We start from the raw sequence: 57671 nt of genomic DNA on the forward strand, positions 1-57671 counted from the left end.
GCACCCTTCTGCCATTCGGGCGCCCCCCAGCAGTCGTTCTGTCTTTCATCGCCTACCCGGAGGCCGGGTGTTGCGACGTTGATTAGAACCCAAGCACGGAGCGGGGCCCGCCGTGGGCCGCGCGGATCAGTCGTTGGCGACGACGGGGTAGCGCGGGGTGCCCTCCGCCATCTGCTGCAGCGCGTCCTTGCGCTCGCGCTTGGAGAGCCGGTCGATGTAGAGGTACCCGTACAGGTGGTCCGTCTCGTGCTGGAGGCACCGGGCGAAGTAGCCCGTGCCGCGCACCCGGATCGGGTTGCCCTGGGCGTCCTGCCCGCGCACCACCGCGTAGTCGGGGCGGGCCAGCGAGGCGTACGCCGTCGGAACGGAGAGGCAGCCCTCGTTGGAGTCGTCGAGGTGGCGCAGCTCCGGGGGCAGCTCCTCCAGCACCGGGTTGCACACGACGCCGACGTGGCGCACGCCCTCGTCGTCGGGGCAGTCGTAGACGAAGACCTTCAGGTCCACGCCGATCTGGTTCGCGGCGAGACCGACGCCCTCCGCCGTGCGCTGGCTGGCGAACATGTCGTCGATGAGAGCGGCGAGCTTGTCGTCGAACTCGGTGACGTCCTTGCACTCCTTGTGCAGCACCGGGTTGCCCACGACCGTGATCGGGCGGGAGGTGCCACGCTCGCGGTAGGCGCGCTCGCGCTCCTCACAGTTCTCCGTGTCCACGACGAAACCGTCGTCGACCTGCTGGTCCGTCTCGTGCTGCGACGCCATGTCAGCCGTACGCCCTTCTCAGTACCCGTCCCCGGCCCGATGCCCGGTCACCTGCGTGTCCGTACAGCCTACGGGCAGGGGCTGCCCGGCGGATCAGGGCCGGACAGGATGCGGCGTCCGGCGCACGGGTCTCCCCAGGCCCGCAGGCCTGGGGGACGCATCGCAAGGCGCCGGGATGCCCTCATAGCGGAGCCATAAGGGCATTTCGGCAACGCGGCGAGGTGCCGTCGCCTGGGGGTGCCCCCAGGCGAAGTCCTGGGGGAGCGTCGTGGCCCCGGCCAAGATCCGCCGGGGAGCCCCTGGTCAGCAGACTTCCTCGAGATCCCGCCATTCCCGGCTGTCCGGACTGTCCGCGACCCAGCCGTCCAGCAGTCCGCGCACGAGCCCGGCCGGCGCGGCGATTCCGCATTCGCGCTCAGGCGACCACAGGTCGCCCGCCGTGCGGTGACCCAGCGGGCCCGGGTGGCCCGGTTCGCTGTGGTCGTGCGGGTCCAGGTGCTCGCCCTCGCCCTCGGCGCTCGGCATCCGGCCCTCCGAACAGGCCCGGCACAGCAGCCGCACCGAGGACGACCAGTCCTCGGCGGCGAACCCCGCGTCGGCCGCCAGCTTCTCCAGCGCGTCCCGGTCGGCCTCGGTCGCCGCCTCCAGCAGCACCACCCAGGTCGGCACGGGCGAGGGCGCCCACAGCTCGATCTCGTCGAAGACGGGGTAGGAGGGCCCCGCGCTGGTCGTGCGCTCGCCGTGCGGCACACCGTCGTGCAGGACCACCTCGCCCCAGCGCCGCCCGGACGAGGGCAGCGGGATGGAGAGCACTTCTATCCGGGCCGGGTCGAGCCTGCGGCCCCAGACCACCTCGGCCTCGCCCTCGGGCGACAGCCGTACGGCGGCGCTGCCGAGATCCATGCCGACGGGCTCACCGTTCGGCGCGGCGGCTCCCGGCACCTTCAGCCCGTACGCCTGCCAGGCGCGGCGGGCCAGCGGCCAGTCCTGCAGGGCGGTGGCGGCGATGCCGACGTTCCACCAGTCCGGGGCGCCGGTCTCCTTGTCCAGCAGGGCGACGGCACGCAGCCCCGCGGCCCGCGCCTGCTCCCAGTCGTGCCGGAACTTGTGCAGCAGCGCCAGGTTGAACCAGGACTCCGAGAGCCAGGGCTCGAGATCCGCCGCCCTGGTCAGCAACGCCCCCGCGTCCTCGTACCGGCCGTCGCCGATCAGCGTGAACGCGCGGTCGGTGGCCTGCCGCCACGAGGCGGACGGCCGATGCCGTACCTTCCCGAAGATCCTCACGATTCCCGCCTGCCGGTCGCTCGGGTGTCTGTCCCGGACGCATGCCTGAGTGCCCGCTTCTGTGCCTTCTTTCGCATCCAACCATGCCCGGTCGCAGGCTCGCTCATTACCCATGGGTTACCCGGGTGGGACCGGGCCGAGACCGCCTCGGGCAAGGACTCTGGCAAGGGATTCCACGACCTCGGGCTCGTAGTCGTGGCCCGTGCCGAGGCGCAGCCGCTCCAGTGCCGCGAGGGCTCCGCCCGCACTTCCTCCGCTTCCCTGTGCCAGGTCCTCGTACGCGTTCACGGTGCGGACGATCCGCGCGGGCAGGGACTGCTCCCGGTAGGGATCGGCCTGCTGCTCCACCACGGCCGCGACGGCGGGCGGCACCCCGGTCCGGCGCACGACCGCACCGCCGAGCAGCGCGATACGGCGCTGCTCGGCGGCCGGGAGCACGGCGGTGGCCCCGTCGGGCACGGGGTCGACCAGGGACAGCTGACCGATGTCGTGCATCAGGGCCGCGTACTCCAGCACCGTCAGCTCGGGGCCCGACAGCCGCATCTCCCGGCCCACCGCCGTGCTGAGCGCGGCCACCCGCCGGGCGTGGCCGGGCGGGGTGTAGCCCGCGATCTCGGTGGCACGGGCGAGGGAGGCGATGGTCTGGCGGTAGGTCGTGCGGACCGCGGCGTACCGGCGGAACGACAACTGGGTCAGCAGCAGCGGCACGCAGAAGACGGGCAGCGCCCACAGGCCCGCGACCGCGACCGCGAGGGCCATCACGGCACCGGTCGCGCACACGGCGGACCCTATGCCGGGCAGCGCGCGCAGCTCGTCGCGCAGCAGCGGCTCGTACGGGTACCCGGGACGGGCCGCCAGGAGGACCGCCGACAGCACCGCGTCGCACAGGAGGGTGAGCACGAGGAGCACCAGCAGGAACAGGGCGTAGAAGGGACCGTGTCCGATGCGGTGCTCCAACGCGCCGGAGTTGTACAGCGGCTGGAAGCACACCGCGGCGAACCCGACGGTCAACACCCGCCGGGCCACATGGTCCGGCCCGGGTCCGCGCCCGCGCGCGACGTGCGGCACGGCCCCGGCGAGCGTGCCCGCGACGACGACGGCGACGACCTGGAGGGGGCCGTGGACGGTGGGCCGCCCGGCGCACTCGCCGAGGAGGGCGTACGCGAGGGCGCCGGCGGCCGCGAGCGGGGCGGGCTCCCTGCCCCACGCCCCGCCCGGTGCGGGCGGCGCCCCCGCCCCCGGCACGGCCGCCCACCGCGCGAGCTCCCCCACCGCGATGAAGACTCCGAAACCGAGCGCGTTCGCGGGCTCGGCCAGGCCGTTCCAGGCGACCCCGCCGAGGGCTGCGGCGGCGAGACAGGCGGCGGCCGCGTACACGGCGACGACGGCCCGGTCCGGCAGGGCCGCCGTCATCCGGTCCGCACCCGGTGCGGCCCGCTCGGCGCCTCCTGCCGCGGCGGACCCACCGGTGCCGCCTCGTCGGAGGTGACGGCCGTCTCCCAGCCCTCGCGTTCCAGCGCGCGCACCAGCGCGGCCACCATCCGCGGGTCGAACTGCGTCCCCGCGCAGCGCTCCAACTCCTCGAGCGCCGCTGCCACCGGGCGGGCCCGCCGGTAGGAGCGGGTCGAGGTCATCGCGTCGAACGCATCCGCGACCGCCACCACCCGCGCGAACTCGGGGATCTGCTCACCGGCGAGCCCGTACGGGTAGCCGCTGCCGTCCAGCCGCTCGTGGTGGTGCAGGATCGCCGCCCGCGCCTCGCCCAGGAAGCCGATACCGCGCACCATCTCGTGCCCGTACTCCGGATGCAGTTCGATCACGCGCCGCTCCTCGGGCGTCAGCGGCCCGTCCTTGCGCAGCACGCGTGTGGGCACCCCGAGCTTGCCCACGTCGTGCAGGATCCCGGCGAACCGGAGGAGTTCCAGCCGCTCGTCCGCCATGCGCAGCTCGCGCGCGATCAGCACGGAGGCCCGGCCGACCCGCTCGCTGTGACCGCGGGTGTAACGGTCCTTCAGGTCGACGGCCTGGACGAGCGCGCGGATGGTCGCCTGGTGGGCCGCCCGCTCACGGTGGTACTGGGCGTACATCCAGCTGGAGACGTACATGGGCAGCAGGACGAACAGCGCGGACACCGGCCCGTAGGGGCTGCGCCACAGGACGGCCGTCATCAGCCCGGCGAGGCCGTGCACGCAGTACGGGGCGGGTGACACGGACAGCAGCGCCCGCCCGGCCCGGCGCACCGTCACATGCTCGGCCGCCGCGCGGATGGCGCCGTCGAGGACGGAGAGCACCAGGCAGAAGGCGAGCGCCCCGGCGAGCGCGTGCACCAGCACGGAGGGGAAGTCGGGGGCGGTCAGGCCGCGTTCGCCGCCGGCGAGGCGGTACGCCCGCGCCGCGGCCCAGGTCGACAGCGCCAGCTGGGCGGCGCGCCAGACGCGGCGGGCCCCCGGCGCGGGCCGGCCGGCCCGGCCGACGAGGGCGCCCGGGACGGGGACGAGCGCGGCGGCCGCGGCCGGCAGCAGGAAGGCCGCCGCCAGCAGCACGGGGAAGTACGGGCAGGCCCCGACCCGCGGCGAGTGGCCGGGACGGAGGCGGGCGGGCATCTCGCACACCGCGTAGAGCCCGGCGAGCAGCGCGACCGCGGTCCAGGGCACATCGGCGGCCGTCACGGCCGGGGCCGCACAGACCACGGCGCCGAGGACGGCACCCGCGATGAAGGCGTGTGCCGCCTTCGGTATGGCCGTCACTGCCCCGCCCCTCCTCGATCCAGCGCACACGCTAGCGAGATGAGAGGTGAGGGGCGGCCGTACGGCCCCCGTTCGCACGTACGGGTGAACATCACGGCATCACGTGAGGCGCGCCACGAGTCGTGACGCGCCTCAGGGTCCTGCGTATGTCTCCGGCGGAGCTACTCCTGTGCCGTCGCCACGTCCTGGTCGGGAACAGCCTGGCCCGAACGGATCAGGTCGATACGGCCCATGACCTTGGCGCGCAGGTCGCTGGGCACGTCGTCCTGCCCGCAGCACCGCTTGACCAGCTTCTTCACCGCCTGCTCCAGGCCGTACTTCTCCAGGCACGGGGAGCACTCCTCGAAGTGCACCTCGAACTTGGTGCAGTCACTGTCGGGCATCTCATGATCGAGGAATTCGTAGAGATGGTCCAGGACCTCAGAGCAGTCCGTCTCGTGCGGCTCTCCGCAGCTCATGAGCCCGAGCCTTTCGCGTCGTTCGACTCCCCCGCACCGGCCGGGACGAGCCCGCGCTCGCGGGCGTAGTCCTCGAGCATGCCGCGCAACTGACGGCGGCCCCGGTGCAGGCGGGACATCACCGTACCGATGGGTGTTCCCATGATGTCCGCGATCTCCTTGTACGCAAAGCCCTCTACGTCGGCGAGATAGACCGCGATCCGGAACTCCTCGGGGATCGCCTGAAGAGCTTCCTTGACGTCCGAATCCGGCAGATGGTCGAGGGCCTGCGACTCCGCGGAACGCAGCCCCGTCGACATGTGCGACTCGGCGCGCGCGAGCTGCCAGTCCTCGATCTCCTCCGCTGCGCTGCGCTGGGGCTCGCGCTGCTTCTTGCGGTAGGAGTTGATGAAGGTGTTCGTGAGGATCCGGTACATCCACGCCTTGAGGTTGGTGCCCTCGCGGAACTGGTGGAACGAGCCGTACGCCTTGGCGTACGTCTCCTGTACGAGGTCCTCGGCGTCGGCGGGGTTGCGCGTCATGCGCAGCGCGGCCGAGTACATCTGGTCGAGGTAGCCGAGGGCGTCCCGCTCGAAACGGGCATTGCGCTCGGCGGCCGTCTCCTCGGACTGCTCCGCCCGGCCGTCGTCGGTCCCTGCGTCGGTCCCAGTGACCGCACCCACCTCCTCCAACGCTGTGACGGATCCCAGAGCGGACCCGCTCGAATCGGAGAATAGTCGACCATGCTGCGACGGGGCCTGCCGATTCCCACCGCCCACCGCCGGAACCGCCCCGCTCTTGCCCTGCGAGAGCACCGTCCACTCCAGCCCGGTGGAGCGCTCGGCTGTCGGGCAGAAGGTCGTACCCATGCGGTGGACTCCCTACTCATGCTCTGTACTGACATCTGCCACAACAGTGCGCACCCGCGTCTCATTCCCGGAGCGCGGCCGTCCAACGGGTCACTGCACCGGTGATCGTTCCGAGCGTCTCGGCCTCCGGGATCCCGGCCTTCTTGGGCACGGCGAACCCGTGATCCCCGAACGGCACTTCGACGAGTTCGTAGGGCCCGTCGGGGAACTCTTCGGGCCTGCCGAAGGGGTCGCTGCCGCCCTGCACGACCAGGGTGGGCACGCCCGCGCCCAGCAGTTCGTCCGCGCGGGACTTCTCGGGGCGGCCGGGCGGATGCAGCGGGAAGCTCAGCGCGAGCACGCCGACGGCGCCGAGCTCGACGGCCGTGCGGCAGGCGACGCGCGCCCCGGCGCTGCGGCCGCCGGCGACGACGGGCGGCCCCGCCTTCGCCAGGGCGGGCCACACGCCGCGCCATCCGGTGTCGAGCGTCTTCGGCGCGGGGGCGACCTTCTTGCCCGCGACGCGCCAGGGCTGCTCGACGAGGGCGACGGTGACGCCGTGCGCGGGCAGGACTCCGGCGATCGCCTTCAGGTCACGCGCCTCGATCCCGCCCCCGGCGCCGTGCCCGAGTGCCAGCACGAGGCGCGCCCGCCGCGCGGGGAACCAGGTGATCCGGGCATCACCGCCGGGGACCTCGACGATCTCTTTCCGCTCCATGCGGCCATTGTGACGCGGAGCACACCGAGGGCGGCGTCAGAACAGCACCGGCTCCTCGGGGCCCGCCAGTTCCTCCAGCAGTTCCGGCCCGTTGTTGCGCACGTTGCTGACCGCCGTCGTGACCGGGTACGCCCTCATCAGTCCCTCGGGCGGCGGCGCGAGCAGGGAACGGACCTCGTCGGGGTCGGTCGTCGACGGGTCGAGCCAGGCGTCCCAGCGGTCGGGCACCAGCATCAGGGGCATCCGGGGGTGGATGTCGGACAGCGACCGCGGCCCCTCGGCCGGCGCCACGCCGAGCGGCCCCTTCTCCGCATCCGTGGTGATCACCGAGCAGGTCACCCACCAGGCCTGGGGATGACCGTCCGGGAGCGTGCGGTCGCGCCAGAACTCGTACAGGCCCGCCATCGCGAACACCGAGCCGTCCGCGGGAGTGACGAAATACGGCTGCTTCCGGGGGCGCTTCTTCTTCCCCTCGACCTCCAGCTCCCGCTCCCCGGTCCCGGTCACCCACTCGTAATAGCCGTCGGCCGGCAGGATGCAGCGGCGGGTCAGGAAGGGCCTGCGGAACGACGGCTTCTCGTGCACCGTCTCGGCGCGCGCGTTGATCATCCGGGCCGCACCCTCGGGCGTCTTGGCGAACGACGGCACGAGGCCCCACTTCAGCGTCCGCATCTGCCGAACCGGACGCTTGTCCGCCGCGTCCTTCACAGGACGCTCGAGAATCGCGTAGACCTCCTTGGTCGGGGCCACATTCCAGTCGGGGGCCAGGGTCTCCTCCGGCTCCCACTTCTCGACCCGGAACAGCCCGACCAGATCCTCGGGCCTACGACTTGCCGCATACCGTCCGCACATAGGTGCCACACTGCCACTTCCGTACGCCGTCCGAGGGAGCCGCCCGCGAAATGCTCACGACACACACCGCCACGGTCCTCGCCGGGGCCTCCGCGCAGAACCTGTGGGACCGGCTCACCGGGACCCAGGACGCCCCCGAGCCCTGGCTCGTCGTCGTCACCGGCCTCGTGGCCCTCGCCGCCGTCATACCGGCCGCCCTGTGGCGGGTGACCCGCAACGCGGTCACCATCGCGCACGAGGGCGGCCACGGCCTGATCGCCCTCGTCACCGGCCGCTCGCTCCAGGGCATCAGGCTGCACTCGGACACCAGCGGCCTCACCGTCAGCCGGGGCAAACCGACCGGGCTCGGCATGGTCCTGACCGCGGCCGCCGGATACACCGCCACCCCGCTGCTCGGCCTCGGCGGCGCCTGGCTGCTGGCCGCGCACCACATCACGCTGCTGCTGTGGGTGGCCACGGCGCTGCTGCTGGCGCTGCTGGTCATGGTCCGCAACGCGTACGGCGCCCTCACGGTGACCGTGACCGGCGCCGCGTTCGTCCTCGTGTCCTGGCTGACAGAACCCGGCGTACAGTCCCTCTTCGCCTACACGGCCGTGTGGTTCATGCTGCTCGGCGGCGTGCGGCCGGTGTTCGAGCTGCAGTCCAAGCGCCGCCACGGAGGGGCGCCGGACTCGGACGCGGACCAGCTCGGGCGGCTCACCCATGTGCCGCCCGCCGTGTGGCTGGCGTTCTTCCATCTGGTGGCCTTCTGTTCGCTGATCGGCGGAGGCCGGTGGCTGCTCGGGCTCTGACCTCGAAGGCGGTCGGCGCCGAGCCACTAAAGTGATGGCCATGACCGACAGCACCGTGCACCCCGCCCTCTGGCCCGCCCCCTACGCGACCGGAGCCGTCGAAGCGACCGTCACCGTGCCCGGATCGAAATCGGTCACGAACCGCGCGCTCGTGCTGGCCGCCCTCGCCGCCGAGCCGGGCTGGCTGCGCCGCCCGCTGCGCTCCCGTGACACCCTCCTGATGTCGGCCGCGCTCCAGGCGATGGGCGTCGGCATCGAGGAGACCGTCTCCTCCAGCACGACGGGCGGCGCCGGCGAGGCGTGGCGTGTCATCCCCTCGGGTCTGCACGGCCCGGCCACGGTTGACGTCGGCAACGCGGGCACGGTCATGCGGTTCCTGCCGCCCGTTGCCGCGCTCGCCGACGGCCCGATCCGCTTCGACGGCGACCCGCGTTCCTACGAGCGCCCCCTCGGCGGCGTGATCGGTGCGCTGCGCACCCTCGGCGCCCGTATCGACGACGACGACCGCGGGGCGCTGCCCATGACGGTGCACGGCGGCGGTGCGCTGGACGGCGGTCCGGTGCGGATCGACGCCTCGTCGTCGTCCCAGTTCGTGTCCGCGCTGCTGCTCTCGGCACCGCGTTTCAACCAGGGCGTCGAGGTACGCCACGTGGGCGGCCGGCTGCCCTCGATGCCGCACATCCGGATGACCGTCGACATGCTCCGCGCGGTCGGTGCCCAGGTCGACGAGCCGGAGACCGGCGGCGAGCCGGACGTCTGGCGTGTCGCGCACAGCGCCCTGCTGGGCCGCGACCTGACGATCGAGCCCGACCTGTCCAACGCCCAGCCGTTCCTGGCGGCCGCGCTCGTCACCGGCGGCCGGGTCACGATCCCGGACTGGCCCGAGCGCACCACCCAGCCCGGTGACGCGCTGCGCGAGATCTTCACCGAGATGGGCGGCTCCTGCGAGCTGACGACGACGCCGGACGGTACGGCGCTGGTGTTCACCGGCAGCGGCCGCATCCACGGCATCGACGTGGACCTGGGCGAGGTCGGCGAGCTCACGCCGGGCATCGCGGCGGTGGCGGCGCTGGCCGACTCCCCCTCGACGCTGCGCGGTGTGGCGCACCTGCGGCTCCACGAGACCGACCGGCTGGCGGCGCTCACCAAGGAGATCAACGAGCTCGGCGGCGACGTCACCGAGACCGAGGACGGTCTGCACATCCGCCCGCGCCCGCTGCACGGCGGCGTGTTCCACACCTACGACGACCACCGGATGGCGACGGCCGGATCGATCATCGGTCTCGCCGTGAAGGACGTGCAGATCGAGAACGTGGCGACCACGGCCAAGACCTTGCCCGACTTCCCGCGGATGTGGGCCGAAATGCTCGGGGCCTGAGGTCATGCGCCGCTACGGCAAGCACACCGACGAGGACGACATCCGCTCGCGCCCCAACCGCAAGGGGAACCGCCCGCGCACCAGCATCCGGCCCAAGCACGAGGACGCGGCGGAGGGGATGGTCCTCACCGTCGACCGGGGCCGGCTCACGTGTCTGGTCGAGGACCGGGTCGTGATGGCGATGAAGGCCCGGGAGCTGGGCCGCAAGGCGGCGGTCGTCGGCGACCGGGTCGGCATCGTCGGTGACCTGTCGGGCGCCAAGGACACCCTGGCCCGGATCGTACGGATCGAGCAGCGCAGCTCGGTGCTGCGGCGTACGGCCGACGACGACGATCCCTTCGAGCGCGTGGTCGTCGCCAACGCGGACCAGCTCGCGATCGTGACCGCGCTCGCCGATCCCGAGCCGCGCCCCCGGCTGATCGACCGCTGCCTGGTCGCGGCGTACGACGGCGGTCTGGAGCCGCTGCTCGTGCTGACCAAGTCGGACCTCGCCCCGCCGGACGAGCTGCTGGAGAGGTACGGCGCGCTCGGTGTGCCCCATGTGGTCACCACACGCGAGGAGTTCGTGGACGGCCTCGCGGCGGAGCGCGTGCGCGAGCACCTGGTGGGCCGGACGACGGCGTTCGTCGGGCACTCGGGTGTCGGAAAGACGACCCTGGTGAACGCGCTGGTGCCGCAGGAGCGGCGGCGCAGCACCGGGCTTGTCAACGCGGTCACGGGCCGGGGCCGGCACACGACCACGTCGGCGCTCGCCCTGCCGCTCGCGGACGAGAAGGGGGGCTGGGTGATCGACACGCCCGGCGTACGGTCGTTCGGCCTGCACCATGTCGATCCGTCCCGCGTCATCCACGCCTTCCCCGATCTGGAGCCCGGTACGGAAGGCTGCCCGCGGGCGTGTTCGCACGACGAGCAGGACTGCGCGCTGGACGCCTGGGTGGCCGAGGGCCACGCGGATCCCGCCCGGCTGTACTCCCTGCGGCGCCTGCTGGCGACGCGGGAGCGACGCGAAGGTGACTGAGTCGTCCGCGTTTACGGTCTGCGACAACCGGTAAGTGCATAATCACACCAAGTCGGACCAAGCAGTCCCGGGCCGAGCAGTCACCGAATGACGCGGGAGGCGCAAGACCGATGGCGTGGCTGCTGGTGGTGGTCGCCGGGTTGCTGGAGACGGGCTTCGCCGTCTGCCTCAAGCTGTCGCACGGGTTCACCCGCTTGTGGCCGACGATCGCCTTCGCGGCTTTCGCCCTCGGCAGTTTCGGCCTGCTGACCATCGCGCTGAGAAAGCTCGACGTCGGACCCGCGTACGCGGTGTGGACCGGGATCGGCGCGGCCGGCACGGCCGTCTACGGCATGCTCTTCCTCGGCGACCTGGTCTCCACCCTCAAGATCGTCTCGATCACCATGGTGATCGTCGGCGTCATCGGTCTGCAGCTCTCGGGCTCGGCGCACTGACCGCGGCCCCGACCCCGCCGACAGAGGCCCGCACCAGCTGGGCGACGCCCTCTCCCACGGGCGCGATCACATAGGACAGCGCGAGGCGTACGGCGAGTTCGCAGCGCTGCGGGAGATCCGCCGGGTCGTCGGTGGAGCGCCCCTCCCGCGACCGCCGCGCCTGCCTGATCGCGGTACGCGACCGGTCCCGTACGGCCGCGAGCAGCTCGGCCGGTGCGGGAAGCCCGGCGTCCGCGCGGCGCTGGGCCGGCACGGCGGGCAGAGGCGCGCCTTCGCGCACCGGACGCGGGACGGGCAGCCTCTCGCCCCAGCAGCCGGTGAGCAGGGCGCACAGCAGCGGCCGGGCGCGGGCCTCGCCGACGGTCCACTCGGCGAGGGAGACGAGCCGTTCGGAGGGTTCGGTCCGCTGGGCCAGCAGCCGTTCCACGCCGCGCAGATAGCGGTCGGCCTCGCGCCGTACCAGAGCGCGGGCGAGGCCGTCCTTGCTGCCGAACTCGTTGTAGAGCGTCTGGCGGGAGACACCCGCGGCTCCGGCGACATCGGCCATCCGCACTCGGGGCCAGGGAAGGTCGCCGAGCGCCACGAGCGCGGCGTTCAGCAGGGACTCTCGAGCTGCGGGCATCGTCGCCTCCCCGACCGGGCATCTGTGGGCACAGGTTTGACGGGCCCGCCGGGGCTGTCAAGGGACACGGCAGCGTGCCCGGCAGCCGCCCCCGCCACCAGGAACACCCCGTTCCTCCACCGATAGAGTGGCGACCATGCCGGACTACCACGATGATCTGCGCCTCGCCCATGTCCTCGCGGACGCCGCCGACGCCACCACGATGGAGCGGTTCAAGGCCCTGGACCTCAAGGTCGAGACCAAGCCGGACATGACGCCGGTGAGCGAGGCCGACAAGGCAGCCGAGGAGCTGATCCGCGGGCATCTCCAGCGGGCACGGCCGCGCGACGCGATCCTCGGCGAGGAGTTCGGCATCGAGGGCACGGGCCCGCGGCGCTGGGTCGTCGACCCGATCGACGGCACCAAGAACTACGTGCGCGGCGTTCCGGTGTGGGCGACGCTCATCTCGCTGATGGAGGCGACAGAGGGCGGCTTCGAGCCGGTGGTGGGCGTGGTGTCCGCCCCGGCGCTGGGCCGCCGCTGGTGGGCGGCGAAGGGCGCGGGCGCGTACACCGGCCGCAGCCTGACGTCGGCGACGCGGCTCCAGGTCTCGAAAGTGGAGCGGATGCAGGACGCGTCGTTCGCGTACTCCTCGCTGAGCGGCTGGGAGGAGCAGGGGCGCCTCGACGGGTTCCTGGATCTGACGCGGGCCTGCTGGCGCACCCGGGGCTACGGCGATTTCTGGTCGTACATGATGGTCGCCGAGGGGGCGGTGGACGTCTGCGCCGAGCCCGAGCTGTCCCTGTGGGACATGGCGGCACCCGCGATCGTGGTGCAGGAGGCGGGCGGGTCGTTCACCGGCCTCGACGGCACTCCGGGCCCGCACAGCGGCAACGCCGCCGCGTCGAACGGGCTGCTCCACCGCGAACTCCTGGGCTATCTGAACCAGCGGTACTGACCCGCCCAGCGCACGCCCGCGCCATCGGAGGCTTTCGTGCGCGGCCCAACACGCCGCGCATGCCCCCTTGCTGCCCGGGTGGAGGACTGCGACTCTGAGAGTCCCCACACTTGTGAACTTGTGAATCGGTTCTCTAGCGACCCGGTACACCAAGGAGGTGGCTCCGTCCATGCTCGTTCGTGACGCCATGAGCACGGTGGTCCTCACCATCGGACCCGCACACACACTCCGCCAGGCGGCCAGTCTGATGGCCGCACGACGTGTCGGGGCGGCGGTCGTCCTCGACGGCGACCTCGGCCTCGGGATCCTCACCGAGCGCGACATCCTGAACTCGGTCGGCTCGGGTCAGAACCCTGACCTGGAGACCGCCGGAACCCACACCACCACCGACGTCGTGTTCGCCGCACCTTCCTGGACCCTGGAGGAGGCGGCCGGAGCAATGGCGCACGGCGGTTTCCGCCATCTGATCGTGACGGACGACGGCGGCCCGGTGGGCATCGTCTCCGTCCGCGACATCATTCGCTGCTGGGCTCCGGCCAGGCGGCACGCGGGATCGGTCGCGAGCTGACCGGGTTGACCCGCACGAGCGAACGGGCGCATACACACGCGGACACCGAGAGGGCCGGATCCCTTGTCCAGGGATCCGGCCCTCCGGGCTACGACAAGCGGGTCAGCCGCGCAGGGCCTGGACCGCGGCGTCGAGCCGCTTGCCGAAGTCGCCGTCCGCCTGGCGGAAGTTGTTGATCGCGCGCTCGGCGATGTCGTCGCGCGACACCTTGGCGATGAAGCCGGCGAGGTTGTCGATCAGACGGCCCTTCTCGTCCTCGGACATCAGGCGGTAGAGGTTGCCCGCCTGCACGAAGTCGTTGTCCTCGGCGTGGACGGGCGCCGGGTGGTCGCCGGTGACGCCGGTCACCGGGACCGGCTGCCACAGCGGGCGGTCGATCTGGTGCGGGCCGCCGAAGCTGTTGGGCTCGTAGTTCTTCGCGCCCTTGTGACGGCCGTCGTACAGGAGGCCGTCCCGGCTGTTCGTGCGCGCCTCGGTGGCGTGCGGGCGGTTCACCGGCAGGTGGTCGGCGTTGATGCCGACGCGGTAGCGGTGGGCGTCGCCGTACGCGAACAGGCGGCCCTGGAGCATCTTGTCCGGCGAGGGACCGATGCCCGGCACGAAGTGGGCGGGGCTGAAGACGGACTGCTCGACCTCGGCGAAGATGTTCTCCGGGTTGCGGTTGAGCTCCAGCTTGCCGATCTCGATCGGCGGGTAGTCCTCGTGCGGCCACACCTTGGTGAGGTCGAACGGGTTGAAGCGGTAGGTCGCCGCCTCGGCCGCCGGCATGATCTGCACCTGCACGGTCCACGTCGGGAAGTCACCGCGCTCGATGGCCTCGCGCAGGTCGCGCTGGTGGGAGTCGGGGTCCTCACCGGCGAGCTTGTTGGCCTCGTCCTGGGTGAGGTTCTTGATGCCCTGGTCGGTCTTGAAGTGGTACTTGACCCAGAAGACCTCGCCGGCCTCGTTGTTCCACTGGTAGGTGTGGGAGCCGTAGCCGTTCATGTGGCGGTACGAGGCGGGGATGCCGCGGTCGCCGAACAGCCAGGTCACCTGGTGGGTGGACTCGGGCGACAGGCCCCAGAAGTCCCAGACGTTGTCCGCCTCCTGGCTGCCCGTGTACGGGTCGCGCTTCTGGGTGTGGATGAAGTCGGGGAACTTGATGGCGTCCTTGATGAAGAACACCGGGGTGTTGTTGCCGACGAGGTCGTAGTTGCCCTCCTCGGTGTAGAACTTCAGCGCCCAGCCGCGCGGGTCGCGGACCGCGTCCGCCGCGCCCAGGTTGCCCGCGACGGTCGAGAAGCGCAGGAACGTCTCCGTCTGCTTGCCGACCTCGGACAGGAACTTCGCGCGCGTCCACTGCGAGACGTCACGGGTCAGCGTGAAGGTGCCGTACGCGCCGGCGCCACGGGCGTGGACCACGCGCTCCGGGATGCGCTCACGATTGAAGTGCGCGAGCTTCTCCAGCAGCAGCTGGTCCTGGACCAGAACAGGACCGCCGACGCCCGCCGTCTCGCTGTTCTGGTTGTCGGCGACCGGTGCCCCGGCCTCCGTGGTGAGCGGTCCCTGCGTCACGTGCGCCTCCTGCGTCGTTCTGCCCATTGAGCGAAATCAGCACTGCCTGCCCTTGGCATGCGCTGGTCTCGATCCTACAATAGACTTTGTCTAAGTCAAGTAGACATCCAAAGTCACACCCGTTCGGGACCTGGGTCCCTTCGCTGTTAGGCTGGCCCTATGAGTGACCTGTTGGAACGACTCCGCGGACGCGGCTGGCGCATGACCGCGCAGCGGCGCGTCGTGGCCGAGGTCCTCGACGGCGACCATGTCCACCTGACGGCCGACGAGGTCCACGCGCGCGCGGTGGAGCGCCTGCCCGAGATCTCCCGGGCCACCGTCTACAACACGCTGGGTGAGCTGGTCAGCCTCGGCGAGGTGCTCGAGGTGTCGACCGACCGCCGCGCCAAGCGCTACGACCCGAATGCCCACCGGCCCCACCAGCACCTGGTGTGCGCCCGGTGCGGCGCGATCCGTGACGTCCACCCGTCGGGCAACCCCCTGGCCGACCTCCCCGACTCGGAGCGCTTCGGCTTCACGGTCTCGGACGTCGAGGTGACCTACCGCGGCACCTGCCCGAACTGCGCTGCCGCGTAGCACGAAACCACCGAGAAGGGCCCCGACGGAAACGTCGGGGCCCTTCTTCGTCAGGTCGCGTCTTCGTCAGGTCGCGGGGCCGGACCGGTCGCCGGGCCGGATCCCGGGTGATCGACGGTCCGGTGAGGCTGTCGACCGGCCGGACATGACCGAAGGCCCGGATCTCGAGGATCCGGGCCTTCGTTTCAGTAGCGGGGACAGGATTTGAACCTGCGACCTCTGGGTTATGAGCCCAGCGAGCTACCGAGCTGCTCCACCCCGCGTCGGTGAACACCACCTTACGGGACCCCCTGGACCAGAGCAAATCCCTTCCCGGGGCCCCGCCGCTACGCGGTCAGCTCCTGGATCAGCGCCTCGCGCAGCTTCGCCGCACGCTCGGCGACCTCGGCCGGCCCCAGCTCGACCGCTCTGGCGCACCAGAGCTGCCCCTCGGCGAGCTCGCCCCTGCGAGCGGCGAGCAGCGCGAGCCGCAGGGCGGCCCTGCCGTGGCCGGCCCGCGCCGCGCGGGTCCACCACAGGGCGGCCTCCCGCTCACTGCCCTCGCGGGCGAGGAGCAGTCCGAGGTTGAACGCGCCGCTGCGGCTGCCGGCCTCCGCGGCCTCGCGGTACCAGCGGGCCGCCTCGGCGGTGTCCCCGCGGGCGGCGGCGAGCATGCCGACCCGCACCTGGGCGCGACGGTGCCCCTGCTCCGCGGCACGCTCGTACCACTCCTCGCACTCGCTCTTCTCCGCCATCGGCTCGCCGAGGGCCGGCGGACCCGGCGGCGGGCGGCGCGCGTCCAGCACCGTCGCGAGCCGGAACGCGGCCTCGGCGCTCCCGCCGCCCGCCGCGCACCGCAGGTGGCGCTCGGCGGCCTGTTCGTCGCCCTCCTTGAGCCGGGCGATGCCGACCTGGAGCGCGGCCTCGGTGTGACCGGCCGCCGCGGCCCGCTCGTACCAGGACAGCGCGGTGCGGTCGTCGTCCCGGCCGACGTGGAGGATGCCCAGGTTGAACGCCGCGTCGACGCTGCCCGCCTCGGCCGCCTTGGAGAACCAGGGCTCGGCCCCGGCGTGGTCCCCTGCCTGCAGGAGCAGGACGGCGAGCGCGTTGGCGGCCTCGCGGTGCCCGGCGTAGGCGGCCCGGCGGTACCACTGCTCGGCCTGGGCCGTGCGGTCCTGGGCGGCGCACAGCAGTCCGAGGTTGTACGCGCCGTTGACGTCGCCCGCGTCCATGGCGGCGCGGTACCAGCGCTCGGCGCTCTGCGCCTCGCCACGGGCGGCGTGCAGCGCGCCGAGGGCGTTCGCCGCGTTGCCGTCGCCTTCCTGGGCGGCACGCAGCCACCACACGGCGGCACTCTCCTCGTCGCCCGCGTCCCGCAGCAGGAACCCCAGCGCGCAGGCGGCCCGGGCCTCGCCGTCCTTCGCGGCCGTCAGGTACCAGCGGCCGGCCTCCTTCAGCTCGCCGCGCTTCTCGAGGATGGCGCCGAGATGCAGGGCGGCGCGCCGGTGCCCGCGGGCGGCGGCCTGCCGGTGCCACTGAACGGCCTCGTCGAGCAGACCCGGATCACGCGCGCCGCCCGGACGGGCGGCCTCGGCCTCGGCGAGCACGCGCAGCCCGGCATCCGTCTGCCAGACGGCCCCGCCGCCCCCGGCCACGTCGCCGTCCCCGCTCGTTCCGCCCGCCGCGCGGGCGCCCCCTTCGGCACCCGTGCCGGGAACGCGGCGGCCGCCTCGCATACCGCCCATGGCTGCGCCCTCGTCCCGGCGCCCGGCCGGTACGGGTGCGGGACGGGACGGTGTGGCGGCCGGACCGAGCGGGCCGATGCCCTCGCCCTTGCGTGCCTCCTCCGCGGCCCGGCGCTCCAGCGCCCTGGCGAGGCGGTAGGCGGCCTCGCGGTGGCCCTGCTCGGCCGCCGTGCGCAGCCAGCGCTCCGCCCCGTCCTCGCCGCGGTGCTCCAGCAGGTCGGCCAGCGCGTACGCCCCGAGGGCATGGCCCTGTTCGGCGGACTGCCGCAGCCAGTACTCGGCGGCCGGTTCGTCGCCGCGTTCGCGGAAGTGCCGCCCGAGTGCGTGCGCGGCGGCCGCCGAACCGGCGACCGCGGCGATACGCCACCAGCCGGCCGCCTCGTCCGCGTAGCCGCGCTGGTGCAGCAGGACGCCCAGGTTGTTGGCGGCCGCGCGGTCGCCGTCGGCGGTCGCGCCGCGCAGGTAGGGCTCGGCGCCGTCCAGATCCCCCCGGCGCAGCAGGAGTGCGCCGAGCACACTCATCGAGGCCGTGTCGCCGTGGTCCGCGGCGCTGCGGTGGCGTGCTTCGACGCCGGCGGTCTCCTCGGCGTCGACGTTCTCCGTGGCGCCGAGGCCACCGGTCCTGACGACGTTGTCGCCGCGGTCCGAAGCATTCACCGCGTCCACCGCCTCGACGGCGTCGACGGAATGCACCGCGTCCGCCGCGCTTCCGGCATGCGGCTGCACAAACCGCTCTGTCTCCAACAGAGTTGCCCTGTCCCCCATAAATTCCATCGTCGCACCACCTGCAACCCGCGTACACCTGGTATACAGCAGCCAGTGAGGTCACTTCAGCGTTTTGTCGACATGCCCACAGAGAGATAAGTCAAACACGCCAACCCCCAACTCGCGCACTCCGGCACGCACTTCGGGGAAGAACCCCCCGAAGGTGTCGGGTCAGCACGAAGAGGGCCCGGATCCTCAAGGATCCGGGCCCTCTTCTTTCCAGTAGCGGGGACAGGATTTGAACCTGCGACCTCTGGGTTATGAGCCCAGCGAGCTACCGAGCTGCTCCACCCCGCGTCGTTGTTCCGTAAAGGTATCACGACGCGGGGCGGATCCCGTCATCCGCCCTGGTCGGGCTCCTTCAGCCGGGCCTCGGCGTCAGCGGCCCGCTGGAGCGCCTGCTGCAGCGCGTCCTGCGCCTTGCCGTAGGCCGTCCAGTCGCCCCGCTTGATGGCCGCCTGGCCGTCCGAGTACGCCTTCTGCGCATCCTGGATGGCGTCCTTGAGCGCCGCGTCGCCCGTGGCGGGCGGCTCGGTGGGCTGCGTCGGCGGCTCGTCGGGCTCGGTCGGCGGGGTGGTGGTCCCGTCGTCCGGTGCGCCCTCGCCGAAGACCTGCGAGAGCGCGCCGCCGAGATCGTCGGCGAAGCCGATCCGCTGGCCGTACACCACGGCCACCTTGCTCAGCAGCGGGAACTCCGAGCCGCGGCCCTGGGCGTAGATCGGCTCGACGTACAGGAAGCCGCTGTCCAGGGGAACGGTCAGCAAGTTGCCGTACTTGATGGTCGAGTCGGCGCCCTTGAGGTCGCGGACGAAGGTGGCGATGGGGTCGTGCCTGTTGAGCCGGCTCTGCACCTGCTCCGGGCCGTCGACCTTGTCGTCCGTCACGCGCATCAGTCTGATCTTGCCGTAGTCGCGGCTCATGGCGTCGGCGTCGACCGCCATGAACGCCCGCAGGTTGGGCCGTCCACTGGGGGTGAAGGTCGTCGTCAGCGCGAACTGCTGCTTCTCCTGCCCCGGCAGCTTGAGGGACAGGTAGTACGGCGGGACCGCGTTGCTGTCGGCCTTGGTGGGGTCGTTCGGCACCTGCCAGGCGTCGCTCGCGTTGTAGAACGGAGCGGGCTCGGTGACGTGGTAGAGCGACAGCAGCTCACGCTGGACCTTGAACATGTCCTGCGGGTACCGCAGATGGGCCTTCAGCTCGTCCGGGACCTCGGCCTTCGGCTTGACCGTGCCGGGGAACGCCTTCTTCCACGTCTTGAGGACCGGGTCGTTCTCGTCCCACTCGTACAGGGTCACGGTGCCGTCATAGGCGTCGACCGTGGCCTTCACCGAGTTCCGGATGTAGTTGACCTGGTTCTGCTGGGCGACCACCGCGCGCTGGCGGTCGGTCAGCGAGTCGGAGGTGGTCTCCCCGAGCGTCGTGCGGGACGCGTACGGATAGCCGTTGGTCGTGGTGTAGGCGTCGACGACCCACTGGATCCGCTTGCCCACGACCGCCGGGTAGGCGTCGCCGTCGATGGTCAGCCACGGGGCGACCGCTTCGACGCGCTCCTTGGGCGTGCGGTTGTAGAGGATCTTCGAACCGTCGCCGATCGCACCCGAGTACAGGATCTGCGGCTCGTTGAACGCCACGGCGTACGCGGCGCGGTTCAGCGCACCGGAGAGGTCGATGCCGCCCTTGCCCGCGTAGCTCGTGGTGACCTGGCCGCCGCCGTCCTTCTCGTAGTCGAGCTCCTTCTGGGGCCCGCCCACGATCGAGTACTGGGTGGTCTTCTCGCCGTAGTAGATCCGCTGCTCGTAGTCGCCGAGGCTGCCCTTGGAGGGGAGGCCGGACTCGGTGAACTCCGGGGCCCCGCCGGTGCCCTTGGCCGTGTCCGTGCCCTTGGCGGCGACGGCGCCGTAGCCGTGGGTGTACGTGAAGTGGTCGTTGATCCAGTTGCGCTTGTCGACGCCCTGGAGGTTGATCTCACGCAGACCGATGACGGTGTCCTGGCCCTTGTACCGGTCGATGTCCAGCGTGGAGGGGAACTGGTAGTACTTCCGCCCCTGCTCCAGCTGCTGGAACGTCGGCGAGACGATGTTGGGGTCGTTTATCCGGTAGCTGGCCGCCGAGTCGGCGTCCTCGCGCTGCTGCTCCGCGTCCTTGATCTGTCCGCGGCCCGAGTAGTCCGTCGGCTTCACGCCGTCGATGCCGTACGCCTTGCGCGTCGCCTCGATGTTCTTGCGGATGTACTCGGCTTCCTTGGCCTGCTCGTTCGGCTGGACCTGGAACTTCTGCACGATCGCCGGGTAGAGCCCGCCGATCAGGATCGCGGAGAGCACCATGAGCCCGAAGCCGATCACCGGCAGCTGCCAGGTCCGGCGCCACAGCGTGGCGAAGAACAGCACGGCGCAGATCACCGCGATGCAGAACAGGATCGTCTTGGCCGGCAGATACGCGTTGGCGTCGACGTAGCGCAGGCCGGTCCAGTTGCTCGTGGCCTTGAAGTCGCTGGACTTCACCGCGAGCCCGTACCGGTCGAGCCAGTACGCCACGGCCTTGAGCGCCACGAACAGTCCCAGCAGCACCGACAGGTGGCCGGTGGCGGCGCCCGTCGCCCGCGCGCCCGGGCTGGTGATCCGCAGCCCGCCGTACAGGTAGTGGGTCATGGCGGCGGCGATCAGGGACAGCACGACGGCCGCGAAGCCGAAGCCGAGCAGGAAGCGGTACCACGGCAGGTCGAACGCGTAGAACGCCACGTCCATCTTGAACTGCGGGTCCTTCTGGCCGAAGGGCACGCCGTTCACCCACATCAGCCACGTCCGCCACTGGCTGGTGGCGGAGGCGCCGGCGATCAGCCCGATCAGAGCGGTGATCGCGAGGAGCACCCACTTCTTGTAGGGGGCGATGCCCATGCGGTACCGGTCGAGGCTCTGCTGCTCCAGCGACATCGCGCTGAGCGGCGGCCGCAGCCGGTGGGCCAGCCAGATGTTCACGCCGACGGCCGCTGCCATGAGCAGGCCGAAGACGGCGAACAGTCCGATCTTGGTCCACAGAGTGGTCGTGAAGACGGAGGAGTACCTGACGGAGCGGTACCAGAGCCAGTCGGTCCAGAACCCGGAGAACATGACGAACACCATGGCCAGAACGGCCAGGACACCCATGGTCATGAGCAGGGTGCGGACTCGCCGGGACGGCCGGCCCACTCTCATCCGTGGCCCGGTCGGGCCTCCGCCGCGGTCCGGCATCTGGAAAGCCAACGTGCGCACCTCGAAGTTCGCGGTCGTGTGATTCGGGCCCCGCGATCGTAGAGCCCCACTGATGCAACTTACTGAGGCTTTACCTAGTTCCCGCCGCGGGGCAGGAAGGAGGCAGGATATTGACCATGTCCAACGCTTCTTCCCCCGCCCCCGACAACCAGCCCCCTTCGGGCCCGATCGCCGCGAGCCCGCTCACCCGGGCCGTGCTCGAGATCGACGAGTACGCGGCCACGCTCGGCTGGGACCAGCCGGCCCGGCTGTTCGCCCTCGTCGACACCGCTCAGCTGCGTTCCCAGGAGCCGGGTCTCGCCGCCCAGCTCGGCCTCGACGAGGGCGACTCGGCCGCCCCGCTCACCCCGATCGAGCAGGACGAGATCCCGGCCGGCACCCCGCTCGACGAATTCCTCGGCACGATCGCCTGGCCCGACGCGGTCGCGGGCTGCGCGCTGACGGTGGAGCGCCTGATGCTGCCGCCGTCCGCCGAGGCCTCCGTTCCGGACGGCCTCGACGAGGCGGCCCTGACCAAGTGGGTCGCCTCGCACCCGGACCGCCAGGAGGTCCGGATGACGGTGGCCGTGCTCCGCGACGGGGCCCGGGAGTCGGCCCTGCGTCTGCGCGAGAAGGACTCGCCGAACGAGGTGCTCACGGGCGGCGGCCTGGTGCCGGGCCTCGCCGAGGCCCTGTCGGCGACGTTCGAGGACTGACCGAGCCGAAGGGCTCGGACGCGGCGCGGGCGCCGCTGACGCGCGGATCGCTCTGCGCGTCGGCGGCGCCCTCGCGCCGTGTGCCCCGCCCCGCCGTATTGCGGCCGGCGGCCCGCGTCTGCCCGGGCTCAGCCCTTCGTGCAGCTCGGCAGGTCCTCGGTGTCGCCCGAGCGGATCTTCGCCAGGGACTTCGTCGCGTCGGCGATCGTGTCTACCTTGACCAGCGTCAGGCCGTCCGGGGTGTCGGAGGCGGCGGAGGCGCAGTTGTCGGCGGGGGTCATGAAGAACTGGGCGCCGGCCTTGCGGGCGCCGACGAGCTTCATGTCGATTCCGCCGATCGGGCCGACCTTGCCCTCGTCGTCGATCGTGCCCGTCCCCGCGACGAACCTTCCGCCGGTGAGGTCCTCCTCCGTCAGCTTGTCGACGATGCCGAGGGCGAACATCAGGCCGGCGCTCGGGCCGCCGACATCGGCGAGGTGGATGTCGATGGTGAACGGGAAGGTGTGGTCGGTCCCGGCCTGGATGCCGACGATCGCGCGGTTGTCGTCCTGGGCCCTGACCGTGGTGATCGTGACCTTCCGGGTGCCCTGGGGCTCCTTGTTGCCCGCCTTCTCGGCAGCGGCGGCCGCCTTGGCGGGGACGACGGTGAAGACGACGTCCTCGCCCGGCTTGTGCTTCACGACCTGCTCGGCGACGTCCCCGGGCTCCTTGATCTCGGTGCCGTCCACCGCGCGGATGACGTCGCCGGCGTGCAGCCTGCCCTCCGAGGGGGAGCCCTTGACGACGGTGGAGACGACCACCCGCGACGTCACCGGGATCTTCAGCTCCCGCAGGGCCGCCACCTTGGCGCTCTCCTGGGACTGGCTGAACTCCTCGGCGTTCTCCTGCGTCGACTGCTCCTCGGTCTTCCCGTCGGGGTAGAGGGTGTCGTGCGGCACCACCACGTTGTCGTCGGCCAGCCAGCCGTAAAGTGCCTCGACGAGGCTCATCTCGTAGTCCGCCCCGGTCACCCTGACGGTCGTCATGTTGAGGTGCCCGCTGGTCGGGAAGGTCTTGCGGCCGGAGATCTTGAGCACCGGCTCGCCGTCGGCGGAGCCCAGCGTGTTCACCGTCGGGCCGGGCGACATCTCCGCGTACGGGACCTTGAAGAAGACGCCTGCGCAGAGAAGCGCGATGAAGACGAGGGTGGAGGCGAGCATCGTCGCAGTGCGGCGTGGCATGGAACGACAGTACGGGACGAGCCTGTGCGAGTACGGCCGGGGCCGTTCCGTACGAGGGCCTCCCGGCACCTGCGTACGCGCGGGTTCACTGTCGGACGACATCCGTACCGGAGGCAGCCTTCTCCATCGCGTCACGGAAGCGCGCGTACCCGGCGAGCTCGGCGATGTCCCCGCTCGTGCGATTCCGCTGAGCCCAGCCGGCCCATATCGCCGCACCGACAGCAGCGAAAAGCGGAATCAGCAACCAGGCCAGAACTGCCATCGCGACCTCCCTACCCCATGAGTGAACGCAACTGAGTGATCAGCAGATTAGTCTCATCCGCGAGATCAACGCTCATGGCAGGGGTGCGGTTACGCAAATCGGGGCGGATGAGCGCGGAGCGGGTTTCACGGGCGGAAACGCACTGACGGCTCGTCAGGGAACCGGCGCGAAGACGGCGCCGGCGCTCAGCAGGCTCCCACCCTCCCCCTGCCTTCGGCGGGGGACGCCAGTCCTGTGCTTGGGGCTCAACAGGCTCCGACCCACTCCTCGGTGCCGTCCGAGAATTTCTGGTGCTTCCAGATCGGCACCTCGTGCTTGAGGTCGTCGATCAGCTTCCGGCACGCCTCGAACGCCTCCCCCCGGTGCGGGCACGAAACCGCGACCACCACCGCGAGATCCCCGACCGCCAGGTCACCCACACGGTGGACGGCGGCGAGCGCCCTGACGGGGTACTCGGCGGCCACCTTCTCGGCGATGCGGCGCATCTCCGCCTCCGCCGTCGGATGGCAGGAGTAGCCCAGCGTGTCGACGTCGGCGCCGCCGTCGTGGTTGCGCACGGTGCCGACGAACAGCGCGGTGCCGCCCGCGGCGTCGTCGCCCACGGCCGCGAAGACCTCGTCGAGGGAGAGCGGAGTGTCACGGATCGCGAGCAGCCGGATGGGGTCCTGCGCCGCCTGCTCGCCGGGGTGGTCGTACGTGCGTGCCATGGGGACATCGTGCCCCATGGCACCGAACGGGCGGAACAGCCTCTCGCACGGATCGGCACCGGCCGGGCTTGGAGCCTCCTACAGGGACGACGTGCTCCGGCTAGATCCGGCGGCGCGCCTTGCGGGCGCGCCGCACCAGCGCCGCCGTGCCCAGCAGCGCGACCGTCGCGCCCGCGGCGCCGGCGGCCGTGGCGTCCTTGCGGCCGAGGCGGCGGCCCGCGACGGTGTGCCGGCCCTCGACCTCCTCCAGCAGGGCGGCCAGCACCTCCTCGTTCGTCCACCGCGGACGCCAGCCCGCGTCGTGCAGCCGGCTCACGCTCACCACCCAGGGGTGCATCGTGTACGCGAGGTCGCCCGCCGGGGACGGCGTGAGGCCGATGCGGTGCAGACGTGCGGCCGCGCCCAGCGCCACCGCCGAGGGCAGCTCCATCCGGCGGATGCCGCTGAGCTCCTCGACGTCCTCCTGCTCCAGCCATCCGTCGCAGCCGACGGCGAGCTCCCCCTCGACCTTCTCCAGCGCCGCGTACTCCAGAGCGCCCACGAGGTCCTCGACATGGCAGAACTGCCAGGTGGGCCGGGATCCGGCGACCACGAGCAGCCGGGGCGACTCGAAGTAGCGGGTCAGCGCGGTGTCGGTGCCGCCGACGAGAACGGCCGGCCTGACCACGGTGACGTTCAGCCCGGGATGGGCACGGGGAGCGCGGCGGCCGAGGCGTTCGATCTCCAGCAGGTCGCCGACGCCGGTCGCCTCGGCGGTCGCGCGCAGCTCGGCGTCCTCGGAGAGCGGGATGTCGTTGTCGGGCAGCGCCCCGTAGACCATGGCGGAGGTGCACAGGACGACCCGGTGGACGCCGGCCGCGGCGGCGGCGGTGAGGACGGTCTGCGTACCGCGCACGTTGTATGCGGTACGGGCGGCCGAGTCGGTCTCCAGGTCGAGGTCCAGCGCGAGGTGCACCACCACGTCGGCGCCCCGCAGCTTCTCCGCGATCGCCGGGTCACGGACGTCGAGCACGTGCCAGTGCGCTTCGGGGACCTCGCCGCGGCGCTCGTCGATCGCGATGACCTGCTTGATCTCGTCGGACGCGGCAAGGCGCCTGGTGAGCAGGTCACCGACGCCCGTGGCGGCACCGGTGACGGCCACGACGGGGCCACGCCCCTCGGGCACGCGGCCGGCGGCCGCGGTTGAGTGGTTTCGCGCTGCGCGAACCTGCGGATCTGGGGAACTCACCAGGCGTCTCCAGCGGTTGTCTTCAGTACGCAAGCGAATGACGCATACGCACCAGGTGGCGTCCATCCTGCCGCAGGCCACGTGCCGGCGGGGCACCGAGCCCGCAAGCGGCCCGGATGTCGAAGCCGCACGGCCCCCCGGCCGCATAGGCTGGGTGGTGTTGTCGGGCAGTCGCCGCCGGCGGAAAGCCGGTGGCCCTACGAGCCGAGGAAACCCGTGAGTGACACCCCATTCGGATTCGGCCTTCCGCCGGAGGAGCCGGAGAACGGCGACGAGGGCAAGAAGAGGAATCCCGCCGGAGGTGGCCAGGGCTCCGGCGGGTCCCCGTCCAATCCCTTCGGCTTCGGCTTCGGCGAGGGCGGCGGGGACAACCCCTTCGCCGCCATGTTCGGCTCGCTGAACCCCAACGATCTCGGCGCGGCGTTCCAGCAGCTCGGCCAGATGCTGAGCTACGAGGGCGGCCCGGTGAACTGGGACATGGCCAAGCAGATCGCCCGCCAGACGGTGGCCCAGGGCACGCCCGACGGCACCAAGGACGCGAGCGTCGGCCCGGTGGACCGCACCGCGGTCGAGGAGGCCGTGCGGCTGGCCGACCTGTGGCTGGACGGCGCGACCTCGCTGCCCTCGGGCGCGAGCACGGCCGTGGCGTGGAGCCGCGCGGAGTGGGTAGAGGCGACCCTTCCGGCGTGGCAGCAGCTCGTCGACCCGGTCGCCGAGCGCGTCGGTCTCGCCATGGGCGACGTGCTGCCCGAGGAGATGCAGGCCATGGCGGGCCCGCTGATCGGCATGATGCGCTCCATGGGCGGGGCGATGTTCGGCCAGCAGATCGGGCAGGCGGTCGGCGTCCTGGCCGGCGAGGTGGTCGGCTCGACCGACATCGGTCTGCCGCTGGGCCCGGCCGGCAAGGCCGCGCTCCTCCCGTTGAACGTGGAGGCCCTCGGCAAGGACCTCGGCGTGCCGAAGGAGGAGGTGCGGCTGTACCTCGCGCTGCGCGAGGCGGCCCACCAGCGGCTCTTCGCCCATGTGCCGTGGCTGCGCTCGCACCTGTTCGGAGCGGTCGAGGGGTACGCCCGCGGGATCAAGGTGGACACGTCCAAGCTGGAGGACGTGGTCGGCCAGTTCGACCCCTCGCACCCCGAGCAGCTGCAGGAGGCGCTGCAGCAGGGCATGTTCCAGCCGGAGGACACCCCGGAGCAGAAGGCGGCCCTGGCGCGCCTGGAGACGGCCCTCGCGCTGGTCGAGGGCTGGGTCGACGCGGTGGTCCACGAGGCCGCCTCGACCCGTCTCACGTCCGCGGGCGCGCTGCGCGAGACGCTGCGCAGGCGCCGCGCGTCCGGCGGCCCGGCGGAGCAGACGTTCGCCACACTGATCGGGCTGCAGCTGCGTCCGCGCAGGCTGCGGGACGCATCGCGGCTGTGGGCCTCGCTCACGGACGCGCGCGGTGTCGACGGGCGTGACGCCCTGTGGGAGCACCCGGACATGCTGCCGACCGCGACCGACCTGGACGACCCGGACGGCTTCGTGCACCGCGAGCAGCTGGACTTCTCCGAGCTGGACAAGATGCTCGGCGAGGCCGCCGGCGGCCGCACGTCGCCGAACCTCGACAAGCCGGACGCCGCCCAGGGGAAGCCGGGAGAGTCCGGCGAGAAGCCCGAAGGACCGGCCGGCGGCGAGGACGACACCGACAAGTGAGCCTCCACGACGACGCCGTCCTCGTGCTGAAGGGCTACGAGGCCCGCGAGGACGGCCAGGCCGCACTGCGGCAGACGTATCTGGACCATCTGGCGGCGCATCCGGACGGGATGTGGAAGTCCTGCGGTGCGGGTCATCTCACCGCGAGCGCCCTGGTCGTCGACCCGGAGCGCGGGCGGGTGCTGCTGACGCTGCACCGGAAGCTCGGCATGTGGCTGCAGATGGGCGGCCACTGCGAGCCGCAGGACACGACCCTGGCCGCGGCGGCGCTGCGCGAGGCCACGGAGGAGTCCGGGATCCCGGGGCTGTCGCTGCTGCCCGGCGGCCCGGTCACCCTCGACCGGCACGCGATCCCCGCGCCGTGCCACTGGCACCTGGACGTGCAGTACGCGGCACTGGCCCCGGCCGGTGCCGCCCCCGCGATCAGCGACGAGTCACTGGACCTGCGCTGGTTCGCCTACGACGAGGTGGCGGGTGTCGCCGACGCCTCGGTCGTGCGGCTCCTGGAGCGCACGCGGGCCGCGCTGTAGCACCTGCGCGTAAGGGGCGGTCGCCTTGGGGTCTCCCCGCCGAAGGCAGGGGACGGCGACCGCCCCTTACGCATGTCCTCGTCAGTTCCAGGCGTTGTTCTGGTTCTGCGCCTGGGCGCCGTGCTGGCCCACGCCGTACTGGGCGCGCAGGCCCTGCCCGAGGTCCGCGTTCTGCGGGGGCATGACCTCGCTGGGCTGGACGAGGGCGAAGCCCTGCCCGAGGAAGCTCAGCTCCCAGCCCTCCCCGGTGTTGCCGCGGCGGCGGCGCACGTTCGAGGAGTGCGTCTGGGCCTGCATCTGCACGCGCAGCGCGGAGGACCAGGCCACGATGGCGTCGGCGTCCACGTTCACGTACTTGTCCGGCGTCACCTGCATCATCAGGGGCTGGCCCGACGTCATCAGCGCGACCTTGCCCCGGCCGGAGACGTTGAGCTGGTACTTGCCGGATCCGGAGATGCCGTACTGGCTGTCCACCGCGATGACCTCGGTGTGCAGCGTGGAGTCGAGCGCCAGCACATAGGCGCTGTCGACGGTCATGCCCTCCTGGTCCACGTCGACGACGTGGACGTACTGGGCGAGATTGGCGAAGTAGACGGTGCCCTGGCCCGAGCAGCGCATCAGGTCGAGGCCCTCACCGGTGTTGGCGCGGGCCCTGCGCTGGCTGCTCGTCTGGTACTCGCCGTCGAAGTCGACCAGTCCCTGGTAGGCGACCATCGCGCCCTTGCGGGCGAGGATGTCGTCGTGCCCGGTCAGGGTGACCCGCAGCAGCTGCGGGTTCTGCACGACGTAGCGGTCCTGGGACTGCTGCTCGGCGTAGCCGAAAAGCGGACTCTGCATGGTGTGTTCTCGCTCCCCCTCAGCCCCGGATCCGCAGGCGGTCGGTGCTGTCCTCACTCGGCTGTACGACGACGATGCCCTGGCCCGAGAAGGCCATCTGGTACGCCTCTCCGCTGCCCCGCCCGATCAGTGAGGAGGCCTTGAAGCTGCGCTTGCCCTTCACCTTGAGGTTCGGGGACCAGGCGACGAGGGCGTCCGGGTCGACGTACGTCTCGTCCTCCCCGCGGCCGCAGTCGACGACGATGGGCGTGCCGCGGGAGGTGAGGGCGACCCAGCCGGTGCCGGCGACCTCCACGTTCCACAGGCCCTGTCCGGCGAACTTGGCGAGGCCCTTGACCTTCTCGACGCCCCACTGGAGGTGGGCGTCGAAGGCCAGGAGGTTGGTGCCGTTGACCGAGAGCGAGTCGTTGTTGAGGTTGATCACGACGACGTCGGCGCCGTAGTCGGCGAGGTAGAGCAGCCCGTCGCCGGAGCACTTCATGAGGGGCGCGCCTTCGCCGGTCACCCACTGGGAGGCGATCTGGCGGACGGCGGGCGGGTTGGGCTCGTACTGGACGAATCCTTCGTAGGCGACCATGGAGCCGGTGCGTGCGTACAGGTCCTGGCCGGTGGCCATGGCGACCTTGAGCATGGTGCGGCCGTGGTTCTCCATCCGGGCCGCGACGGGGGTCGGGGCGAAGCCCGCGAGTTGCTGGTTCATGATCCGGGCTCCCTCAGACCTCGTAGGGCTGGACGACGATGAAGTTGCCGGGGGCACCCCGGAACTGGAGGTTCACGGTCTCACCGCTGTGTCCCGGGTAGGCGTTGCGGCGCAGCCGGACCTGGCTGGAGAGGATGACCTGCGAGGCCGCCGACCACGCGACGATCGCGTTGCTGTCCGCGAACGTCGTGGGCGTGACCGGCAGGACGACGGGGACGCCGTGCGTCTTGACGACGACGGTGCCGGTGCCCTGGAACATCATCGTGAACAGCGCGCCGCCGGGGATGCCGTGGCCCTCGATGCGCCGGACCTCGTGCTGCAGCGACTCGTCGAAGGCGAGCACGTTCTCGGCGGAGACGCAGATGCCGTCGCCCTGCAGCTCGATCGAGTGCAGGTGTGCGCCGTTCTCCGCGAGGAAGACCTGGCCGCGTCCGCTGCAGCGCATCAGCTGCATCTCCTGGCCCGTGGCGTTGCCGACGACACGGCCGGCGAAACCGGCGCCCTTGTAGCTGAAGTCGACCTTGCCCTGGTACATGACCATGCTGCCCTGACGGGCGAGCACGGGCGTACCGCCCATGGTGAGGTCGACCCGCATCATCTGCTGGTTCTGCGGGGTCCAGCGCTGGCCGGTGGGCGTCTCGCGGTAGGGCTGGAGGGCCGACTGGAGGCCGGCGCCGGTCTGCGGCACGCCCTGGGGGACTCCCTGCGGGGCGCCCTGGGGCATACCGGGCTGCTGGCCGTACGGACCGGGGGCAGGCTGGCCGTACGGCATTCCCGGCGGCGGGACCTGTCCGGGAATCTGGCCGGGGACCTGCCCCGGGACCTGGCCGTACTGCGGCTGCTGGGGCTGCGGCTGGCCGTACGGGGACGGCGCCGGCGGCGGCACGGTGCCGGCCGGGGGCGCCATGGGTGCCGCCATGGTCGGAGCGGCGTGCACCTGCGGCCCCGGTGCGGGGGCGTGTGGGGCGGGAGCCGGGGCCGCGGGGGCCCCGAAGGCGGGGGCGGGCTGCGGGGGCTGGGGAGCCTGCGGGGCCTGAGGAGCACCGAAGGCGGGCGCGGGCGCGGCAGGGGCCGCGGGCGGGGCGAAGGAGGGCGCGGCGGCCTGCGGCTGCTGCGGTGCGGGCTCCTCCTCGGCGACCTCTCCCCCGAAGTTCTTCAGCAGCGCCTCGAGGCCGCCGTCGAAGCCCTGGCCGACGGCGGCGAACCGCCACACGTCCTTGAGGTAGAAGTCGCCCAGCATCACCGCGCGCTCGGTGCTGAACTCGGAGCCGTTGAAGGCGTACCTGACGACCTCTTCGCCGCCCGCGACGATCCGGATGTGACCCGGACCGATCTGCGACATCTGCCCGGCGCCGTCGATCGTGGCGGTGAAGGACAGCTTGTGGATGCTCGCCGGGATGCGGTCCAGAGTGACGCGGAACGACTCGGTGTCACCGGCCTGCGCGCCGAGAAGCTGAATGGACTCCTCGGGCGACTTCGGCTGGTTGAAGAAGATGAAGTACCGGTCGTCGGAGAGCTGCTCGTTCGCGTCGAGGCCGAAGCAGCTGATGTCGAAGGTCAGTCCAGGAGCAGCGATCTGCACACCTACGTACAGATCCGTTCCCGGCGTCAGATCACTGATCTTGGCCTTGTGGCCCCGTTGGAATTCCCTGGCCATGCGTTACGACCGTCCCCCATCCCGAAATACGAATGCGTCGCGCCAGGCTAACCGCTTGCGGCGACATTGAGCCAAGCCGGTACACATTCGGTACAGGACCGTCGACACCCGATCCGGAACGGGACATTGACGGCCTCACATCGCACCGGGCCGCCGCTCCGCGCGCCCCGGCGGCGCTCACTCCTCGCGTGCGGCGGGGAGGTGCGGCAGCCGGCCTGCGGCGACGACACCTTCGAGGTAGCCGCGGGCCCTCTCGGTACGGGGATAGGCCTCCAGCAGCCGCCAGAAGCGCGGCCCGTGCCCGGGGACCAGCAGGTGGGCGAGTTCGTGGACGAGCACGTAGTCGACGACGTACTCGGGCATGCCCTGCAACCGGTGCGAGAGCCGGATGCTGCCCTCGGCCGGAGTGCACGAGCCCCAACGGGTGTTCTGATTCGTCACCCATCGCACGGAGGTCGGCCTTGCCCGTCCGTCGAAGTACTGCTCCGACAACCGCTCGGCACGCTCGTACAGTTCGCTGTCGCCGAGGACGCGCTTGCTCTCCTGCGCCGCGAGCTTGTCCAGCATCACGCCGACCCACCGGCGCTCCTCGGCCTCGGACATCCGGGCGGGAATCAGCACGATGGTGCGGTCGCCCTCGCGGTACGCGGAGACCGTTCTGCTGCGCCGGGCGCTCCTGCGGACCTCGACCGCACTCGTGACGGGCCCGCGGTGCGGGTGACGACCGGCGTTTCGCGTGGTTCCCGCGCCGCGCGCTGAGTTCTCCCCGGTGAGTGGCGGGGAAGGGTCGACGGGCACGCCCCGACGTTACCCGCTGTCAGTACGGGAAGTCCCGACTCGGGGACGGTTCTCGCTTGATCCACTCCATGGCTGCACGATTTGAACGACTAACACCCCGCACCTGTGGACAACTTTTCACACGCCTCGGCGCGGACGGGCATTCTGACAGCGGTCCGAAGAGGGAAGACCAGGAAATTCAACGGGGAACGGGGACGGATATGCATCCGATGATGAAGCCTGCCCTGCGGCGGGCATGGCGCGACCGCCAGTCCGTGCAGGTCGGGGTGACACGCGCCCATGCGGTGACGGTGGGGCCGCTGGACACCGCGACCGGCTCGCTCATCGACCTGCTGGACGGCACCCGGGGACTGGATCTCCTGCGTGCCGAGGCGCGCACGAGGGGGCTGCCGGACGGGCGGGCCGACGCGCTGGTCGGCCGGCTGGCGGCCGCGGGGCTCCTGGACGACCCGAAAGCGGGCGGACCGGCCGCGGACTCGCTGCGCAGGAGGCCGGACGCCGTCGACCGGCTGCGTCCGGACCTGGCCTCCCTGTCCGTGGTCCACCCCGAGCCGGGCGGTGCGATGCGGAGGCTGGCGGCGCGGCGGGCCATACGGATCCAGGTGCGCGGCGCCGGACGCGTCGGCGCCCTGATCGCGGCGACGCTGTCGGCGGCGGGGGTGGGGCGGGTCGAGGTCCTGGACGGCGGGTTCACCGAGCCGGCGGACGTCGTGCCCGGCGGACTGGCCGCCGAGGACATCGGGCAGCGGCGGGACGCGTCAGCCCGGCGGCTCGTCCGCCGCTCGGCGCCCGACCGCGCTCCGCGCAGGGCGGAGGTGGCGGAGCCGGGCGGCGGCGAGCCGGCGCTCTGTCTCGTCGTGGTGGCCCCGCGCGACGGGCTCGGTGCCTACGCACCGGACCCGTTGCCCGCCGAGGACTGGGTCGCCGCCGGTATTCCCCATCTCTACGCGGGGGTTGTGGAGGCGACGGGTGTGGTCGGGCCGCTGGTGGTGCCGGGCAGCACGGCCTGCGCCACCTGCCTGGAGCGGGACCGGACCGAGCGCGATCCGGCCCGGTCGATACTGCTCGCGCAGTGGCGTTCGGGGCGGCGCAGGGCGGTGCCTTCGGCCTGTGACGCCGCGCTGGCCACCGTGGTCGCCGGGCTCGCAGCCTGTCACGCACTGTCCTTCCTCGACGGTGACCTGCCGGCGAGCGCCGACGCCCGCTGGGAGGTGTCGCTGCCCTCGGCGCAGTGGCGGTCCGAGCGGATCGCGCCCCACGCGGACTGCCCGTGCGGTGCCGCGGGCAGGACTGAGAGCAGAGACACCTCGGGGATCGGTCCGACACACGAGACAATGGCCGGGTAACCGCCGTCAACGGCGCGACGCCGTAAGGCAGATGCGGCACGCCGGCTGGGATTTGGAGGGGCGTATGTCTGATCTTCCCCGGAAGGCGGTCACTCGTACCGCGAAGTTGGCCGCACTGCCGCTGAGCTTCGCCGGCCGTGCCACGTGGGGACTCGGCAAGCGGATCGGCGGCAAGTCCGCGGAGATCGTGGCCCGTGAACTGCAACAGCGCACGGCGGAGCAGCTGTTCAAGGTGCTCGGCGAGCTGAAGGGAGGCGCGATGAAGTTCGGGCAGGCGATGTCCGTCTTCGAATCGGCGCTGCCCGAGGAGGTCGCCGGCCCCTACCGTGCGGCACTGACCAGGCTGCAGGACGCCGCTCCGCCGATGCCGACGCGCACCGTCCACGCCGTGCTCGCGGAGCAGATGGGCGAGGAGTGGCGCGAGCTCTTCCTGAGCTTCGAGGACAAGCCCTCGGCCGCCGCCTCCATCGGTCAGGTGCACCGGGCGGTGTGGCACGACGGGCGCGAGGTCGCGGTCAAGGTGCAGTACCCGGGCGCGGGTGACGCCCTGCTGTCGGACCTCACCCAGCTGAGCCGTTTCGCCAAGCTCCTGGGCCCCCTCGTCCCGGGGATGGACATCAAGCCCCTGATCGCCGAACTGCGCGACCGGGTCTCGGAGGAGCTGGACTACGAGCTGGAGGCTCAGGCACAGCGCGAGCACGCGGCGGAGTTCGCAGGCGATCCCGATGTGGTCGTGCCGGACGTGGTCCACCAGTGCGACCAGGTGCTGGTGACCGAGTGGATCGACGGCATACCGCTGGCCGAGGTGATAGCCGACGGCACACCTGAGCAGCGCGACCGCGCCGGCCAGCTGCTGTCCCGGTTCCTCTTCTCGGGCCCCGCCCGTACGGGACTGCTGCACGCCGACCCCCACCCGGGAAACTTCCGGCTCCTTCCGGGAGAGGAGGGCGAGCCCCTGCGGCTTGGCGTGCTGGACTTCGGCACGGTGGACCGGCTGCCGGGCGGGCTCCCGCGCCCCATCGGCGAATGTCTGCGGATGACGCTGGCGGGCGAGGCCGAGGCCGTCTACCGGATGCTGTGCGAGGAGGGCTTCGTCAAGGAGACGATCGAGCTCGACCCGGAGGCAGTGCTCGAGTACCTGCTGCCGATCATCGAGCCTGCGGAGGCGGAGGAGTTCACCTTCACCCGTGGCTGGATGCGCACGCAGGCGGCGCGGATCGCCGACATCCGCTCCCCGGCACACCAGTTGGGCAAGCAGCTCAACCTGCCGCCCGCGTATTTGCTGATACACCGTGTGACATTGAGCACCATCGGCGTGCTCTGCCAGCTGAACGCGTCGGTGCGGCTGCGGGAGGAGCTGGAGGACTGGCTGCCCGGGTTCCTCGAACCGGAGGAGGGTGGCGGCGCCCACGAGGCGGTCGGGGAGCAGGAGGGACCCGGCGCGGACGTGGCGCTCGAGGCACAGGGCTGACCGGAGGACCGGCCGGCGCGTGGCGGCCGGGGCCGGCGCGCGGGTCACCACCAGGCCGAGTCGAGCCTGCCCTCGATCGCCCTGATGTTGGCCCGTGCGCAGTCCTCGCAGAGGTAGAGGCGGACCCCGTTCTCCGCGGAAAAGGTCCAAGTCGCGGGCGTCCCCTCGGCGGTCGCACCGCATCTGGAGCACACGGTGCTCTCCGCGCCCGGTGCCGGCGCGCCCTGCTGTCCGGGCTGCGGCGTCTTGTCCTGGTCCACCTCGCGACGATACCGCCGCCCCTGGCCGTCCACGCGGGCAACGCACCGCGGGGGCCGGTCCGTTCGGACCGGCCCCCGCGGGGACAGCGTGTGCCGTCAGTTCATGACGGCCATGGCCAGTGCGCGGCGGGCGCGCATCGACACGCGCTCGGCGCGGCGCTGCATCCGCCGGGCGGCGACCAGGCGCACGGCCTGGCGTTCCGCATCGGCTTCGCGCCGGCGCTCGTCCATATGCGCGCGAGCCAGGGCTTCTGGGATGAGTTGCATTTCGCGAGTCCTGTTCTGACGCGAGGCGTTCGCGCCGATGGTGGTGACAGCTGGGGTGGCGGAGCCTGACGGCTCGCTGGCGGAAGAGGTCATCGGGGCCTGCTTATGGGGATCGTGCGTGAGGGGTCGGTCGATGGTTCCTGCGGTGCTCATGCCGCGACCGGGTTCTTGCGCGGGCGACCACGCGGCCGCTTCCGGGCGACGACGACACCCTGGACGAAGAGCTCTCCGCCCCAGACGCCCCACGGCTCACGCCGCTCCTTGGCGCCGGCGAGGCAGGCCTCCATCAGCGGGCAGGTACGGCAGAGGGACTTGGCGTACTCGACGTCGGCCGGCGACTCGGCGAAGAAGACCTCCGGGTCGTAGGAGCGGCAGGGGACGGGTACGCCGAGGTTCTCGATGGCGTCGTCGAGCGCGGTCAGCGCGGTGAGGGGAGTCAAGGTGGAGTCCTCGGGAAGGGCGGGCGGGGAGATCGGCTGGGAAGGCGGTACGGACGGGGCGTGCGCTTCGAGTTGCACGGTGTGTTGTTCCTCGTCTGTCGTGCCGGCCGGTCGGCCGGTTGGCTGTTGGTACCGGGTGCTTCTGGTCCCGAGGCCCCTTCGCTCTGTCATCCCGCTGGGGAAAACAGAAGGGCCGCGGATCCCGGGTGGGGTTCCGCGGCCCTGAAGGCGCCGGCCTAATGCTGGATCAGGCTGGATCACTCCAGGGTTCGAGCCCACGGAAGGCCCACATCGAGTGGTGGTGCGTCGTCTGCTGCTGGGTCTCGGCACTGGCCGCCGCAAAGGCATAGGCCCGAGCCTCTGCCGCTGCTACTCCTGCTTCCAGTGCCTTGGTCGGTCGCTCATTGCGCTCCAGGACGGGGAGGCCGCCCAGGCCGGACACGGGAAGCACGGCGAAGTCGCCGGACATACCGGTGCGGATGAACGCCGAGGAGAAGCCGAGCGAGCAGGCGGAGGCGGCCGAGCGATCGGTCATTTTGGCGGTGCTGACGAAGCTGGTCTTGATGCTGATCACTGGAATCGCCTCCTCTCGGCGTCTCGGGGACCGGGCGAGCCGGTCGCGGTATTCGGATAAGTACAGCACGAGGACAGGGCTTCAGAGAAGCCGCCGTTCGCGTGGTTAAGAACCTATGGGGCTTGCCTGGGCGGGCGCAAACTATTTTTTCGACGAGTTTGCATCAGTCCTCCTCGTCGGCCCCCATCGGCTCCTCACCTGCGCAGATGGCCAGAACATCGGTGCCGAAGCGCTCCAGCTTGCGGCCGCCGACCCCGGAGATGCCGGCCAACTCGCCCTCGGTGCCCGGCACCGCCTCCGCGATCGCCATCAGTGTCTTGTCGGTGAACACGCAGTAGGCGGGCTGGCCAAGCTCCTTGGCGCGGTCGGAACGCCACTCGCGCAGCCGCTCGTACAGGGCCTCGTCCATGTCCGAGGGGCAGTCCTCGCAGCGCATCAGCTTCATCTCACCGGCATCGGTGAGGGTCTTGCCGCAGACCCGGCACAACACCGGCCCGCGCCGCTTGCGCTTGCCGCCGCTGCCGCGCTCGACACCGCCCGCGCCACCGGTCCCGCGGCTACCGGGCGCGGCCGATCCGGGACGCAGGCCGTTCAGGAAGCGGCTCGGGCGGCGGGAGGCGCGGCCGCCCGGCGCGCGGGACAGCGCCCAGGACAGGCACAGGTGGAGCCGGGCGCGCGTGACGCCCACGTAGAGCAGCCGGCGCTCCTCCTCGACCTGCTCGTCGGTCTTGGCGTAGGTGATCGGCATCATGCCCTCGGTCAGGCCGACCAGGAACACCGCGTCCCACTCCAGGCCCTTGGCCGAGTGCAGGGAGGCGAGGGTGACGCCCTGGACCGTGGGGGCGTGCTGCGCGGCGGCGCGCTCGTCGAGCTCGGTGACGAGATCCGCGAGCGTGGCGCCGGGCTTGGCGCGGGCGAAGTCCTCGGCGAGGCGGACCAGTGCCGCGAGGGACTCCCAGCGGTCGCGCACCGCGCCCGATCCCGCGGGCGGCTCGGTCGTCCAGCCCTTCGTGGAGAGTACGGCCCGGACCTGGGAGGGCAGGTCCTCCGCGTCGTCGAGCAAGGAGTCGTTGGCCCCCGCCCGGGCGGCGCCGCGCAGGGCGACCCCGGCCTCGCGGACCTCCTGGCGCTCGAAGAAGCGCTCCGCGCCGCGCAGCTGGTACGGGACGCCCGCGTCGGCCAGGGCCTGCTCGTAGACCTCGGACTGGGCGTTGATCCGGTAGAGAACGGCGATCTCGCCGGCCGGCACGCCCGCGGCGATCAGATCGCGGATGCGGCGGGCGGTGCCTTCGGCCTCGGCGGGCTCGTCCCCGTACTCGACGTAGGCGGGCTCGGGGCCGGGATCGCGCTGGGAGACCAGCTCGAGCCGGTGCTCGGCGGCGCGGCCGCGGGCCTGGCCGAGCAGTCCGTTGGCCAGGTGCACGACCTGGGGTGTGGAGCGGTAGTCCCGGACCAGCTTGACCACGGTCGCGTCGGGGTGGCGGGTGCGGAAGTTCAGCAGGTGGTCGGGGGTGGCGCCGGTGAACGAGTAGATCGTCTGGCTGGCGTCGCCGACCACGCACAGGCTGTCCCGGTCCCCGAGCCACAGATCCAGCAGGCGCTGCTGGAGCGGGCTCACGTCCTGGTACTCGTCGACCACGAAGTGCTGGTACTGGCGGCGGACCTGCTCGGCGATGTCGTGCCGGTCCTGGAGGATGCCGACCGTGAGCAGCAGCACGTCCTCGAAGTCGATGGCCGCGCGGTCGCGCTTGAGCTGCTCGTACATCGCGTAGATCTGGCTGATTTCCGCCGGGTCGCGCGGAGCCTCCCGCAGGGACTTGGCGACCGCGGCCGGGTAGTCGGCGGGCACGGTCTGGGTGACCTTGGCCCACTCGATCTCGCTGGTCACGTCCCGCAGCTCGTTCCGGTCGAGGCGGACGCGGCAGCGAGCGCCGGCCTCGGCCACCAGCTGGATCTTGCGCTCCAGGAGCCGGGGCAGGTCGCCGCCGACGGCTTTCGGCCAGAAGTACTGCAGCTGGCGCAGGGCCGCGGAGTGGAAGGTGCGGGCCTGGACGCCGCCGGCGCCGAGCTGGCGCAGCCGGCCCCGCATCTCACCGGCCGCCCGGTTGGTGAAGGTGACCGCGAGCACGCTGGCGGGCTGGAGTATCCCCGCGCGGACGCCGTACGCGATGCGGTGGGTGATCGCGCGCGTCTTGCCCGTGCCGGCGCCGGCCAGCACGCACACCGGGCCGTGCAGGGCCGTCGCCACCTCGCGCTGCTCGGGGTCGAGCCCGTCGAGCACCGCGTCGGCCGACTCGGGGACCTGCGGGAAAAGAGAGGAGTGCGTTGCTGCTGTCACCCCGCCATGCTGCCAGGTCCCGGGAGGCGGGTGTGGCGGCTGTCCACAGGGGCCCGGTATTCGTCGTACGAACCGGCACAGGGCCGCATGCCCGCCGGCACCGGCCTCCCGCCCCCGGCACCCGCGCCCCCGGCACCCTCGTCCGCAGGCTCGGGAATCGCCGGGCCGGTCGCTTACGTTCTAGGGCGAGGTGAACACGCACCCGCGAGCTGAGGAGCACGAGAGACGATGCAGGGCACTGTGACGATGTACAGCACCACCTGGTGCGGATACTGCCGCCGCCTGAAGAGCCAGATGGACCGCGAGGGCATCGCGTACACCGAGGTCAACATCGAGCTGGACCCGGAGTCGGCGGCCTTCGTCGAGAAGGCCAACGGCGGCAACCAGACCGTGCCGACCGTCCTGTTCCCGGACGGTTCCACGCTGACGAACCCGTCGCTGGCCCAGGTCAAGCAGAAGATCGGCGCCTAGCACGTCCCCGTGCCCGGCCCCGCGCAAGCGGGGTCCGGACCGTCAGAGCACATCCCCGGGCCTGGGCAGCGGCTTGCCGTACCAGAGCTCGATGAGGCGGGCCGCGATCGAGATCCCGTACGGAGGCAGCACCTCCCCGGACTCGAACGCGGCCCGCAGGTCCTCCCGGGAGAACCAGCGCGCCTCGTGGATCTCCTCGCCGTCCACGATGATCTCCGACGAGGTCGCCTGTGCGGTGAAGCCGAGCATCAGGCTGGAGGGGAAGGGCCAGGGCTGGCTGGCGACGTACTGCACGTCACCGACGGTGACGCCCACCTCCTCGCGCACCTCGCGCCGAACGGACTGCTCGATCGACTCGCCGGGCTCCACGAAGCCCGCGAGCGTCGAGAAACGGCCCTCGGGCCAGTGCACCTGGCGGCCGAGCAGGACACGGTCCTCGTCGTCCGTGACGAGCATGATCACGGCAGGGTCGGTCCTCGGGTAGTGCTCGGCGCCGCACGCCTGGCAGCGGCGGATGTGCCCCGCTGCCGCGATGACCGTGCGCTCGCCGCAGCGCGAGCAGAAGCGGTGCAGCCGCTGCCAGTTCTCCAGCGCCACCGCGTGCACCAGCAGCCCCGCGTCCCGCGGGCTGAGCAGCAGGCCCGCCTCGCGCAGCCCCGCGGGCCGGGCCGACTGGTCCATGCGGCCGGGCAGCGAGTCCTTCTGGAGGGCGAAGTAGCGCACCCCGTCCTCGTCCGTGCCGAGGAAATAGCGGTGGGTCTCGGTGACCGGTGCCTCGAAGGCGGGGGTCATGACCAGCTCGGTGCGGCCGTCCGGTGTGTCGTCGATCAGCGCCTGGCCGCCGGAGACGACGAAGACCCGGGTCGTGGGGTGGCTCCACGCCGCAGCGAGCCAAGCCTCGTCGAGACGGTTGTGCGCTTCGCGGTCGATGCCGCTCGGCGCGGTCAGGGCGATGGGGCGGTCTGCGGCGGCGTAGCTGTCGGTGCTCACGGTTTTCTTCCAACTCCCCCGGGTGATCGGTGTCGGTTCAGCGAAGTGCGGCGGCCAGGTCGCCCCACAGGTGGGCGGAGGCTTCCACGCCCTTGACGAGGAGGTCCAGCTCGACCTTCTCGTCGGGTGCGTGCCAGCCGTCGGACGGTACGGAGATGCCGAGGAACAGGACGGGGGCGTCGAGAACGTCCTGGAGGTCGGCGGCCGGGCCGGAACCTCCCTCGCGGGTGAAGCGGATCTTCTCGCCGTCGAAGGCGCGGCCCATGGCGCGGACGACCGACCGCAGGGCCGGGTGGTCCAGCGGTGTCAGGCACGGGCGGGTGGCGCCGCCGAAGACGATCTCGTGGCGGATCCCGGCGGGGACGCGGGCGGCGACCCAGTCGGCGACGGCCCGCTCGATCTTGTCCGGCTGCTGCCCGGCCACCAGCCGGAACGACAGCTTCACGAAGGCCGACGACGGGACGATCGTCTTGCCGCCGGCGCCCTGGTAGCCGCCGCCGATCCCGTTGACCTCGGCGGTCGGGCGGGCCCAGACGCGCTCCAGCGTGGTGTACCCGGCCTCGCCGAGCGTTCCGTGGGACTTGGCGGTGCGCAGCCAGGACTCCTCGTCGAAGGGGAGTTCGGCGAACAGCTCCCGCTCGGCGTCGCCCAGCGGCGCGACGCCGTCGTAGAAGCCGGGGACCGTGACCCGCTCGTCCTCGTCGTGCAGGGCGGCGACGATGCGGGCGGCGACCGTGGCCGGGTTGGGGACGGCGCCGCCGAACGAACCGGAGTGGATGTCCTGGTCGGGGCCGTACAGGGTGATCTCGCAGTCGGCGAGGCCGCGCATGCCGGTGCAGACCGTGGGCGTCGTCTCGGACCACATGCCGGTGTCGGAGACGATCACAGTGTCGGCCGCGAGGCGGTGCGCGTGCTCCTCGACAAGGGCACGGAAGTGCGGGGAGCCCGACTCCTCCTCACCCTCGACGATGAGCTTGAGGTTGACGGCGGGTGCCGTGCGGCCGGTGGCGGCGAGGTGCGCGCGTACGCCGAGGGTGTGGAAGAACACCTGGCCCTTGTCGTCGGCGGCGCCCCGCGCGTACAGACGGCCGTCCTCGATCACCGGCTCGAACGGGTCGGTGCGCCAGCCGTCCTCGCGGGCCGCGGGCTGCACGTCGTGGTGTCCGTAGACCAGCACGGTGGGGGCGTCCGGGTCGCTGGACGGCCACTCGGCGAACACGGCGGGAGCACCCGGCGTCGGCCAGACCTCGGTGACGGGGAAGCCGGTCTCCGCGAGCTTGGCCGCGAGCCACTCGGCGCTGCGCCGTACGTCGTCGTCGTGGTCGGGCTGCGCCGACACGGACGGGATCCGCAGCCACTCGACGAGGTCGTCGACGAAGGCGGTGCGGTGCTGCTCGATGTACGTACGGACAGCATTGTCCGGGGTCTCGCTCATGCTCCTGAGCCTAACGGGCCACCGGCTCCGGCTCGTCGGCCGTCCCACCCAGCAGGATGCGCTCCAGCCCCGCGCGGTCGGGGAGCGTGCCGGGCCGGACGACTTCCCCGCTGCGGACGAAGACGAACGCGGCGGAGACGGCGTCCAGCGGGACGCCCTGCTGCTCGGCCCAGGCGAGGCGGTAGACCGCGAGCTGGAGGGGGTCGGCGGCGCCGTCGCGGGCGGTCTTCCAGTCGACGATCTCGTACGTGTGCTCCCCGGTGCGGTACACCGCGTCGATACGGCCCCGTACGACGCGGCCTGCGAGGGTGATCTGGAACGACGCCTCGACGCGGTACGGGGTGCGGCGGGCGTACTCGGTGCGCTCGAACGCGTCCTTGAGCGCGGCGAGGTCCTGCTCGTCGGCGATGTCGTGCACGTCGGCGGCGGCTCCGGGGACGCCCGGGGCCCCGGGGAGGTCGTCCGGGTCGACCATGGGCAGCGGCAGTTCCTCGAACCGTGACTCCACCCAGGCGTGGAACCGGGTGCCGCGCCGCGCGGCGGGCTGCGGCGGCCGGGGCATGGGGCGGGCGAGGTCGTGGGCGAAGCCGTCGGGGTCGGCGGCGAGACGCAGGAGCTGCGAGGCGGACAGGGACCGCGGCAGCAGGACGTCACGGGTGGAGGCGCGGGTGCGGCGGAGCTCGCCGGTGAGCGCGTCGAGGTCGCGGTCCCACGAGGCGACGGTGCGGGCGTCCTCGGGAGTGAGGTCCCCCACGGGCGGCGCGGTGGCCCCGTCGCCGGGATCCTGGGGCGCGGGCGTGTGCTCGGGCGACCGGTCCTGTTGGCGGGGGACGAGCGGCGTGGTGTCCATGTCGTCGTAGGAGGGCTCGTCGTAGGGGGGCTCCTCCTCGTCGGCCGGGGGCTCCTCGGGCCACCCCCCGTCGTCGGGCGCGTCCCGGCCGGCCGGGTCAGCCGCAGGCGTGGGCGGCGCCGCCGCGAGGGACGCCATGTGGGTCAGCACCGTCTCCGCCGCCTCGCGGCGGCGGGACAGGGAGGCCGGGTCCAGGGGCAGCGGCCAGGCGTGGTCCGCGTCCGCCGCCCGCAGCGCCGGGTTCTCCGCGTCCTCCTCGGGCTCCTCCGCCCAGACCTCGATCTCGCCGTGGCCCTGCACGCAGTGCTCGTACAGCGCCTGGAGGAACGCCGAAGGGCCCCGGCGGCGCTTCTGACTGGGGCCCCACCAGTGCGCCGAGCCGAGGAGGAGGGAGCGGGGCCGGGTGAAGGTCACGTACCCCAGGCGCAGTTCCTCCGTGTACTGGTGGTCCTTCATCGACTCCTTGAACGCCTTCAGGCCCCGCGCGTCCCACGACTGCACGTCCGGGAGCGTGTCCGCGTCACCCCGCAGCGCGTGCGGGAGCACCTTGGCCTGCGAGGTCCAGGACTCGCGCGCCTGGTCGTTCGGGAAGTGCTTGGCGACGAGGCCCGGCACGGCGACGACGTCCCATTCGAGGCCCTTCGACTTGTGGGCGGTCAGCACCTTGACGGTGTTCTCGCCGCCCGGGAGGGCGTTGTCCAGGCCCTTCTCGTACTGCGCGGCGGTCCGCAGGAAGCCGAGGAAGGCCAGCAGCGTCGCCTCGCCGTCCAGCGCGGCGAACCCGGCCGCGACATCCATGAAGTTGGCGAGGGTCTCGCGCCGGCGGGCCGCGAGGGCGTGCGGGGAGGCGGACAGCTCCACCTCGAGTCCTGTGGCGGACAGCACCCGGTGCAGGACGTCCATCAGCGGATCGGCCAGCGCCCTCCGCAGATCGCGCAGCTCGGCCGCGAGACGGGCGAACCGCACCCGCGCGTCGGCCGAGAAGGGCAGGCCGTCGTCCTCCCCGCCGCCCGGCTCCAGGAAGGTGTCCAGGGCGTCGGCCAGCGAGACGACCTCGGCCGGGTCGGTGCCCTCGACCGCCGCCGCGAGGCGCTGGTCGGGGTCGTCGTCGGCGCCGGTCCGGTGCACCAGCAGCCGTGCCCGGCGGCCGAGCAGCGCCAGGTCGCGCGGCCCGATCCGCCAGCGCGGACCGGTCAGGAGGCGTACGAGCGAGGCGTTGGCGCCCGGGTCCTGGAGGACCTCGCACACGGCGACCAGGTCGGCGACCTCCGGCAGGTGCAGCAGCCCGGACAGGCCCACCACCTCGACGGGGACGTCACGGGCGACGAGCGCCGCCTGGATCTCGGGGAAGTCGCCGGCCGTACGGCACAGGACCGCGATCTCGCCGGGCTCCTTGCCGGTGCGCACCAGGTGGGCGATCGAGTCGGCGAGCCAGTCGATCTCCTCGGCGTGCGTGGGCAGCAGGGCACAGCGGACGAGGCCGTCCCGCTCGGCGCCGGGCGCGGGCCGCAGAGCCTCCACCCCCTCGTGCATCGCGCGCAGCGGAGCCGCCAGGTCGTTGGCCAGGTGCAGCAGCCGGCCTCCGCTGCGGCGGTTCTCGCTGAGCGAGAAGCGGGCGGCGGGGCCGCCGTCGGCGAACGGGAAGTGGAGCGGGAAGTCGTCCAGGTTGGCCACGGACGCGCCGCGCCAGCCGTAGATCGCCTGGCAGGGGTCGCCGACCGCGGTGACGGCGTGCCCCGTGCCCTGCCCGAACAGCCCGGACAGCAGCAGCCGCTGCGCCACCGACGTGTCCTGGTACTCGTCGAGCAGGACGACCCGGAACTGATCCCGCAGGATCGTGCCGACCTCGGGCCGGGTGAGCGCCAGCTCGGCGGAGAGCGCGATCTGGTCGCCGAAGTCGAGCAGATCGCGCTCGCGCTTGGCAGCCCGGTAACGGACGGTCAGATCGAGCAGCTCGCGGCGGGCCGCTGCCGCTTCCGGGACCTTGCGGAGGTCGGCGTTGCTCAGCGTGGCCGTCTCCAGGATGCCCAGCAGCTCGGTGTCGTACGCCGCGAGCCGCTCGGGGCGCACCAGATGCTCGGCGAGCTCCGCGTCGAGCGCGAGGACGTCGCTGACGAGCGAGGGGAAGGACCGGGTGAGCGCCGGGTACGGGCCCGGTGCTTCACGCAGCACGCGCGCGGCGAGCTGGTGGCGCGTGGCGTCGGCGAGGAGCCGCGCCGACGGCTCGAGCCCTATGCGCAGTCCGTGGTCGGTCAGCAGCTGTCCGGCGAAGGCGTGGTACGTCGAGATGCGGGGCTCGCCCGGAGGGTTGTCGGGGTCGATCGCGTCCGGATCCGTCACCCCCGCCCGTACGAGCGCGGTCCGGACGCGCTCGGCGAGCTCGCCCGCCGCCTTGTTGGTGAACGTGAGGCCGAGGACCTGCTCGGGCGCGACCTGGCCGGTGCCGACCAGCCACACCACGCGCGCCGCCATCACCGTCGTCTTCCCCGAGCCGGCGCCGGCCACGATGACCTGCGGGGCGGGCGGCGCGGTGATGCAGGCCGTCTGCTCCGGGGTGAACGGGATACCGAGGAGCTCCTTGAGCTGCTCGGGGTCGGTGATGCGTGCGGTCACCTCAAAGAGGCTAACGGGGACCACCGACAGCGGCGGTCCCCCTGGGACGGGAGCGGGGGCGAGGGTCAGGGCGTGGTCGCACCGTCGCCCTCGCCGGTGCCGTGACCGGAACCGGTGTCTGTGCCCGAGCCGGTGTCCGCAGCGGATCCGGAGTCGGCGTCGTCCGCATCCGTGCCGGCGGCCGGGCCCGCCCCCTCGGTGCCGGTGTCGCCGGCGCCGTCCCTCCCGGTCGCCGCGCCCGGTCCCGCCGACTCGACGTCCGCGCCCGTTCCCGTCCCCGTGCCGAACCGTGTGTTGCCGCCGAGCTGCCCCAGGTCGAGGACCTCGTCCGCAGGAGGCGCCTTGACCTTCACGGGCTTGTCGAAGTCGGACAGCGCGACCGTGCCCGGTTCGCTGCCGCCCGTCCTGACGACCTTCAGCAGGTACGGCTTGCCCTCCTTCGCCACGTACACGGTCGTCGTCTCCCGGCCCTTCTTCTTCACGAGGGTCACCACGGGTACGCCGTCGATCTCGCTGTCCTTGCCGAGCGTCATGCCCGTACGGTCCGCCTTTTTCTCGTCCAGCTCGGCCAGCATCTCGTCGAGGTCGCACACGCCCCGCATCTCCTCGACGGCGCTGGACGGCATCTTGATCCAGCGGCCCTTCATCAGCTCGATCACGGTGTCGCTGTCGCCCCCGTCCGGCGAGGCGGAGGCGCGGCGGCTCAACGAGGCGCGCCAGAACGCCTCGTCGCCCTTCATGTACAGCACCTCGCCGAGCCTGCGGAGGTCGGCGCGACCGTTCTCGATGCCCAGGCGGCCCGTGCAGTTGGCCTTCGCGTCCATCGCGAGGTCCACCGACACCCGTTCCCCGTCGTCGGCCCCGATCGCGCCCTTCATGCGCAGCGACGAGGCCGCCTTCGTCGTCTTCACCGCCTTCTCGGCGATCTGATCGGCACTCAGGCCCTTCAGGGAGTCACCCGTCGCACCCGTCGTCGCGGCGGCGGGCACCCGGCCTTCGCCCGCCGCGTGCCCGGCCTTGACGCCGCCGTCCTGGGAACAGCCCGCCAGTGCGGCGATCGCGCTCACGCACGCGATCGCCGTGGTCAGGGACTTTCTCGTGCCCGCCATGTGTCGCTCCTCGAAGATCCGCCTGCCGCAGCCCGTACCGGCTGCCGTGGACCTTCATTGGATGCAGGCAAAGGGAGTGAATGCCGACAAAAACACCGATCATTCCACTATTTGGCGGCCCTCCGGCTGAGCGCTGCACGAGGCGCGGAACGCGCAGTGCGTGCAGTGCTGGCCGGTCGACGGCGTGAAACGCTCGTCGAGCACCCGGCCGGCGGCGGTGGCCAGCAGTTCGCCGACCCACTCCCCCGAGAGTGCCTCCTGCGCCTGCACCTTGGGCAGTGCGTCGCCACCCTCCTTCTTGGCGGCGGGCTGGCGCAGCTGGACGAGTTCGGCGCCGCCGGGCTCCGGTCTGCGCCCGTCGAAGACCTCGTCGACGGCGCCCTCGCGGACGGCCAGCTGGTACACGGCGAGCTGGGGGTGACGGGCGACCTCGTCACGGGTGGGCGACTGCTTGCCGGTCTTGAAGTCCACGACGTAGGCGCGGCCCTGGGCGTCCAATTCGACGCGGTCCATGGAGCCGCGGATGCGCACCTCGTACTCCCCCGCCTCCAGGGCCACGTCGAAGTCGTGCTCGGTCGCCGCGGAGGTCCGTCCGCCGCGGTCCATCACGTGCCAGCGCAGGAAGCGTTCGAGCGCCACGCGCGCGTGCTCCTTCTCCTGCTTCGACTTCCAGGGCGCGTCGAAGACGAGGGCGTCCCAGACGGAGTCGAGCCGTTCCATGAGGACGGCGAGGTCGGCGGGGCTGCGGCCGGACGCGACCTCGTCGGCGAGGACGTGGACCACGTTGCCGAAGCCCTGGGCGGCGGTCGCCGGGGCGTCCGCCTTGACCTCGCGCCCCAGGAACCACTGGAGCGCGCAGGTGTTGGCGAGCTGGTCCAGGGCGCTGCCCGAGAGGGTGACGGGCCGGTCCCGGTCGCGCAGCGGTACGGCGCTGTGCGTGGGGTCGAACATGCCCCACCAGCGGTACGGGTGCGCCGACGGCACCAGTGGCTGACCCTCGTCGTCGGTGAGCGCCGCGAGCCGGGCGAGACGGCGGGCGGCGGCGTCACGCAGCTCCGGGGAAGCGTCCGGGTCCACGGTGGTGGCCCGCAGCTCGGCGACGAGCGGGGCGACGGCGAGGGGGCGTCGGGGGCGGCCGGTGACGTCCCGGGGCTCGGTGCCGAGCTCCGCGAGGAAGCGGGAGGGCTGGTCGCCGTCGTCGGCGGGGGCCTTGACGGCGGTGACGACGAGCCGGTCGCGGGCGCGGGTGGCGGCGACGTAGAAGAGACGGCGCTCCTCGGCGAGGAGCGCGCCGGGGGTGAGGGGCTCGGCGAGGCCGTCGCGTCCGATGCGGTCGGCCTCCAGGAGCGAACCGCGGCGGCGCAGGTCCGGCCACAGGCCCTCCTGTACGCCGGCGACGACGACGAGACTCCACTCGAGGCCCTTGGAACGGTGCGCGGTCATCAGCCGTACGGCGTCGGGGCGGACCTGCCTGCGGGAGAGGGTGTCGGCGGCGATGTCCTGGGCGTCGAGCTCCTCGATGAAGTTGAGCGCGCCGCGACCGCCGGTGCGTTCCTCGGCGCGTGCGGCGGTCTCGAAGAGGGCGCAGACGGCGTCGAGATCGCGGTCGGCGTTGCGGCCGGCCGCGCCGCCGCGGAAAGCCGCGCGCTCCAGGCGCTGCGGCCAGGAGGTGCCGTCCCACAGAAGCCACAGCGCCTCTTCGGCGGTGCCGCCGCCCTCGAGCAGCTCCCGGGCCTTGCGCAGCAGGGCGCCGAGCCGCTGGGCGCCGCGCGCGTAGGCGGGGTCGTGCGTGACGAGGCGCTCCGGCTCGGCGAGCGCGCGGGCGATGAGCTGGTCGGAGGGAGGCGGCAGGCGGTTGCCCCCGGCCCGCTCCTCGTCGCGCAGGGCGCGGCCGAGGCGCCGGAGGTCGGCGGAGTCCATGCCGCCGAGGGGCGAGGTGAGAAGGCTGAGCGCGGTCTCGGTGCCGAGCCACGAGTCGACTTCGCCGGGACCGCCGGCGCCCTCGGCGCGGGGGCCGTCACCGGCCGCAGCGCCATCGCCCGCACCCTCCTCGTGCGGGACGTCACCGCCGGGGGCGGGTGCTTCCTCGGCGCGTACGGGCTCACTCGCGTCCGCCGCGGCCGCGCCGACCGTCTCCGGACCACCGGAACCGCCCACCACCGCTTCCGCGCGCGGCGTACCGCCGCTGACGCCGGGCACAGCACCGCCCGCGCCCCCGGCACTCTTGGCCTCCGGTCCGGGCGCGTCCCCGCCAGTAACCTGCACGCCCTCGGCGACGGCGACCAGCGCATCTGCGTCCGGCACCGGCACGTCCTCGGCGACCGCGGCCCCCGCGGCCGGCGCGTCCGGCGCGTCCGCGGCAGGGGCGGGCGATGGTGCAGCCGCGTCCGTGCCGGCCGGTGCGTGGCCTGCGGCCGGGCCGCGAGCCGCCGCCGTCGCCGCCGCTCGGAGCGCCGTCAGGAGCGGGGCCACCGCCGGTTCGTGGCGCAGCGGGATGTCGTCGCCGTCGACCTCCAGGGGGACGCCCGCCGACGTCAGGGCCCGCCGCAGGGACGGGATCGTGCGGCCGCCCGCGCGGACCAGGACCGCCATCTCGCGCCAGGGCACCCCGTCCTCGAGGTGGGCGCGGCGCAGGATGTCCGCGATGTTGTCGAGCTCCGTGGACGCCGTCGGGTAGGTGTACGCCTCCACCCGGCCGCCCTCCCGGACCGCCGCCAGGTCGCGGTGCGCCCGGACCTTGTCCGCCGGGAGCCTGGTCAGCGGCATGCGGCGGGTCAGCAGGCGCGTCGCCTCCAGGAGCGCGGCCCCGCTGCGCCGGGACGTCGTGAGCACGGCGACGTCCGACGGCCTGCCGTCCGCGTGCCGGAAGGCGTCGGGGAAGTCGAGGATGCCGTTCACATCGGCCCCGCGGAAGGCGTAGATGGACTGGTCAGGGTCGCCGAAGGCGACCAGCGTGCGACCCCCGCCCGCCAGCGCCCGCAGCAGCCGCACCTGCGCCGGGTCGGTGTCCTGGTACTCGTCCACGAACACCGCGTCGTACGGAAGGTCCCTGGGCGACAGCACGCTCTCCGCCAGCAGCACCGCGCGGTGGACCAGCTCCGCGTAGTCGAGTACGCCCTGCATGTCGAGCACGTCCAGGTACTCGGCCAGGAAGGCCGCCGCCGCGCCCCAGTCGGGCCGGCCGGTACGGGCCGCGAAGCGCGACAGGGCGTCCGGGCCCAGTCCCAGCTCGCGGCTGCGTGCCAGCACCGCCCGCACTTCGTCGGCGAAACCGCGCGTGGTGAGGCAGGCCCGCAGCTCGTCGGGCCAGCGGACCCCGGCCATCCCGTGGCGCTCCAGGTCGATCTGGCCGGCGAGCAGTTCGCGTACGGCGAGGTCCTGCTCCGGTCCGGACAGCAGCCGCAGCGGCTCGGAGAACAGGTCGGCGTCCTGGTGGGCCCGCACGAGGGCATAACAGAAGGAGTGGAACGTGGTCGCCTGCGGCCCGTGCGCCCCTTTGAGCCGCAGCGCCATGCGGTCGCGCAGTTCGACCGCGGCCTTGCGGCTGAAGGTGAGCACGAGGAGGCGCGCCGGGTCCGCGCCCCGGGCGATCCGCGCGGCGACCGCCTCCACCAGCGTGGTCGTCTTTCCCGTGCCCGGCCCGGCCAGGACCAGCAGCGGCCCGTGGCCGTGGTCAACCACGGCGCGCTGCGCCGCGTCCAGGTGAGGGGGTTCCACGGGGACCGGCGGGGTGCGCACCAGTCGGTACGCGCCCGGGGACCTCCGGCGCACCTGGTGCGGGTACGCCGGACGCCCGGTTGTGGAGGAGGAACTCACGTGGATCGCCGGTCCTGGTGGGTGTGCTGATGAGGAGAGTGCGGCGCGTGCCGCGCGCAACGGACGCTACGCCCTGCCGCGCCGCGCGGGCAGCGGTCGCGTCACGTACCCCGTACGGTCGTCGGACCGCCCGCAGCGCCGCCGTTTGGCGGAAGCTGTCCTATGTGAGCCCCGTTGTGAGCCCCTTCGCTGTGAGGCACATCTCCCGGAACGGCGCCGCCCGGGCCGGCGTCGCGCCGCTCCACGCCGTCCCACCGCGCCCGCTTCATGTCGAGACGCGGCAGATGTCCCTCGGCGACGCGCGACGCGTCCCGCAGCGGTGTGCCCTCCGCGCGATAGTGGTCCAGGGCGCGCAGCTCGTGGCCGGGCAGCAGGACTCCGTCGGCCCGCACGACGCGCCACCACGGCACGGGGCCGCCGTAGAGCGCCATCACGCGGCCCACCTGGCGGGGTCCGCCCTCGCCGAGCCACTCCGCGACGTCCCCGTACGTCATCACGCGCCCCGGCGGGATCAGCTCGGCGACCTCCAGAACCCGCTCCGCGTATGCGGGGTACTGCGGCAACTCGTCCATCCGGTCGTCCATCCGACCCATCCTGCCGCATGCCACCGACAGCGCCCCGGAGAGGGTGCGAACCGGCACACAGGAGGCAAAGAGGAGCATCTCGCGGCCCCGACGCCCCCGCGGTACACCCTGATGCCCCCCTCTGTCGTCCGGTCGTGCCACCATCGTGCGGGCGGTGACTGGTGATACGAGATCAAGAAGAGACCGAGACGGCGAAGGAGCAGGGCGTGCAGCCTTCGAAGGCGGCAGGCGGCCCTGAGCGCGAGCCGCATCCGGAATTGCCTGCTCCGCCGACCGACCAGGACGCCGCAAAGCCCGCGGCGGACGGGGAACCGACGGCCGGCGCGGACTCCGCCACGCCCGTGAACGCCCCGGCAGGCGCGGACGCCGCCACGCCTCCGGACCCCACCGCGGGCACCACCCCGCCCGCGGACGCGGGAACCGGCGCCACCCCTCCCGCGGACGCGCGAGCCGGCGAGCCCGCCGGCGGACCCCAGGGCTCGACGCGTGCCGACGTGAGCCGGGCCGACCGGGTCTCCGGCGACGAGCCGCTGCTCGCCGCCCGGGTCCACCGCCCCTCGGACCTGATGCGGCTGCTGGTCGGCATCCTGGCGATCGCCGTCGTCCTGGCCGTCGCGGCCTTCGCCCAGGGCACCACCACCGGTCTCGAGTCGGACATCAGCAAGGGCACCGGCCAGGCCCCGGACCTGCTGGTCAAGCTCGCGGGCCTGGTGTCCAGCATCGCCGTGCTGCTCGTCCCGGTCGCCTTCGCCATCGAACGCCTGGTCAAACGGGACGGCCTGCGGATCGCGGACGGCGTGCTCGCCGCGGTCCTGGCCCACGGCGTGACGCTCGCCACCGACCTGTGGGTCTCCCGCAGCGCCCCCGGCAGCCTCCAGGACGCGCTGACCCAGCCGCAGACGAACGGGCTGACGGACCCGGTGCACGGCTACCTCGCGCCCGTCATCGCGTACATGACCGCCGTGGGGATGGCCCGCAGGCCGCGCTGGCGCGTGGTGCTGTGGGTCGTCCTGCTGCTGGACGCGTTCGCCATGCTGGTCGCCGGGTACACCACGCCGTTCTCGATCATCCTGACCATCCTCCTCGGCTGGACCGTCGCGTACGGCACCCTCTACGCGGTCGGCTCCCCGAACGTCCGCCCCACCGGCCAGAACCTGCTCGCCGGCCTGCGCCACGTCGGTTTCCGCCCGGTGTCCGCGATGCGCGCCGAGGACACCCCGGAGAACGCCGACCAGGACCGCGGCCGGCGCTATCTGGTCTCGCTGGAGGACGGCCCCCCGCTCGACGTGACCGTCGTCGACCGCGAGCAGCAGGCGCACGGCTTCTTCTACCGGGTGTGGCGGCGTCTGACCCTGCGCTCGATCACCACGCGCCGCTCCATCCAGTCGCTGCGCCAGGCCCTGGAGCAGGAGGCGCTGCTGGCGTACGCGGCGATCGCCGCCGGGGCCAACGCGCCCAAGCTCATCGCCACCTCCGAGCTCGGTCCCGACGCCGTGATGCTCGTGTACGAGCACCAGGGCGGGCGGGTGCTCGACGCGCTGGAGGACAAGGAGATCACCGACGAGGTGGTCCTGGGCGCCTGGCGCCAGGTGAAGGCGCTCCAGTCCCGGCGCATCGCGCACCGCCGGCTCGCCGGGGACGCGATCCTGGTGGACCAGGCGGGCCGGGTGGTCCTGACGGACCTGCGGGGTGGCGAGATCGCGGCCGGGGACGTGGTCCTGCGCATGGACATCGCCCAGCTGCTGACCACGCTCGGTCTGCGGGTGGGCGCCGAGCGGGCGGTCGCCGCGGCCGTGGAGGTGCTCGGGCCCGACAAGGTCGCCGACTGTCTGCCGCTGCTCCAGCCGATCGCGCTCACCCGCTCCACCCGTGCCACGTTGCGCCAGCAGGCGCGCGAGCGGGCGCAGCGCGAGCGCGAGGCGGTGCTGGAGGCGTCGGCGGCGGCCCGGAAAGCCCGTACGCCCCAGGCGGCGGCCGACGACCGCAAGGCGGTCCGCAGGGTCGAGCGCGCGGAGAAGCAGGCCGACAAGCGGGCCCTGGACGAGGCGATGGAGGAGGCCCGCGAGGAGGACCTGCTCTCCCAGATCCGCCGCCAGGTGCTGCTGATCCGCCCGCAGGCTCCCGTGGAGCCGGTCCGGCTCGAGCGGATCAGGCCCCGTACGCTCGTCAGCTGCATCGCCGGTGCCGTCGCCGCGTACTTCCTGCTGTCGCAGATCGCGGGGATCAACTTCGGCACGGTCTTCGACAAGGCGCACTGGGGCTGGGTCGCCGCTGCCCTCGGGTTCTCGGCGCTCAGCTACGTGGCGGCGGCGATGAGCCTGCTGGGCTTCGTCCCCGAGCGGGTCGGGTTCGGGCGGACCGTGCTCGCGCAGGTCGCCGGGTCGTTCGTCAAGATCGTGGCACCGGCCGCGGTCGGCGGTGTCGCGCTCAACACGCGCTTCCTCCAGCGCTCGGGGGTGCGGCCGGGACTGGCCGTGGCGAGTGTGGGCGCCTCGCAGCTCTTCGGGCTGGGCGCGCACATCCTGCTCCTGCTGTCCTTCGGCTACCTGACCGGGACGGAGCGGACGGCCTCGTTCACGCCGTCGAGGACCGTGATCGCGGGCCTGCTGACGGTCGCCGTGCTGGTGCTGGTCGTGACGGCGATCCCGTTCATGCGCAAATTCGTCGCCACGCGGCTGCGGTCGCTGTTCGCCGGAGTGGTGCCGCGCATGCTCGATGTGCTCCAGCGGCCCGTGAAACTGCTCACCGGCATCGGCGGGATGCTGCTGCTGACCGGCGTTTTCGTGCTCTGTCTGGACGCGTCGATCCGGGCCTTCGACGGCGGGAACCAGCCGCTCAGCTACGCGAGCATCGCCGTGGTGTTCCTCGCGGGCAACGCCCTCGGGTCGGCCGCGCCGACACCGGGCGGTGTGGGCGCCGTGGAAGGCGCACTCGTGGGCGGCCTGCTGCTGGTGGGCGTGCCCACGGAGGTCGCCGCGCCCGCCGTGCTGCTGTACCGCACGATGACGCTCTGGCTTCCGGTGCTGCCCGGGTGGTTCGCCTTCAACCACCTCACGCGCAAGGGCGCGCTCTGACAGCGCCCCTCCGCCGGACCGCCCGGGAATCACCCGTACGGAGCAGTGGGGCCACCCGTACGGTGCCTTGACCGGTCCGCCACCCGCATGGACCGTTCGCCCGTGCGGAGCAAGCCGCGCCGTCGCACGATGGCCCCATGCCGACCACTCGTACAGCGGCTCGTACGGCCGCCGTCGCCACCGCCGTCGCCGTCCTGCTGACTGCCGCCGGCTGCGGGGACGGCGGGGGGAACGACGAGGACCGCCCCAAGGATCTCGCCGCCCAGGTGCTGGAGTGGCAGCCGTGCCCGGCGCCCTCCGAGGCCGAGGGCGGCGGGACGAAGCCGTCTCCGCTGCCCGGGGGCATCGTCTGGGAGTGCTCGTTCCTGGACACGCCGCTCGACTGGGACGAGCCGGACGGCGAGACCATCGAACTGGCGCTCATTCGCGCACGCGCCCGGGACCAGGCGAACCGCATCGGCTCCCTCGTCTTCAACTTCGGCGGCCCCGGCGGCTCGGGCGTGGCCACCCTGCCCGCCGCCGCCAAGGACTACGGCACCCTGCACACTCGCTACGACCTGGTGAGCTTCGATCCGCGCGGGGTCGGCCGCAGCGTGCCCGTGGAGTGCCTGGACGACCGCGAGATGGACGCGTACGTGGCCGAGGACTCGACGCCCGACGACGCGTCCGAGGAGAAGACGTTCGTCGAGGGCGTCCAGTCGTTCACCGAGTCCTGCGAGGAGAACTCGGGCAACGAGCTTCCCCATGTCGCCACCGTCGACGCCGCGCGCGACATGGACCTGATACGCCAGGTCCTCGGCGACGACAAGCTGCACTACTTCGGGATCTCGTACGGCACCGAGCTGGGCGGCGTGTACGCACACCTGTTCCCGCAGCGGGTGGGGCGAGCGGTGTTCGACGCGGTGGTCGACCCGAGCGAGAACTCCGAGCAGGGCTCCCTCGGCCAGGCCGAGGGCTTCCAGCTGGCGCTGACCAACTTCCTGAAGGACTGCGTGAGCCGCGGCGACGACTGCCGGCTCCCCGGCTCCACCGTCGGGGAGATGCAGGACTGGATCATCGGGTTCCTCAACGGCCTGGACAGGAAGCCGATCGCCGGCATCGGGGAACGCAAGCTGACGCAGAGCCAGGCGCTGAACGGCATCGCGCAGGCGCTGTACTCCCGCGAGTACTGGGAGCTGCTGGAGCAGGGCCTCGACGAGGCGGAGGGCGGCAGCGGCGCGCTGCTGCTCGCGTTCTCCGACGCGTTGACCGGCCGTTCGGAGACCGGCACCTACAGCAACATCCAGGCGGCCGGCACGGCCATCGGCTGTGCCGACTCCAAGGAGCGGTACACGCTGGAGCAGACCAAGGCGAAGCTGCCCGCGTTCCGCAAGGCGTCGCCCGTGTTCGGCGACTTCCTGGGCTGGGCCCTGATGAGCTGCACCGACTGGCCGGTGCCGGGCATGTGGTCGCACCCGGACGTCTCCGCCCCGGGCGCCGCGCCGATCGTCGTCATCGGCAACACGGGCGACCCGGCCACCCCTTACGAAGGGGCGAAGGCGATGAAGGAGGCCCTCGGCAAGGGCGTGGGCGTCCAGATCACCTACCGAGGCCAGGGGCACGGCGCGTACGGCAACAGCGCGTGCGTGGACCGTGCCGTTGACGCCTATCTGCTGAACGGCAGGGTCCCCGAGGACGGGACGGTCTGCCGGTAGGCCGGTCCCGACGCCCCCCTAGGATGTCGAAACTGTCTTCGAACGCCTTGGGGGGCCCGAATGAGGAACCGAGTCCGTGCGGGGGCCGCGGCGGCCGCGATCCTGCTGCTGGCCGGTGCGGCCGCGGGATGCGGCAGCCCGGACCAGGACACGCAGGACGGCAGGAACAACGCCGCACCGTCCTCACCCGCCTCGGCCTCCGCCTCCGCGGACAGCGGCCCGCAGGCCGTGACGCTGCCCGCGTCGCTCACCGGCCAGCGGCTGGACTGGGGCGCCTGCGAGGCGCCGGTCAAGGCCTACGGAAGCTACGCCGAGCGGCCCGGCCGGGAGTGGCAGTGCGCCACGCTCAAGGCGCCGCTCGACTACGGCGACCCCACCGGGGAGACGATCGGCATCGCCCTGATCCGCTCCGTGGCGAAGGATCCGGGCCGGCGCATCGGCTCGCTCCTGTTCAACTTCGGCGGTCCCGGCGGCTCCGGTGTCGCCGCGCTGCCGAACGCCGCCAAGGGCTACGGCACCCTGCACCAGCGCTACGACCTGGTCGGCTTCGACCCGCGCGGCGTCGCCGAGAGCTCTGCGGTGGTGTGCCGCGGCGACAAGGAGACCGCGACGTCGCTGGCGCTGGACTCCACCCCGGACACGCCTGCCGAGGAGAAGGCGTACCTCGCGGACTCGGCTGCCTTCGGTGCGGGCTGCGCGGCGCGGTCCGGCCGCGTACTGCCCCATGTCGGCACGGTGAGCGCCGCCCGCGACATGGACCTGATCCGCCAGGTCCTCGGCGACGAGAAGCTGCACTACTTCGGGTTCTCCTACGGCACCGAACTCGGCGGCGTGTACGCCCACTTGTTCCCCCGGAACACCGGGCGGCTCGCGCTGGACGCGGTCGTCGACCCCTCGGCCGACTACGTGGCGCACTCGCGCAACCAGGCCCGCGGTTTCCAGCGCGCGCTGGACAACTACTTCCGCAGCCGCGGCATCGGCCCCGCCGAGGGCACCGCGCGCGTGGTGAAGCTCCTGCGCCGACTGGACCGTGAGCCGCTGCCCGCGGGCGGCGGCCGCGAGCTCACCCAGAGCCTCGCGGTGTCCGGCATCATCATGCCGCTGTACTCAAAGGACAGCTGGAAGTACCTGACGTCCGCGCTGAACTCGGCGGAGAACGGGGACGGCACGCAGCTGCTGCTGATGGCCGACTCGTTCAACAACCGCGACGAGAACGGGCGGTACGGCACGCAGGACCATTCGCAGCGCGCCATATCGTGCGCGGACGCCAAGGGCCGTGTGACGGGGGACGAGGTCCGCTCCCGCCATCTCGCCGAGTTCACCGAGGTCTCCCCCGTCTTCGGGCCCTACCTCGCCTGGGACCTGGCGGGCTGGTGCGCCGACTGGCCGGTCCCCGGCGCGTCCGACACCCCCGAGGTCTCGGCGAAGGGCGCCGCGCCGGTCCTGGTCGTCGGCACCACGGGCGACCCGGCGACACCGTACGAGGGCGCGCGCCGGATGGCGGACGAGCTCGGCGCGGGCGTCGGTGTGCTGGTCACCAACAAGGGCGAGGGGCACGGGGCCTACGGCGGCGGATCCTGTGCGAAGCGCACGGTGGACGCGTACCTGCTCGACGGCAAGATCCCGGCGGACGGCACGACCTGCACGTCGTGAGGCCGCGCCCGCGCCTCCGGCGAGAGGCATGAGGCGCGGCCCGGCGCGTCTTCCCGAACGGACAACGGCAGGGGCCCCGGACCGCACACGCGGTCCGGGGCCCCTGCACCGTCCTGGTCAGTAGACCGGCTTCTCCGGCTCGATCTGGTTGACCCAGCCGATCACGCCGCCGCCGACGTGCACCGCGTCGGCGAAGCCCGCCGACTTGAGCACAGCGAGGACTTCCGCACTGCGGACACCCGTCTTGCAATGCAGGACGATCTTCTTGTCCTGCGGCAGGTCCTGGAGGGCGCTGCCCATCAGGAACTCGTTCTTCGGGATCAGACGCGCGCCGGGGATCGAGACGATCTCGTACTCGTTGATCTCGCGGACGTCGATGATGTCGATGTTCTCGCCGTCGTCGATCCACTCCTTGAGCTGCTTGGGAGTGATCGTCGAACCGGCCGCCGCCTCCTGGGCCTCCTCGGACACGACGCCGCAGAAGGCCTCGTAGTCGATGAGCTCGGTGACGGTCGGGTTCTCGCCGCAGACCGCGCAGCTCGGGTCCTTGCGGACCTTGACCTGGCGGTACTGCATCTCCAGGGCGTCGTAGATCATCAGCCGGCCGACCAGCGGCTCACCGATGCCGGCGAGCAGCTTGATCGCCTCGTTGACCTGGATGGAGCCGATGGACGCGCACAGCACGCCCAGCACGCCGCCCTCGGCGCAGGAGGGGACCATGCCCGGCGGCGGGGGCTCCGGGTACAGGCAGCGGTAGCAGGGGCCGTGCTCGGACCAGAAGACGGAGGCCTGACCGTCGAAGCGGTAGATCGAGCCCCAGACGTAGGGCTTGTTCAGCAGCACGCACGCGTCGTTGACCAGGTAGCGCGTCGCGAAGTTGTCCGTGCCGTCGACGATCAGGTCGTACTGGCTGAAGATGTCCATCACGTTCTCGGCCTCGAGCCGCTCTTCGTGGAGGACGACGTTCACGTACGGGTTGATGCCCTTGACGCTGTCGCGGGCGGACTCGGCCTTGGAGCGGCCGATGTCCGCCTGGCTGTGGATGATCTGACGCTGCAGGTTCGACTCGTCGACCTCGTCGAACTCCACGATGCCGAGCG

General features: G+C 72.2%; 48 protein-coding genes and 2 tRNA genes (1 of these 50 running past the window's edge). 16 read left to right on the forward strand and 34 right to left on the reverse strand.

Annotation, left to right across the window (positions count from 1 at the left end; genetic code table 11):
• Nucleotides 1–126 precede the first annotated feature (126 nt).
• From def to ACWD0A_RS25865, 8 genes are all read right to left on the reverse strand, one after another.
• Complete coding sequence (gene def / locus ACWD0A_RS25830) at nucleotides 127–759, reverse strand: peptide deformylase (RefSeq protein ID WP_451301817.1); 633 nt, start codon at nucleotides 757–759, stop codon at nucleotides 127–129.
• A gap of 303 nt (nucleotides 760–1062) precedes the next feature.
• Entirely contained in the window at nucleotides 1063–2043 is a 981-nt protein-coding gene (locus ACWD0A_RS25835) for a tetratricopeptide repeat protein (protein ID WP_177152927.1), read from the reverse strand.
• A 117-nt stretch (nucleotides 2044–2160) separates the two neighbouring features.
• Entirely contained in the window at nucleotides 2161–3456 is a 1296-nt protein-coding gene (locus ACWD0A_RS25840) for an HD-GYP domain-containing protein (protein ID WP_451301819.1), read from the reverse strand.
• Entirely contained in the window at nucleotides 3453–4790 is a 1338-nt protein-coding gene (locus tag ACWD0A_RS25845; protein ID WP_451301821.1) for an HD-GYP domain-containing protein, read from the reverse strand. Before ACWD0A_RS25845 ends, ACWD0A_RS25840 begins: the two co-directional genes overlap by 4 nt.
• A gap of 161 nt (nucleotides 4791–4951) precedes the next feature.
• Entirely contained in the window at nucleotides 4952–5248 is a 297-nt protein-coding gene (rsrA, locus tag ACWD0A_RS25850; RefSeq protein WP_307713491.1) for a mycothiol system anti-sigma-R factor, read from the reverse strand.
• Nucleotides 5245–5910 carry a sigma-70 family RNA polymerase sigma factor gene (locus ACWD0A_RS25855; protein WP_177152923.1) on the reverse strand — a complete coding sequence of 222 codons (666 nt, stop codon included), beginning with the start codon at nucleotides 5908–5910 and terminating at the stop codon, nucleotides 5245–5247. Before ACWD0A_RS25855 ends, rsrA begins: the two co-directional genes overlap by 4 nt.
• 247 nt (nucleotides 5911–6157) lie before the next feature.
• Complete coding sequence (locus ACWD0A_RS25860) at nucleotides 6158–6793, reverse strand: alpha/beta hydrolase family protein (protein ID WP_451301824.1); 636 nt, start codon at nucleotides 6791–6793, stop codon at nucleotides 6158–6160.
• Nucleotides 6794–6829: 36 nt separating this feature from the next.
• The gene (locus tag ACWD0A_RS25865; RefSeq protein ID WP_451301826.1) at nucleotides 6830–7645 is read right to left on the reverse strand and encodes an SOS response-associated peptidase; all 816 of its coding nucleotides are present in this window, start codon (nucleotides 7643–7645) and stop codon (nucleotides 6830–6832) included.
• A gap of 50 nt (nucleotides 7646–7695) precedes the next feature.
• On the opposite strand from ACWD0A_RS25865, the gene ACWD0A_RS25870 reads away from it, so the two are divergent.
• From ACWD0A_RS25870 to ACWD0A_RS25885, 4 genes are all read left to right on the forward strand, one after another.
• Nucleotides 7696–8436, forward strand: a complete 741-nt coding sequence (locus ACWD0A_RS25870) for a M50 family metallopeptidase (RefSeq protein ID WP_451301828.1) — start codon at nucleotides 7696–7698, stop codon at nucleotides 8434–8436.
• Between the two features lie 40 nt (nucleotides 8437–8476).
• Nucleotides 8477–9814: a 3-phosphoshikimate 1-carboxyvinyltransferase gene (gene aroA / locus ACWD0A_RS25875; protein WP_451301830.1), complete on the forward strand. Its 1338-nt coding sequence runs from the start codon at nucleotides 8477–8479 to the stop codon at nucleotides 9812–9814.
• A gap of 4 nt (nucleotides 9815–9818) precedes the next feature.
• The gene (gene rsgA, locus ACWD0A_RS25880; RefSeq protein ID WP_451301832.1) at nucleotides 9819–10832 is read left to right on the forward strand and encodes a ribosome small subunit-dependent GTPase A; all 1014 of its coding nucleotides are present in this window, start codon (nucleotides 9819–9821) and stop codon (nucleotides 10830–10832) included.
• A gap of 110 nt (nucleotides 10833–10942) precedes the next feature.
• Complete coding sequence (locus ACWD0A_RS25885) at nucleotides 10943–11266, forward strand: DMT family transporter (protein ID WP_307713497.1); 324 nt, start codon at nucleotides 10943–10945, stop codon at nucleotides 11264–11266.
• Here the strand turns inward: ACWD0A_RS25885 and ACWD0A_RS25890 are convergent.
• Complete coding sequence (locus ACWD0A_RS25890) at nucleotides 11232–11888, reverse strand: TetR/AcrR family transcriptional regulator (RefSeq protein ID WP_451301834.1); 657 nt, start codon at nucleotides 11886–11888, stop codon at nucleotides 11232–11234. The genes ACWD0A_RS25885 and ACWD0A_RS25890 overlap by 35 nt on opposite strands.
• Before the next feature lie 136 nt (nucleotides 11889–12024).
• Between ACWD0A_RS25890 and hisN the strand changes: the two genes are divergently transcribed.
• Together hisN and ACWD0A_RS25900 are read left to right on the forward strand one after the other, a co-directional pair.
• Complete coding sequence (gene hisN, locus ACWD0A_RS25895; protein ID WP_451301836.1) at nucleotides 12025–12825, forward strand: histidinol-phosphatase; 801 nt, start codon at nucleotides 12025–12027, stop codon at nucleotides 12823–12825.
• A 169-nt stretch (nucleotides 12826–12994) separates the two neighbouring features.
• Complete coding sequence (locus tag ACWD0A_RS25900) at nucleotides 12995–13393, forward strand: CBS domain-containing protein (RefSeq protein WP_177152914.1); 399 nt, start codon at nucleotides 12995–12997, stop codon at nucleotides 13391–13393.
• A 102-nt stretch (nucleotides 13394–13495) separates the two neighbouring features.
• Here ACWD0A_RS25900 and ACWD0A_RS25905 read toward each other — a convergent pair whose 3' ends face one another.
• Nucleotides 13496–14947, reverse strand: coding sequence for a catalase (locus ACWD0A_RS25905; protein WP_451301838.1), 1452 nt, complete (start codon nucleotides 14945–14947; stop codon nucleotides 13496–13498).
• Nucleotides 14948–15106: 159 nt separating this feature from the next.
• Between ACWD0A_RS25905 and ACWD0A_RS25910 the strand changes: the two genes are divergently transcribed.
• Nucleotides 15107–15523, forward strand: a complete 417-nt coding sequence (locus ACWD0A_RS25910) for a Fur family transcriptional regulator (RefSeq protein WP_451301840.1) — start codon at nucleotides 15107–15109, stop codon at nucleotides 15521–15523.
• 189 nt (nucleotides 15524–15712) lie between these two features.
• Here the strand turns inward: ACWD0A_RS25910 and ACWD0A_RS25915 are convergent.
• The 4 genes from ACWD0A_RS25915 to ACWD0A_RS25930 form a co-directional block, all read right to left on the reverse strand.
• Nucleotides 15713–15786, reverse strand: a tRNA-Met gene (locus ACWD0A_RS25915).
• A 63-nt stretch (nucleotides 15787–15849) separates the two neighbouring features.
• Nucleotides 15850–18021, reverse strand: coding sequence for a sel1 repeat family protein (locus tag ACWD0A_RS25920; RefSeq protein ID WP_451301842.1), 2172 nt, complete (start codon nucleotides 18019–18021; stop codon nucleotides 15850–15852).
• Between the two features lie 214 nt (nucleotides 18022–18235).
• A tRNA-Met gene (locus ACWD0A_RS25925) sits at nucleotides 18236–18309 on the reverse strand.
• A 41-nt stretch (nucleotides 18310–18350) separates the two neighbouring features.
• Nucleotides 18351–21239, reverse strand: coding sequence for a UPF0182 family membrane protein (locus ACWD0A_RS25930; RefSeq protein ID WP_451301899.1), 2889 nt, complete (start codon nucleotides 21237–21239; stop codon nucleotides 18351–18353).
• A gap of 137 nt (nucleotides 21240–21376) precedes the next feature.
• On the opposite strand from ACWD0A_RS25930, the gene ACWD0A_RS25935 reads away from it, so the two are divergent.
• A complete protein-coding gene (locus ACWD0A_RS25935) occupies nucleotides 21377–21955 on the forward strand; it encodes a PPA1309 family protein (protein ID WP_177153802.1) in 579 nt (192 codons plus the stop codon).
• A 128-nt stretch (nucleotides 21956–22083) separates the two neighbouring features.
• Here the strand turns inward: ACWD0A_RS25935 and ACWD0A_RS25940 are convergent, their stop codons facing one another.
• The 4 genes from ACWD0A_RS25940 to ACWD0A_RS25955 all read right to left on the reverse strand — a co-directional run bounded on the left by ACWD0A_RS25940 (nucleotide 22084) and on the right by ACWD0A_RS25955 (nucleotide 25372).
• A complete protein-coding gene (locus ACWD0A_RS25940; protein ID WP_451301844.1) occupies nucleotides 22084–23175 on the reverse strand; it encodes a YlbL family protein in 1092 nt (363 codons plus the stop codon).
• A gap of 85 nt (nucleotides 23176–23260) precedes the next feature.
• Nucleotides 23261–23437: a hypothetical protein gene (locus ACWD0A_RS25945; protein WP_177153800.1), complete on the reverse strand. Its 177-nt coding sequence runs from the start codon at nucleotides 23435–23437 to the stop codon at nucleotides 23261–23263.
• A gap of 245 nt (nucleotides 23438–23682) precedes the next feature.
• The gene (locus ACWD0A_RS25950; RefSeq protein ID WP_307713504.1) at nucleotides 23683–24144 is read right to left on the reverse strand and encodes a molybdenum cofactor biosynthesis protein MoaE; all 462 of its coding nucleotides are present in this window, start codon (nucleotides 24142–24144) and stop codon (nucleotides 23683–23685) included.
• 100 nt (nucleotides 24145–24244) lie between these two features.
• Nucleotides 24245–25372, reverse strand: a complete 1128-nt coding sequence (locus ACWD0A_RS25955) for an SDR family oxidoreductase (RefSeq protein WP_307713505.1) — start codon at nucleotides 25370–25372, stop codon at nucleotides 24245–24247.
• Between the two features lie 216 nt (nucleotides 25373–25588).
• Between ACWD0A_RS25955 and ACWD0A_RS25960 the strand changes: the two genes are divergently transcribed.
• Both ACWD0A_RS25960 and ACWD0A_RS25965 read left to right on the forward strand, forming a co-directional pair.
• The gene (locus ACWD0A_RS25960) at nucleotides 25589–27064 is read left to right on the forward strand and encodes a zinc-dependent metalloprotease (protein ID WP_451301847.1); all 1476 of its coding nucleotides are present in this window, start codon (nucleotides 25589–25591) and stop codon (nucleotides 27062–27064) included.
• Entirely contained in the window at nucleotides 27061–27594 is a 534-nt protein-coding gene (locus ACWD0A_RS25965; protein ID WP_451301849.1) for an NUDIX hydrolase, read from the forward strand. The genes ACWD0A_RS25960 and ACWD0A_RS25965 overlap by 4 nt, the downstream gene beginning before the upstream one ends.
• A gap of 81 nt (nucleotides 27595–27675) precedes the next feature.
• Here the strand turns inward: ACWD0A_RS25965 and ACWD0A_RS25970 are convergent, their stop codons facing one another.
• The 4 genes from ACWD0A_RS25970 to ACWD0A_RS25985 form a co-directional block, all read right to left on the reverse strand.
• Nucleotides 27676–28431, reverse strand: coding sequence for an AIM24 family protein (locus ACWD0A_RS25970; RefSeq protein WP_307713508.1), 756 nt, complete (start codon nucleotides 28429–28431; stop codon nucleotides 27676–27678).
• A 19-nt stretch (nucleotides 28432–28450) separates the two neighbouring features.
• Nucleotides 28451–29131, reverse strand: a complete 681-nt coding sequence (locus ACWD0A_RS25975; protein WP_177153534.1) for an AIM24 family protein — start codon at nucleotides 29129–29131, stop codon at nucleotides 28451–28453.
• Nucleotides 29132–29144: 13 nt separating this feature from the next.
• Nucleotides 29145–30788, reverse strand: a complete 1644-nt coding sequence (locus ACWD0A_RS25980) for a TerD family protein (protein WP_451301851.1) — start codon at nucleotides 30786–30788, stop codon at nucleotides 29145–29147.
• A gap of 177 nt (nucleotides 30789–30965) precedes the next feature.
• Nucleotides 30966–31586, reverse strand: coding sequence for a M48 metallopeptidase family protein (locus tag ACWD0A_RS25985; protein ID WP_307713510.1), 621 nt, complete (start codon nucleotides 31584–31586; stop codon nucleotides 30966–30968).
• A 200-nt stretch (nucleotides 31587–31786) separates the two neighbouring features.
• On the opposite strand from ACWD0A_RS25985, the gene ACWD0A_RS25990 reads away from it, so the two are divergent.
• Nucleotides 31787–32932, forward strand: a complete 1146-nt coding sequence (locus ACWD0A_RS25990) for a TOMM precursor leader peptide-binding protein (RefSeq protein ID WP_451301854.1) — start codon at nucleotides 31787–31789, stop codon at nucleotides 32930–32932.
• 64 nt (nucleotides 32933–32996) lie between these two features.
• Complete coding sequence (locus tag ACWD0A_RS25995; protein WP_451301856.1) at nucleotides 32997–34403, forward strand: ABC1 kinase family protein; 1407 nt, start codon at nucleotides 32997–32999, stop codon at nucleotides 34401–34403.
• 44 nt (nucleotides 34404–34447) lie between these two features.
• On the opposite strand, the gene ACWD0A_RS26000 is transcribed toward ACWD0A_RS25995, so the two are convergent.
• From ACWD0A_RS26000 to ACWD0A_RS26020, 5 genes are all read right to left on the reverse strand, one after another.
• On the reverse strand, nucleotides 34448–34663 hold the full coding sequence (locus ACWD0A_RS26000) for a hypothetical protein (RefSeq protein ID WP_451301858.1): 216 nt from the start codon (nucleotides 34661–34663) through the stop codon (nucleotides 34448–34450).
• A 96-nt stretch (nucleotides 34664–34759) separates the two neighbouring features.
• A complete protein-coding gene (locus ACWD0A_RS26005; protein ID WP_451301860.1) occupies nucleotides 34760–35083 on the reverse strand; it encodes a hypothetical protein in 324 nt (107 codons plus the stop codon).
• Complete coding sequence (locus ACWD0A_RS26010; RefSeq protein WP_177150607.1) at nucleotides 35080–35448, reverse strand: WhiB family transcriptional regulator; 369 nt, start codon at nucleotides 35446–35448, stop codon at nucleotides 35080–35082. The genes ACWD0A_RS26005 and ACWD0A_RS26010 overlap by 4 nt, the downstream gene beginning before the upstream one ends.
• 169 nt (nucleotides 35449–35617) lie before the next feature.
• Nucleotides 35618–35944, reverse strand: a complete 327-nt coding sequence (locus tag ACWD0A_RS26015) for a hypothetical protein (protein ID WP_451301862.1) — start codon at nucleotides 35942–35944, stop codon at nucleotides 35618–35620.
• Between the two features lie 163 nt (nucleotides 35945–36107).
• Nucleotides 36108–38282, reverse strand: coding sequence for an ATP-dependent DNA helicase UvrD2 (locus ACWD0A_RS26020; protein WP_451301864.1), 2175 nt, complete (start codon nucleotides 38280–38282; stop codon nucleotides 36108–36110).
• A 228-nt stretch (nucleotides 38283–38510) separates the two neighbouring features.
• On the opposite strand from ACWD0A_RS26020, the gene ACWD0A_RS26025 reads away from it, so the two are divergent.
• Nucleotides 38511–38753, forward strand: coding sequence for a mycoredoxin (locus tag ACWD0A_RS26025; protein ID WP_177150610.1), 243 nt, complete (start codon nucleotides 38511–38513; stop codon nucleotides 38751–38753).
• Nucleotides 38754–38795: 42 nt separating this feature from the next.
• On the opposite strand, the gene nudC is transcribed toward ACWD0A_RS26025, so the two are convergent.
• The 6 genes from nudC to ACWD0A_RS26055 form a co-directional block, all read right to left on the reverse strand.
• Nucleotides 38796–39743: an NAD(+) diphosphatase gene (gene nudC, locus ACWD0A_RS26030; protein WP_451301866.1), complete on the reverse strand. Its 948-nt coding sequence runs from the start codon at nucleotides 39741–39743 to the stop codon at nucleotides 38796–38798.
• 37 nt (nucleotides 39744–39780) lie between these two features.
• On the reverse strand, nucleotides 39781–41178 hold the full coding sequence (locus tag ACWD0A_RS26035) for a dipeptidase (protein WP_451301868.1): 1398 nt from the start codon (nucleotides 41176–41178) through the stop codon (nucleotides 39781–39783).
• A gap of 10 nt (nucleotides 41179–41188) precedes the next feature.
• The gene (locus ACWD0A_RS26040; protein ID WP_451301870.1) at nucleotides 41189–44641 is read right to left on the reverse strand and encodes a UvrD-helicase domain-containing protein; all 3453 of its coding nucleotides are present in this window, start codon (nucleotides 44639–44641) and stop codon (nucleotides 41189–41191) included.
• 65 nt (nucleotides 44642–44706) lie between these two features.
• The gene (locus ACWD0A_RS26045; RefSeq protein ID WP_451301872.1) at nucleotides 44707–45750 is read right to left on the reverse strand and encodes a hypothetical protein; all 1044 of its coding nucleotides are present in this window, start codon (nucleotides 45748–45750) and stop codon (nucleotides 44707–44709) included.
• Nucleotides 45751–45849: 99 nt separating this feature from the next.
• Nucleotides 45850–49566, reverse strand: a complete 3717-nt coding sequence (locus tag ACWD0A_RS26050) for an ATP-dependent helicase (RefSeq protein ID WP_451301874.1) — start codon at nucleotides 49564–49566, stop codon at nucleotides 45850–45852.
• Nucleotides 49567–49667: 101 nt separating this feature from the next.
• Complete coding sequence (locus tag ACWD0A_RS26055) at nucleotides 49668–50150, reverse strand: MGMT family protein (protein WP_307713528.1); 483 nt, start codon at nucleotides 50148–50150, stop codon at nucleotides 49668–49670.
• Between the two features lie 206 nt (nucleotides 50151–50356).
• Here ACWD0A_RS26055 and ACWD0A_RS26060 point away from each other — a divergent pair, with 206 nt between their 5' ends.
• From ACWD0A_RS26060 to ACWD0A_RS26070, 3 genes are all read left to right on the forward strand, one after another.
• A complete protein-coding gene (locus ACWD0A_RS26060) occupies nucleotides 50357–53224 on the forward strand; it encodes a lysylphosphatidylglycerol synthase domain-containing protein (RefSeq protein ID WP_451301876.1) in 2868 nt (955 codons plus the stop codon).
• Between the two features lie 137 nt (nucleotides 53225–53361).
• Nucleotides 53362–54918, forward strand: coding sequence for an alpha/beta hydrolase (locus ACWD0A_RS26065; RefSeq protein WP_451301878.1), 1557 nt, complete (start codon nucleotides 53362–53364; stop codon nucleotides 54916–54918).
• A 60-nt stretch (nucleotides 54919–54978) separates the two neighbouring features.
• The gene (locus ACWD0A_RS26070; protein WP_451301880.1) at nucleotides 54979–56571 is read left to right on the forward strand and encodes an alpha/beta hydrolase; all 1593 of its coding nucleotides are present in this window, start codon (nucleotides 54979–54981) and stop codon (nucleotides 56569–56571) included.
• 117 nt (nucleotides 56572–56688) lie between these two features.
• Here the strand turns inward: ACWD0A_RS26070 and moeZ are convergent, their stop codons facing one another.
• On the reverse strand, nucleotides 56689–57671 hold the 3' portion of the coding sequence (moeZ, locus tag ACWD0A_RS26075) for an adenylyltransferase/sulfurtransferase MoeZ (RefSeq protein WP_451301882.1). The gene runs 196 nt beyond the window's last position; only the last 983 of its 1179 coding nucleotides appear in the window; its start codon lies off the right edge, out of view — the gene reads right to left on this strand; the stop codon is at nucleotides 56689–56691.

This window comes from Streptomyces sp. NPDC002867, assembly GCF_053591895.1.

Coding starts and splice junctions, on each gene's coding strand:
- def (WP_451301817.1), bottom strand. CDS start 759: ATGGCGTCGCAGCACGAGACGGACCAGCAGGTCGACGACGGTTTCGTC.
- ACWD0A_RS25840 (WP_451301819.1), bottom strand. CDS start 3,456: ATGACGGCGGCCCTGCCGGACCGGGCCGTCGTCGCCGTGTACGCGGCC.
- rsrA (WP_307713491.1), bottom strand. CDS start 5,248: ATGAGCTGCGGAGAGCCGCACGAGACGGACTGCTCTGAGGTCCTGGAC.
- ACWD0A_RS25860 (WP_451301824.1), bottom strand. CDS start 6,793: ATGGAGCGGAAAGAGATCGTCGAGGTCCCCGGCGGTGATGCCCGGATC.
- ACWD0A_RS25865 (WP_451301826.1), bottom strand. CDS start 7,645: ATGTGCGGACGGTATGCGGCAAGTCGTAGGCCCGAGGATCTGGTCGGG.
- ACWD0A_RS25870 (WP_451301828.1), top strand. CDS start 7,696: ATGCTCACGACACACACCGCCACGGTCCTCGCCGGGGCCTCCGCGCAG.
- aroA (WP_451301830.1), top strand. CDS start 8,477: ATGACCGACAGCACCGTGCACCCCGCCCTCTGGCCCGCCCCCTACGCG.
- rsgA (WP_451301832.1), top strand. CDS start 9,819: ATGCGCCGCTACGGCAAGCACACCGACGAGGACGACATCCGCTCGCGC.
- ACWD0A_RS25885 (WP_307713497.1), top strand. CDS start 10,943: ATGGCGTGGCTGCTGGTGGTGGTCGCCGGGTTGCTGGAGACGGGCTTC.
- ACWD0A_RS25890 (WP_451301834.1), bottom strand. CDS start 11,888: ATGCCCGCAGCTCGAGAGTCCCTGCTGAACGCCGCGCTCGTGGCGCTC.
- hisN (WP_451301836.1), top strand. CDS start 12,025: ATGCCGGACTACCACGATGATCTGCGCCTCGCCCATGTCCTCGCGGAC.
- ACWD0A_RS25900 (WP_177152914.1), top strand. CDS start 12,995: ATGCTCGTTCGTGACGCCATGAGCACGGTGGTCCTCACCATCGGACCC.
- ACWD0A_RS25910 (WP_451301840.1), top strand. CDS start 15,107: ATGAGTGACCTGTTGGAACGACTCCGCGGACGCGGCTGGCGCATGACC.
- ACWD0A_RS25920 (WP_451301842.1), bottom strand. CDS start 18,021: ATGGAATTTATGGGGGACAGGGCAACTCTGTTGGAGACAGAGCGGTTT.
- ACWD0A_RS25930 (WP_451301899.1), bottom strand. CDS start 21,239: ATGCCGGACCGCGGCGGAGGCCCGACCGGGCCACGGATGAGAGTGGGC.
- ACWD0A_RS25935 (WP_177153802.1), top strand. CDS start 21,377: ATGTCCAACGCTTCTTCCCCCGCCCCCGACAACCAGCCCCCTTCGGGC.
- ACWD0A_RS25940 (WP_451301844.1), bottom strand. CDS start 23,175: ATGCCACGCCGCACTGCGACGATGCTCGCCTCCACCCTCGTCTTCATC.
- ACWD0A_RS25945 (WP_177153800.1), bottom strand. CDS start 23,437: ATGGCAGTTCTGGCCTGGTTGCTGATTCCGCTTTTCGCTGCTGTCGGT.
- ACWD0A_RS25950 (WP_307713504.1), bottom strand. CDS start 24,144: ATGGCACGCACGTACGACCACCCCGGCGAGCAGGCGGCGCAGGACCCC.
- ACWD0A_RS25970 (WP_307713508.1), bottom strand. CDS start 28,431: ATGCAGAGTCCGCTTTTCGGCTACGCCGAGCAGCAGTCCCAGGACCGC.
- ACWD0A_RS25975 (WP_177153534.1), bottom strand. CDS start 29,131: ATGAACCAGCAACTCGCGGGCTTCGCCCCGACCCCCGTCGCGGCCCGG.
- ACWD0A_RS25980 (WP_451301851.1), bottom strand. CDS start 30,788: ATGGCCAGGGAATTCCAACGGGGCCACAAGGCCAAGATCAGTGATCTG.
- ACWD0A_RS25990 (WP_451301854.1), top strand. CDS start 31,787: ATGCATCCGATGATGAAGCCTGCCCTGCGGCGGGCATGGCGCGACCGC.
- ACWD0A_RS25995 (WP_451301856.1), top strand. CDS start 32,997: ATGTCTGATCTTCCCCGGAAGGCGGTCACTCGTACCGCGAAGTTGGCC.
- ACWD0A_RS26005 (WP_451301860.1), bottom strand. CDS start 35,083: ATGAGCACCGCAGGAACCATCGACCGACCCCTCACGCACGATCCCCAT.
- ACWD0A_RS26025 (WP_177150610.1), top strand. CDS start 38,511: ATGCAGGGCACTGTGACGATGTACAGCACCACCTGGTGCGGATACTGC.
- ACWD0A_RS26035 (WP_451301868.1), bottom strand. CDS start 41,178: ATGAGCGAGACCCCGGACAATGCTGTCCGTACGTACATCGAGCAGCAC.
- ACWD0A_RS26045 (WP_451301872.1), bottom strand. CDS start 45,750: ATGGCGGGCACGAGAAAGTCCCTGACCACGGCGATCGCGTGCGTGAGC.
- ACWD0A_RS26055 (WP_307713528.1), bottom strand. CDS start 50,150: ATGGACGACCGGATGGACGAGTTGCCGCAGTACCCCGCATACGCGGAG.
- ACWD0A_RS26065 (WP_451301878.1), top strand. CDS start 53,362: ATGCCGACCACTCGTACAGCGGCTCGTACGGCCGCCGTCGCCACCGCC.
- ACWD0A_RS26070 (WP_451301880.1), top strand. CDS start 54,979: ATGAGGAACCGAGTCCGTGCGGGGGCCGCGGCGGCCGCGATCCTGCTG.